The sequence below is a fragment of the Mycobacterium sp. NGS29 genome (genome assembly GCF_059812965.1).
In genome coordinates this window covers 57,269-114,939 of record NZ_JCALDR010000011.1, presented here as the reverse complement: position 1 = coordinate 114,939, position 57,671 = coordinate 57,269, and the positions used below count along the sequence as shown (strand labels likewise).

The following is a 57,671-nucleotide window of genomic DNA, read 5'->3' as shown; positions in this document are numbered from 1 at the left end:
AACGGCCCTGGCACAAGCGCACCAGCCGATTGGCCCTGGGCAGGGCGGCGGCGGGTCTTGCGGTGCTGGTCCTGGCCCGCCGAGTCCAACAGAGCACTAGTCTCCGGCGGGCAGTCATCGGTGGGTGCGACGCCTTGCCCCGACGACGCACCGCACGCCGGTAGCGCCGCAGACATCCCCGCCGGGCTACAGCTTGCCGGCGACGAAATCGGCGGCCTGGTTGGCCATGCCGTCCGCCACGTACGCGCTTGCAAGGTGCGCGGGCCAGTTCTGTTGCCAGGTGTTGGGGTCGGCCGGGTTGCAGATGGGATCCGCTCCGTGGCACAACTCGATGGTGCGGTCGTTGTAGATCGGGTTGAAGTTCGTGATCGGCCCGGCCCACTGGCTGCCATTACCGAACAGGGCCACCGCCGCAATGTGCTCGTCGGCGCCGGGCGGCAGGGGACTGTCGAAGCCGAAGGCGCTCATCGGCACCGCGAGCACGATGTCGGTGACCGCAGCGCCCAGCGAGTAGCCGCCCAGCACCACCCGCGTGTTCGGACAAGTGCTGATCGTGTTCTGAATATGGCGACTCATGTCGTTGGCGCCGATGTCGATTTCGGTATCCGCCGGGTACCTGACGGCATAGGTGCCCATGCTGCGGCCTCCGATCTTGGAGCGGAGCGAGTTGATGAAGGCGTTGCCAAGGACGCCGGGACCCGGCGATTCGAGTCGGCCGCGGGCGAAGACCACCTCCACCTGCGAACAATTCGCGGCAAACGCGGATCGCGGCGCTCCCGGGGTACCGACCGGCAGAACGGCACCCGCCACCAGCAGCCCGACCGCGACCGCGACAACGGCCAAGGCCCTAGCAAAGGGTTCGCGAGCAAATAGACAGCGCACAGCAAGATGGTAGCGACTCACCCGCGGGTGGCGCGCGACTAGTCGACAAACCGGACGCACTGGTGTTTCCGGGACGGGGGACGATACTTGGCTGATGGTCGACAACGGCACACCCGATGCGGATGGCCTGGGTGCTGACGGGCGAAATCCAACCGCCACAACCGATTTCACATGTGTAGCGGGTCCGTCGGCCAACTCTGCGACGGAAGGAAGGCATCGCAATGACCGAACCGCAGCTGATCTACGAACGCGACGGCGATGTCGTGATCCTGACCATGAACAATCCGCGGCGCAAGAACGCCCTCACGCCGTCGATGCTCACCTTGATGGCCCAGGCCTGGGACGAGATCGACGCTGACGACGGCGTGCGGGCGGCGATCCTCACCGGGGCCGGTGACTCCTACTGTGTCGGCGGCGATTTGGCCGACGGGTGGATGGTCAACGCGGCCAAGCCGTCCGATCCGGACTCGGCGCCTCGCAAAGAGGCCGGAACAATCATCAGCGAAGGTCTGCTGCTGAGCCGATCACTGGCCAAGCCGCTGATCGCCGCAGTCAACGGCCCCTGTCTGGGTGGCGGATGCGAGATGTTGCAGCAGACCGATATCCGAATCGCCGAACGGCACGCCGTGTTCGGGTTGCCCGAAGCCAAATTCGGGATGATCGCGGGCGCTGGTTCCACCGTCCGACTCAAGCGCCAGATCCCCTACACCAAGGCGATGGAAATGATCCTGACCGGCGACCCGCTCAGCGCCGACGAGGCCTACCATTTCGGCCTGGTGGGGCACGTCGTGCCGACTGGGCAGTCGCTGGCCAAAGCCCGCGCGATCGCCGCCCGGATTGCCGCCAACGGCCCGCTGGCGGTGCGCAACGCCAAAGCCTCCATCCTGGCCAGCGGATGGATCGACGACGCGGATGCCCGACGGATCGAACGACGCTTCGTCCGGGAGGTGATGCGTTCGCACGACGCGCAGGAGGGCTTGTCGGCCTTCGCCGCCAAGAGGCGGCCAAATTTCACCGGACAATGAAGGCCGCGCGCGCGGCGCGTTTTGTTACCATCGCGCGGTGCACGAGTCGGCTGAATCACCTGGTAGACACCTCACCCGCCGCGACGCCTTCAAGTACGCCGCCGCACCGGTCCTCGTCGGCCTGAGCACGTGGGCCGCCGCGCAAGGGATACCCGAAGCGTCGGCCGCGGGCGGTCAATTGATCGACTTCGCCGAGCGCCGGGTCCCGCCGGAGGAGATCAAAGCGGCCGGCTACGAGGGAGTGGTCAACTACGTCTCCATGGAGCGGCCGGGCGCGCACTTCGAGGCCAAACCGATCACCCGCCAATACGCCGACTCGCTGCGGGCGGCCGGCCTGCACATCGTCAGCAACTACCAATACGGCAAGCCGGGCTGGCCCGACTCGCCTTCGGACTACACCCGCGGGTACGACGGCGGCGTGGCGGACGCCAAGACGGCGCAGAGCCTGCATGCCGCCGCGGGCGGCCCGCCGTCGGCCCCGATCTTCTTCAGCGTGGACGAGGACATCGACCAGAACACCTGGAATACCGTTGCACTGCAGTGGTTCCGGGGGATCAACTCCGTTCTCGGCGTCGGCCGCAGCGGCATCTACGGCAGTTACCAGACCTGCGGATGGGCCATCGCCGACGGCGTCATCGGGAACTCGTCCACCCCGGGCCACAAATGGGCATGGCAGACGATCGGCTGGTCGCACGGACAACGCGAGCCCGCGGCGGTGCTGTATCAGCGGATCCTCGATGGACCGGTGATGGGCGGAATCAAGGTCGACGTGGACGACATCCTGGCGGCCGACTACGGGCAATGGGACATGAACCGCTGAGCGCAATACGGCACCCCGCGGACTGTTCCGCGGGGTGCCGCACTGCGTTGCCGAACGGGGACGCTACTTCACGTCGAACCGATCGTTGTTCATCACCTTGACCCAGGCCGCGACGAAGTCCTCGACGAACTTGCCCTCGTTGTCGTCCTGCGCGTAGACCTCGACGAGCGCACGCAATATCGAGTTCGAGCCGAACACCAGGTCGTTCGCGGTCGCCGTCCACTTCAGCTCCCCGGTCGACCGGTCGCGCCCCTCGTAGACGTTCTCGGTGGCTTCCGACGGCTTCCACACGGTGCCCATGTCGAGCAGGTTCACGAAGAAGTCGTTGGTCAACACGCCCGTTTTATCGGTGAACACGCCGTGCTTGTTGCCGCCGTGGTTGGCGCCGAGCGCACGCAGACCGCCGATGAGCACCGTCAGTTCCGGTGCGGTCACCCCCAACAGATAGGCGCGGTCCAAGAGGAGTTGCTCGAGCGGCACCTTCTCACCGGGACGTGCGTAGTTGCGGAACCCGTCGGCTCGCGGCTCCAGCACCGCGAAGGACTCCACGTCGGTGTCCTCCTGGGTGGCGTCGGTGCGGCCCGGGGTGAAGTGCACCGAGATCTCGTAGCCGCCGTCCTTGGCCGCCTTCTCCACCGCGGCGGAGCCGGCCAGCACGATCAGGTCGGCCAACGAGATCTTCTTGCCGCCGGTGGCGGAGGAGTTGAAGTCCTGCTGAATCTGTTCGAGGACGGACAATGTCCCGTTCAGCTCGGACGGCTCGTTGACCTGCCAACTCTTCTGCGGTTCCAGTCGGATCCGTGCGCCGTTGGCGCCCCCGCGCTTGTCGGTGTTGCGGTAACTGCCCGCCGCCGACCAGGCCGCCTTCACCAGTTGCGGGACCGACAGTCCAGATGCGAGCACCTTGCTCTTCAACGCAGCGATGTCATCCTCGTCGACCAGTTCATGGTCGACGGCTGGGACGGGGTCCTGCCAGAGCTGCGGTTCGGCGACCCATGGACCGAGATAGCGCGAGATCGGTCCCAGGTCACGGTGTAGCAGCTTGTACCACGCCTTGGCGAATGCCTCAGACAGCTGGTCTGGGTTCTTCAGCCACCGTTGGGTGATCTCCCGGTAGATCGGGTCCTCGCGCAGCGAAACGTCGGTGACCAGCATCGTCGGGTTGCGCCCGGGACCGCCGAACGGGTCGGGGATGGTGCCCGCGCCGGCGCCGTCCTTGGCGGTGAACTGCCATGCGCCGGCCGGGCTCTTGGTCAGCTCCCACTCGAAGCCGTACAGCGTCTCGAGGAAGCTGTTGTCCCATTTGGTCGGGGTGGGCGTCCAGACCACCTCCAGGCCGCTGGTGATCGCGTCCTTACCGACGCCGCTACCGTAGGAGCTGGCCCAGCCCAAGCCCTGTTGCTCGATCGGGGCGGCTTCGGGCTCGGGGCCGACCAGCGCTGCGTCGCCAGCACCGTGCGTCTTGCCGAAACTGTGCCCACCGACGATGAGTGCCGCGGTCTCTTCGTCGTTCATCGCCATGCGGCCGAACGTTTCGCGGATGTCGTGCGCCGCGGCGATCGGATCCGGCTTACCCTCCGGGCCTTCCGGGTTGACGTAGATCAGACCCATGGTCGTCGCGCCGTAGGGCTCTGCGAGCTTGCGCTCACCCGAGTAGCGCTTGTTGGTTCCCAACCATTCGTCCTCTTCGCCGAAGAGCACTTCTTCGGGCTCCCACACGTCCGGACGACCGAACCCGAAGCCGAAGGTCTGGAATCCCATCGACTCCAGCGCCACATTGCCGGCGAAGACCAGCAGGTCGGCCCAGGAGATCTTGTTGCCGTGCTTCTTCTTGACCGGCCACAGCAGCCTGCGCGCCTTGTCCAGGCTGGCATTGTCGGGCCAGCTGTTCAGCGGAGCGAACCGCTGCAGTCCCTGACCGCCGCCGCCGCGGCCGTCATAGATGCGGTAGGTGCCCGCCGCGTGCCAACTCATCCGGATGAAGAAGCCGCCGTAGTGGCCGTAGTCGGCGGGCCACCAGTCCTGCGAGGTGGTCATCACCGAGATCAGGTCCGCCTTGAGCTGCTCGACGTCGAGCTTGGCGAACTCCGCGGCGTAGTCGAAATCCTCACCCAGCGGGTTGGCCTGCGGCGAGTGCGGGTGCAGCCGCGACACGTCTATCTGGTTGGGCCACCAGTCCTGATTGGTGCGGGGCGCGTCCGACTTGGGCGTGGGCGAGGGGATCGCCGGGTTTTCGCTCTCGCTGTTGCTGGCGCTGTCGCTGGCGTGGGGTGGACGGCTATCGGACGTATCGGATGACACAACATTCCTTCCGTGTTGAATAAATCGGGCTGCGATCAGGAATTACTCGAACAGTCGGGGCACAGGCCCCAATAGATGACTTCGGCCTCGTCGAGAACGAAACCATCCAAGACTTTGTCCTCCGCCGGTGTCAGACACGGGGCTTGACCCACCGCGCAGTCGATGTCGGCAATCACCCCGCAGGACCGGCAGACCACGTGGTGGTGGTTGTCGCCGACGCGGGACTCGTATCGGGCCACCAAACCCGACGGCTGAATCTTGCGCACCAAACCCGCGTCGGTCAGCGCACCAAGGACGTCGTACACCGCTTGCCGGGAAACATCGGGCAGACCCCGCCGCACCGCCGCGAAAATGGTTTCGGTGTCGGCATGCGGACGGTCACGCACCGCCTCGAGTACCGCGATACGGGGTCGTGTCACGCGCAGATCCGCCCGCCGCAACTGCTCGGCGTAATCCTGGGCTGAGGACACAGCGCCCATATTTCGCGCTCATCTGGATTGAGTCAAGAGTTTGTCGGCTGCTGTCGCGACGGGTCGGGCCAGCGCGTCAAGTCCGGTGGCCGACGACGCGCGGTAGGGTGACTGATTGAAACGAGGCAGGGAGTCCGGTTTGACCAGATGGCGAGTGGGAACACTTTGCCAGCCGGCGGTGGGCTCTGCCGGCCTCACGAGCGATGCACAGGCCTGAAAGGCATCCCGATTCCATGACCGATCGATTGACGCCCCACTTCGACGACGTGCAGGCACACTACGACCTGTCCGACGAGTTCTTCCAGCTGTTCCTCGATTCGACGCGGACCTACAGCTGCGCGTATTTCGAACGCGACGACATGACGCTGGAAGAAGCACAGATCGCCAAGATCGACCTTTCGCTGGGCAAGCTCGGCCTGCAACCCGGCATGACGCTGCTGGACGTCGGGTGCGGCTGGGGTGCCACCATGCGCCGCGCCATCGAGAAGTACGACGTCGACGTCGTCGGACTCACGCTGTCCAAGAATCAGGCCGCGTACGTGCAGCAGAAATTCGACGAGATGGATTCGCCGCGCACCCGGCGGGTGTTGCTGCAGGGCTGGGAAGAATTCACCGAGCCCATCGACCGCATCGTATCCATCGGCGCGTTCGAGCATTTCGGCTACGACCGCTACGACGACTTCTTCAGCACCGCGTACAAACTGCTGCCCAGCGACGGGGTGATGCTGCTGCACACAATCACCGCGCTGAACAAAGAGCAGTTCGACAGCACCGGCCTGCCCGTCACGATGGACATCGTCCGGTTCGCCAAGTTCATCGTGACCGAGATATTTCCCGGCGGGCGGTTGCCGTCCACCGACAAGGTGGCCGATCATTCGGCCAAGGCGGGATTCCAGCTGACCCGCCAGCAGTCCCTGCAACAGCACTATGCCAAGACTCTCGATGTCTGGGCACAGGCACTGCAGGCACGCCGGGACGAGGCAATCGCCATCCAGTCCCAAGAGGTCTACGACCGGTACATGAAGTACCTGACCGGCTGCGCCGACAACTTCCGCACCGGCTACATCGACGTCAACCAGTTCACGCTGGAGAAGTAGCGCGCGGCGCGGCCGCTGCCGCGCGGACGCGACCACCGGGCGGCGTTTGGAAATGGATGCGCCGGTGTAATAGGTAGCTACGACCCCGACTCCGGAGAGGCCAGAGATGAAGCGCTTCGCACCTGCTGTGTTCGTCATCGCCGCGCTTATGTTCAGCGGTTGTTCGCCCTCGCAAGTGATTAACACCGGTGGCGACACCAAGTGCAAGGACTTCGTCTCCCAGGACGAGAAGAAGCAGAGCGAAGAGGTCAGCAAGATGCTGAAGGACAAGAACGGCACCGAGCCGGCCTCCATCGAGATCACCGCCACCCGCACCGCGGCGCAGGCCTGGTGCCAGACGCTGGGCAAGCCGGACAGCAAGATCTCGGAGGCCCCGCACGGCTGATCGCCGGACTGCTGTCCAGGCGATGCGCCGATAGCGGCACGCCAGCAAGCGACCACGACGTCAGCACTCGGCCGGCGACCGATAGGTTCAGCTGATGAGTGATGACGACGCACGCCAGCGGTTGTTCGCCCTTGCCGACCAGGTGCCGGGCTTCATGCCCGCCGACGAGGGCCGCGCCCTGTACGACGCCGCTCTGTGTTACCTCGACGGCGGTGTGGGCGTGGAGATCGGCACCTACTGCGGCAAGTCCGCGCTGCTGCTGGGCGCAGCGGCCCTACAGACGGACAGCGTGCTCTACACGATCGACCATCACCACGGATCGGAAGAGCACCAAGCCGGCTGGGAGTACCACGACGCCTCGCTGGTCGACGAGGTCACCGGACTGTTCGACACCCTGCCCACCTTCCGCCGCACCCTGGACGCGGCCGGGCTCGACGACCACGTGGTTGCCGTAGTCGGCAAATCCCCGGTGGTCGCGCGCGGGTGGCGCGCTCCGGTGCAGTTGCTGTTCATCGACGGCGGGCACACCGAAGCCGCCGCGGCCCGCGACTTCGACGGTTGGGCCAGGTGGGTGGCTCCCGGTGGGGCCCTGGTCATCCACGACGTATTTCCCGATCCCAACGACGGTGGTCGCGCTCCTTACCAGATCTATTGCCGTGCTTTGGATTCCGGCCAGTTCAAGGAGATCAGTGCGCTGGGCTCGCTGCGGGTGCTCGAGCGGATCGGCGGTCGAGCCGGCGAGCAGGTCTGACTACCGTCCGGTCGCGACGCACTCGCAGTCGAAATCGGTCTGCAAACCCATCGGCAGGGCATCGCCGCGGAAGATCCCGCTGCCCGGTGTGGTGTCGGAAAGCGCATCGGCGGCAAGGATCATCGCCGCACCCGTCCAGGTGGTCCGCTCCTCGGGCCACCGCTTGCCGTCGGCGAAAACCAGGCCGGTCCAGTAGGAGCCATCTGCTTCGCGCAGGTGTTGCATCGCGCCGAATTGGCGGTGCGCCGCCGACCGGTGGCCGATGGCATCCAGGGCCATGACCAGTTCGCACGTCTCGGCGCCGGTGACCCACGGGCGGTCCAGCACGCAGCGGATTCCTAGGCCCCCCACCACGAAGTCGTCCCAGCGTTGTCTGATTCGAAGGGCGGCTGCCGGACCCCGCAACGCACCGCCGAGGATGGGGTAGTACCAGTCCATCGAGTAGCGGTCTTTCTCAGTGAACGCCTCGGGATGCGCGGTGATCGCGTGTCCCAGCCGGCCGACCGCGAGTTCCCATTCCGGTTGCGGGTCGCCGATGAAACCCGCAAGTGCCAGCGCGCAGCGGATGCTGTGGTAGATACTTGCGCAACCGGTCAGCAGAGCTTCCGGGATGGGACCGTTTTCACTTCGGGCCCAACAGATTTCGCCGTACCCGATTTGAAGGTCGATGACGAAGTCAATCGCTTTCCGCACGACCGGCCACATCGTCGCGGCGAACTTTTCGTCGCCGGTGACCAGCACGTGGTGCCAGACACCCGTGGCGACATAGGCACAGAAATTGCTGTCGCTGTTGGCATCTTCGATGTGACCCGATCGAATCTGAATAGGCCACGACCCGTCCGGGCGCTGCATGCGACCACACCAGTCGAACGCCGCGCGGGCCGGTTCCAGCAGTCCGGCCACGGTGAGCGCCATAGCGTTCTCCACGTGGTCCCACGGATCGGTGTGGCCGCCGGCGAACCACGGGATGGCGCCTGAGGGTTCCTGCGCGGCCGCGATCGAGGCAGCCGTCTGCAGGCACTGCTCGGCGCTGAGGATTCCGGCGACGGCCGGCGGATTATCCCGACGCAATTGAATACCTCGGCGCTGCTTCGCTTTCCGCTTCGGGCGGCTTGCTGAAATACATGGCGACACTCTTGCCGACCAGCGGGTTGAGCACCGTTTCGGCCAGCTGGGTGACCTTGGGCCGTTGCATCAAGTCCCACACCAGCAGTTTGTGGTACGCCGACACCACGGGGTGATCGGTATTCGATACGCCGACTGCACATTTGAGCCACCAGAACGGCGCGTGTAAGGCGTGCGCGTGGTGTGCATGTGTCAATTTCAGTCCGCGGCCAATGATCTTGTCGCGCAGCGCACTTGCCCGGTAGATCCGAACATGGCCGCCTTCGTTGCTGTGGTACTCCGTCGACAACCACCAGCAGACCTGCTCGGGGAGCCACCGCGGCACGCTGACCGCCAACGTGCCGCCGACTTTGAGCACCCGGACCAGTTCGGAGATCGCACCGTCGTCCTCGGGAATGTGTTCCAGGATCTCTGAGGCGATGACGCAGTCGAACGTGCCGTCGGCGTACGGCAGGTGCAGCGCGTCGCCGCGCACCACCTTGGCTGAGGCGCCTTCGGGCACTTCGCCGTTCGCCTCCATCGCACGCAGGATGGTGTCCACATCGCGGAGGTCGTTCTCGTTCTGGTCGAAGGCCACCACGTCAGCGCCCCGCCGGTACGCCTCGAACGCGTGCCGTCCGGCACCGCAACCCACGTCGATGACCTTCGTCGCGGGCCCGATGCCCAGGCGGTCGAAATCCACCGTCAGCATTGCGGGCTGCCTCCAGCGACCGCTGAGCGCGCGATCGCCCGCTCGTAGATCCGCACGGTCTGGGCGGCGACCGCCTCCCAGCTGAACACGCTGACCGCGCGCGCCCGTCCCGCTCGTCCGAGTTCGCGGCGCCGCTCCGGTGAATCGAGCAGCCTACCCAGTGCGTGAGTCAGCGCATCGACGTCGGCCGGAGCCACCAACTCCGCGCACGCGCCGTCGGTCCCGAGCACCTCAGGCAACGCCCCGACCCGGCTGGCCACGATCGGAGTGCCGCTTGCCATCGCTTCCACGGCTGGCAGCGAAAACCCTTCGTAGAGCGAGGGAATACACGCCACCTCAGCCGAGGCGAACAACGCCGCGAGGTCGGCGTCGGACAGCCCACTGGCGATGTGGACGATATCGGAGATCCCCAACTCGGCGATCAGTTTGTGGGTCGGGCCGTTGGTTTCCACCTTGGCGACCAGCCGCAACTCGAGGTCGCGACTCGTCCGCAACTTCGCGACCGCGTGCAGCAGCGTGCTGACACCTTTCAGCGGGGTGTCAGCACTTGCGATCGCCATCACCCGGCCAGGTTGGCGTGGTTGCGAAACCGGTTTGAACAGGTCGGTATTCACGCCCAGCGGCACCACGTGCAGTTGATCCGGGGAGACACCGAAATCGGTGACGATGTCCTGCGCCGACGACGACGACACGGTCAGCAGGTCCGGGATCTGGGCCGCTACCTGCTTCTGCATGCTTGAGAAGCCATACCACCTGTGCACCAACGGTTTTCGCCACCATTTGGCGGCGTTGAGATCCAGTACCCGATCGCGGGTGATGGGATGGTGCACGGTCGCCACCACCGGCATCCCCGTCTCGGCGATGGTGAGCAGACCGGTGCCCAGGCTCTGATTGTCGTGGACGACGTCGAATTCGCCGGCCCGCTCGGCCAGTAACCGGGCCACCCGCAGCGTGAACGTCCGGGGTTCGGGGAAGCCCGCGGTCCACATGGTGGCCAGTTCCAGCAGGTCGATCGAGTCGCGAATCTCGCTGGGCCGCGGCACCCGGAACGGATCGGGTTCGCGATACAGATCCAGGCTCGGCACCTTGGTCAACCGCACCCGGGGATCCAGCAGTTCCGGATAGGGCTGGCCGGAGAACACCTCGACCTGATGGCCGAGGTCTACCAGGCCGCGGCTGAGGTGCCGCACATAGACGCCTTGTCCGCCGCAGTGATCCTTACTGCGGTAGGACAATAGAGCAATTCGCATACTCAACCCTTCACCGTCAACGACCAGCCACGGAAGGGCACCAGTCCCATTGCAGTCAACGAACCCGCGGCCGGCACGACAGCAAACTGGACATGTGTCCAGATGATAGTTCGGTCAGCTAAACGACGCAAACGCACCTGCCCACCTTCCGGAATCCGCCGTCCCGTACGCATGTCATCACATGGCGGGGTGGCCACAGGGCGGCCATGCCACGCGTCGCTTCCAGCATTCCACGTCGACGTGCGAACATCGCACCGGGAACTGGTGACCACCGGGCGTGGAATCCGTCGCCGCGGTTAATCTCATCGAGATGAGCCGGCCACGCCTTCCCGAGGAACTCCGCCACCGCGACCCGGAGTTCATCCGTGCCGTGCTACCGCCGCTGTGGCTGGCCGCGACGGTGTGGTTCCGCGCCGAGGTGCATGGCTTCGACAAGGTCCCCGACGAGCCGGTGTTGTTCGTCGGCAATCACAGCGGCGGCGGCGCGACGCCGGACACCTTCGTCTTCCTGCTCGCCTACAACACCTACTTCACCATCGAGGGCCGCCCGCTCTATGCGCTGGCGCACGACACGGTCGCCGGCGCCCCCGGCATCGGGGGACTGACCCGCAAGCTCGGCGTGGTTCCGGCGGCCAACTCTTTCGCCGAGCAGGTCTTCACCAGCGGCGGCTCCGCGCTGGTCTATCCCGGCGGCGACGTCGAGGCGCTGCGCCCCTGGCGTGATCGCAACAAGATCGTCTTTTCCGGACGCAAGGGTTTCCTGCGGTTGGCGCACAAGTGCAACGTCAAAATCGTGCCGGTGATCGCGACGGGCGGCCACGACACGTTGTTCGTACTCAATGACGGACGCCGCACCGCTCAGCTGCTGCGGCTGGACAAGTTGGCCCGCGTGAAGAGCTTGCCACTGACGCTGAGCATCCCATGGGGTTTGTCGCCGCTGCCGCTGCCGCACTTCCCGCTGCCGGCAAAAATCCGGATGCAGGCGCTGGACCCGATCGACCTTCGCAAGCGGTTCGGGGAGGAGCCGGATTGGGACCGCGCCTACGACTACGTCACCAGCGTCATGCAGGTGGGTCTGTCCAAATTGGCCAGCAAGACCATCGTGCCGTTAGTCCGCTGACATGACGCAGACGATCACGGTTGCCCGCCATGTCCGGTGCCCGCTGGAGGAAAGCGGAGCTTTCGTCACCGACCCGCGCCGCCTGTTCCCGGAAGTGTCTACGTTCAGCCGTTGCAGCTTCATCAAGTCCCGCGACGACGGCGAACTGTGGGACGTCTTCATGGACGGCGGCACGATCCAGCTCGGCGGGCGGGTGCTCATCACCCCGCCCCGGGGCAGTCTGCTCAAGTGGCGATCGGTGCAGGGGACGCGGCATACCTTCGCAGCGCTGGTCGAGCCGGAAGACGACGGGAGCCGCTTGACTCTGACCCTGACCTTCTCCGCCACCGGACTGGGCGTGGCCCGGATCAGCGAGTGGCTGGGCCGGGGACTGGTCAACCGGAATCTGGAGGCCGCGGCCGAGGAGATTCGGCACCATCTCGAGTTCGACAGATAGCTGAGGGGCCCTGAGCAGCGGCCCAGGTGAGAATAAACACTTTCCGCTGGCAATAGTAGCTGGCGGACAATTGTGTGGTTTATTGGTAAAGCCTGTGCGACCAACAGGCGACCTGCTGGGTGTTCGGACCTCACGCTGAGTGGTTGCATTCTTGCGCCGGCTCAAGCACTCAGCGGGCACCCGACGGCACCGACCGGGAGGACGCCATGTATTTCGCCTTGCTGCCGCCGGAGATCAACTCCGCGCTGATGTACGCCGGTCCAGGTTCGGGATCGCTGCTGGGAGCCGCCGCGGCCTGGGACGATTTGGCGGCCGGTCTGCAGTCGACGGCGAGCGCCTACCAGTCGGTGCTCACCAGCCTGACTGCCGGACCCTGGGTGGGGCCGGCGTCGGCGTCGATGACGGCCGCGGCCGCCCCCTACCTGGCCTGGCTACAGGTCACCGCGCGGCAGGCGGAGCAAACGGCCAACCAGGCCACGGCAGCAGCCGTCGCCTACGAAACGGCATTTGCCGAGACGGTGCCACCACCGGTGGTCACCGCCAACCGCACCCAGCTGACGTCGCTGATCGCGACCAACTTCTTCGGACAGAACCTGCCCGCCATCGCCGCCACCGAAATCGCGTACGCCGAGATGTGGGCGCAGGACACCGGCGCCATGCTCGGGTATGCGGCAGCCGCCGCGGCAGCGACCATGCTGGAGCCCTTCAGCGGGCCGGAGTCCAGCACCAGTCCCGGCGGGTTACCGGCCCAGGCCGCCGCGGTCACCCAGGCCGGCGGAATCTCGGCCGGCAACGTACAGAACACGGTGTCCAACGCGGCCCAGGCATTCTCCGCCGTACCCAATGCGTTGACCGGCCTGGCCAGTCCCGCCGCGGCCGCCGACCCGACGTCGCTGCTCGATGTGCTCGACCTCCTCGGTGATCTCAGTGGCATCTTCGTGGACCCCGAAATCGGTCTGTCGGGTCTGACCCTGGACGGAATCCTGGGGGGCGCTGCGTTGCCGTACGACATCGACGGCTACTACGTCGGTTTGCACACCGACGACGTGGTCAGCAGCGCGGCGCGGATACCGAGCTACTCGGGCCCGGTGCCGCTGCCGCCCGTCGCAGGTTCGACCATCGCGGCGGGGATCGGCGAGGCATCGACGGTCGGAGCGTTGACGGTGCCGGCGGGCTGGACCACGGCCGCGCCGGCAATCCGCCTGGCCACGCTGTCGATACCGGCGACCGCCGCGGCGGCCGAGGGGGCGGCCGGCGGCGCCGGAAGTTTGTTCAGCCAGATGGCCCTGGCCGGGATGGCCGGGCGAGCGATGGCCGCCACCACCGGATCCGGGGGCGGGGCGGGAACGCGCGTCCGGGAGCGGGTCGGCGGCGTGACCAAGCGGGTCGGGGCGGTGTCAGCCCAGGACGCGACGGAGGGGACCGCGGCGCCGGTGCCGGCGGGCGGCCCGATCACCAGCATCGCCACCGAGCTGCGCGAGCTGGCGTCGCTGCGTGACGCGGGAATTCTGACCGACGACGAATTCACCGACCAGAAGCGGCGCCTGCTGGCGCACTGAGGACCGGTTACTTCACCCGGTTGGCGGCGAACGTGGCGGCCTGGTTGGTCATGCCGTTCTCGATGTAGGAGACATGGGCGATGATGTTGCCGCCCCCGGTGCAGATCGGATCGTCGGCGGCGCACAGGCTGATCAACTTGCCGCTGTAGGCGGGGTTGAGGGTGGGCAACGGGCCGCCCCACAACGCCGACGAGAATCCGCTGGACGGCTCGCCGAAGTAGGCGATCGCCGCCACCCGATTCGCCGCCGCGGGCGGCAGTTGGTTGCTGGCCAGATTGATCACGGTGGCGCCCTGGGAGTAACCACCCAGCACGATTTTGGTATTCGGGCAGCTGTCGACGGTGCCCTGGATGTGGGCGCTCGCGTCGTCGGCGCCGGCCGGTGCGCTGGTGTGGTAGTCGTCATTGGCCGGGTAGTTCACCGGGTAGACCTCGACCGAACGTCCGGCGATCTGCGTGGTCAGCGAGTCGGTGAAGGCCTGTCCGATGTTGCCCAGGCCGGGCTCCTGGTGCGTTCCGCGGGCGAAGACGATCGAGACGTCGGCGCAAGGGTCGGCGGTGGCGGTCGGGTCGGCGATCGGCACGCTCAGCAACGCCCACGTCGCCATGACGAAGACACCGAGGATGCGGGCGAGGCTGCGTGCAGTCATGCCACGATCCTGGCATACCGCCGACGCAGGAGTTGTCGGCGGCTGCAGAGTTTGGAATTCGGCAGCGACGGGAAAAATCCCGTCATTCACCCTGAACAGCGCGATGTGAGGTGCGCCATGTGGACAAATCTCGGTCGTCTGGTCGCCGTCGCCGCCATGGTGGCAGCGCCGTGGGCGGTGGTAACTGTCGTGTCACCGGCGGTCAGCTCGGCGCAGTGCGCCGACGGTGAATGGTTCGATCCCACCGGCAAGGTGTGCCGACCCCTGGGCGTGGGACCACAGCCCCTGGCCTGCGCGGACGGCGAGTGGTGGGACCCCACGGCCAACGTGTGTCGGCCTTTGGGCGTGGGACCGCAGCCGCTCGCGTGCGCCAGCGGGGAGTGGTGGGATCCGGGCATGAATATGTGCCGGCCGGTGCTGCCGGAGGGCTAGGGGAGCCGGACGGCCTATCCTCTGCGGAGTGGCCGACCCGACGTCCGCGGAGTTGCGCCGCCGAATCGACGAGTTGACCATCCGCGACGCGGCGCGCCTAGGCAGACGGTTACGGAACTCGCGCGGCGCGAAGCCCGCGGCGCTGCGAGCGCTGGCCAGTCAGGTGGTCGCGGCGGAAGCGCTGGTGGCGGCCCGTCGGGACGCGGTCCCCGCGATCACCTATCCCGACCTGCCGGTCAGTGACCGGCGCCAGGAAATCTCCGAGGCAATTCGGCAGCACCAGGTGGTGGTCGTCGCCGGCGAGACCGGCTCCGGCAAGACCACTCAGCTACCCAAGATCTGCCTGGAACTCGGCCGCGGCGTCCGCGGCACGGTCGGACACACCCAGCCCCGACGGTTGGCCGCGCGCACTGTCGCACAGCGCATCGCCGATGAACTGCACAGCCCACTCGGCGATGTGGTCGGCTATACCGTCCGGTTCACCGATCAGGTCAGCGACCGAACTCTGGTGAAGGTGATGACCGACGGCATCCTGCTGGCGGAGATCCAGCGCGACCGGCGCCTACTGCGCTACGACACCCTGATCCTCGACGAAGCCCACGAGCGCAGCCTCAACATCGACTTCCTGCTGGGATACCTGCGTGAGCTGCTGCCGCGCCGGCCTGATCTGAAAGTGATCGTCACCTCGGCGACCATCGAACCGCAGCGCTTCGCCGAACATTTCAGCGTGGCCGGCGATGCCCCGATTGTCGAGGTGTCCGGGCGGACCTATCCGGTGCAGATCCGCTACCGCCCGTTGGAGATCGCCGCAGCGCCCGCCGAAGATGCCGCTGATCCGGATGATCCTGACCAGGAGATCGTGCGGACCGAGACCCGCGACGAGGTCGAGGCGATCCTCGATGCGATCGACGAACTTGCGACCGAGCCACCGGGGGATGTGCTGGTGTTCCTCTCCGGTGAGCGCGAAATCCGCGACACCGCAGAGGCTTTGGGCGGACTGCGTCATACCGAGGTGCTGCCGCTGTACGCACGGCTGCCCACCGCCGAACAGCACAAGGTGTTCGCACCCCACACCGGTCGGCGGGTGGTGTTGGCCACCAATGTCGCCGAGACCTCGTTGACCGTCCCGGGGATCCGCTACGTCGTGGACCCTGGCAACGCCCGCATCTCGCGCTACAGCCGCCGGCTGAAGGTACAGCGGCTACCGATCGAGCCGATCTCGCAGGCTTCGGCGGCGCAACGCGCCGGCCGGTGCGGCCGGGTGGCGCCCGGGGTGTGTATCCGCCTCTACTCCGAGCAGGATTTCCAGGCCCGCCCCCGCTACACCGAACCGGAGATCCTGCGGACCAACCTTGCCGCGGTGATCCTGCAGATGGCGGCGCTGCAACTCGGGGACGTGGAGAACTTCCCCTTTCTGGACCCGCCGGACCGGCGCAGTGTCCGCGACGGCGTGCAGTTGCTGCAGGAACTCGGCGCGTTCGATCAGCAGGGTGCGATCACCGAACTGGGCCAGCGCCTGGCACGGTTGCCCGTCGATCCGCGGCTGGGCCGGATGATTCTGCAGGCTCAGACCGAAGGGTGCGTGCGGGAGGTGCTGGTGCTGGCTGCGGCACTGACCATTCCCGACCCACGGGAGCGACCCGCGGACCGCGCGGAGGCCGCCCGTCAGAAGCACGCCCGGTTCGCCGACGAACACTCGGACTTCATGGCCTACCTGAACCTCTGGAACCATCTGCGTGACCAACGAAAAACACTGTCCGGCAATGCTTTCCGACGCATGTGCCGCGAGGATTTCCTGCACTACCTGCGGATCCGGGAGTGGCAGGATCTGACCGGGCAGCTGCGCAGCATCGCCCGCGACCTGGGCATCACCGAATCCGACGAGCCGGCGGAGTCGGCACAGATCCACGCGGCCCTGCTCGCCGGTCTGCTGTCCCATGTGGGGATGCGCCGGGAGGACGCACGCGAATATCTGGGCGCGCGCAACGCCCGGTTCGTCCTCGCCCCCGGTTCGATGCTTGCCAAACGGCCGCCGCGTTGGGTGGTGGTGGCCGAGCTGGTCGAGACCAGCCGCCTGTACGGGCGGACCGCCGCGCGGATTCAGCCCGAGATGGTCGAGCGGGTCGCGGGCGATCTGGTGCAGCGCACCTACAGCGAACCGCATTGGGACGCCCAGCGCGGGGAGGTGCTGGCCTTCGAGCGGGTGACGCTGTACGGGCTGCCGCTGGTCGCTCGCCGTCGAGTCGGCTATGCGCGGGTCGAACCGGCGGTGGCACGCGAAATGTTCATCCGTCACGCGCTGGTAGAGGGGGACTGGCAGACCCGCCATCACTTCTTCGCCGACAACGCCCGGCTGCGGGCTGAGCTGGCGGAGCTCGAGGAGCGCGCACGCCGTCGCGACCTGCTGGTCGGCGACGACGACATCTACGCGCTGTATGACGCTCGCATTCCCGCCGACGTCGTCTCGGCGCGGCATTTCGACGGGTGGTGGAAAAAGCAGCGCCACCGCACCCCGGAGCTGCTGACCTTCACCCGCGACGAATTGCTGCACGCCGACAAGACCGATGCCGACGCCGATCGGCCCGGCACCTGGCGGACCGGCGATGCGACGCTGCCGCTGACCTACCGGTTCGAGCCCGGCGCCGCCGATGACGGTGTCACCGTGCACGTGCCGATCGACGTGCTGGCCCGCCTGGGTGGCGACGAGTTCGCCTGGCAGGTGCCGGCCCTGCGCGAAGAGCTCGTCACCGCACTGATCCGTTCGCTGCCGAAAGACCTGCGGCGCAACTTCGTCCCGGTACCCGACACCGCGCGGGCGGTGCTGGCCGGTATCGAGGCCGGCACCGAGCCGCTGCTGCCGGCGTTGCAGCGCGAACTTCGTCGTCGCACCGGGGTGGTGGTACCTGTGGATGCCTTCGATGTGGGCTCGCTGCCGTCGCACCTGCGGGTGACGTTCGCCGTCGAGTCCGCAGACGGTTCCGAGGTGGCCCGCGGCAAGGACCTCCAGGCGCTGCAGGACAAGTTGGCGGCCCCGGCGCGACAGGCTGTCGCCCGGGCCGTCGCAGGCGAGTTGGAACGGACCGCGTTGCGTACCTGGCCCGACGACCTCGACGAATTGCCGTCCGTCGTCGAACGGGCGGTGAGCGGCCGGACCGTGCGAGGCTTTCCCGCGTTCGTCGACGCCGGCACGACGGTCGAGCTACGCGTCTTCCCGACCGCCGTCGAACAACGCGCCGCACTGGGCCCCGGAGTACGTCGACTGTTGCGGCTGAGCATCCCATCGCCAGCGAAAACTGTTGAACGGCAACTGAATCCACGTACTCGGCTGACCCTGGGCAGCAATCCCGACGGCTCGCTGAGCGCACTGCTCGACGACTGCGCCGACGCCGCCACCGACGCGCTGGCCACCCATCCGGTGTGGACGCGCACCGCGTTCGCGGCACTGCGTGACCGGCTTTCCCAGACTCTCGCCACGGCCACCCTCGATGTCGTCCGGGAGGTGGAGACGGTCCTGTCCGCGGCGCGACAGGTCGAACTCGCGCTGCCCGCTGAACCACCGGCAACCCAGGCCGCGGCCATCACCGACGTGCGAGCCCAGCTCGACCGATTGCTGCCGCCCGGATTCGTCACCGCAACCGGGCGCTCGCGTCTTGGTGCCCTGACTCGCTACCTGACCGCGGTGAGCCGTCGTCTCGACCGGTTGCCACCCGCCGTGCAGGCCGACCAGGAGCGGATGCGACGGGTGCATACCGTGCAAGACGCCTATGACGACCTGCTGCACACGCTGCCGCCGGAGCGCGCCGCGGCGGCCGACGTCCGCGACATCGCCTACCAGATCGAGGAACTCCGGGTGAGCCTGTGGGCCCAGCAACTCGGCACGCCCCGCCCGGTGAGCGAACAGCGCATCCTGCGGGCGATCGACGCCGCGCGGGACCATTTTTGACCTGCTTGCTGCGCAGCCAGCGCGGCGATGGAAGTATCGCCATGGTGTCCACCAAGAAACCGCAGACGATCTCCTATCCGGCGGCCGACGCACGCCCACACCGCCACGAATCCGACCCGCTGGACCCGCATGTCATCGTGTTGTTCGGCGCTACAGGGGATCTGGCCAAGCGCAAGCTGTTGCCCGGCCTGGCCTACCTGGACCAGTCCGACCTCGCACCGGACATCCAGATCGTCGCCACGTCCATGGAGGACCTCACCGACGACGAGTTTCGCAAGATCGCCAAGGACGCGATCGACTCGTTCGGTACCCACAAACTCAACACCGAACAGTGGGAGGACTTCGCCCGCATCGTCACTTATGTGCCGCAGGGCGCGGGCGCCGAGGCGCTCGCCGACGCAGTAGCGCGTGCCGAACAGAACCTGGGTGCAGGCGTGCGCCGGTTGCACTATCTGTCGGTCCCGCCGAAGGCGGCGCGCGACGTTATCTCGACGCTGCGGGAAGCCGATCTCGTCGACCGGTCCCGGGTGGTGATGGAAAAACCGTTCGGCACCGACCTGGCCAGCGCCGTAGCCCTCAACGACTTCGTGCACGAGACGTTCGAGGAATCGCAGATCTTCCGGATCGACCACTTCCTGGGCAAGGAGGCCGCGCAGAACATTCTGGCGTTCCGCTTCGCCAACGGCCTGTTCGAGCCGATCTGGAACCGCAACTTCATCGACCACATCCAGATCGACATCCCCGAAACCCTCGGATTGGATGAGCGCGCGAATTTCTACGAGAACACCGGCGCCTACAAGGACATGGTCGTCACCCACCTGTTCCAGGTGATGGCATTCGTGGTGATGGAACCGCCGACGGCGCTGGAACCGTACGCGATCAGCGAAGAGAAGAACAAGGTGTTCCGGTCGATGCTGCCGGTCAAGACGTCCAACGTGGTCCGCGGGCAGTACGCGGGTTACCGCAAAGAGAAGGGGGTGGCCAAGGACTCCGACACCGAGACGTTCATCGCCCTCAAGGTCGGCATCGACAACTGGCGCTGGGCCGGGGTACCGATCTATTTGCGGACCGGCAAGAAGCTGGCCGAAGGCATCCGCATCATCTCGATCGCCTTCAAAGAAGCTCCCCGCACCATGTTCCCGCCCGGCTCGGGCGTGGGAACCCAGGGTCCCGATCACCTGACCTTCGATCTGGCCGACAACTCCAAGGTCTCGCTGTCCTTCTACGGCAAGCGGCCCGGGCCGGGGATGAAGCTGGACAAGCTGTCCATGCAATTCTCCTCCCAGGAGGTGGACACCGTGGTGGACGTGCTGGAGGCCTACGAGCGGCTGATCCTCGACGCGATGCGCGGCGATCACACTTTGTTCACCACCGCCGAAGGCATCGAATCGTTGTGGGAGCGTTCGCAGGATCTGCTCGACGACCCACCGCCGGCAAAGATGTACCAGGCCGGCACGTGGGGACCAAACGCCATTCACCAGTTGATCGCACCCAACGCGTGGCGGTTGCCGTTCGAACGGGAATGGCGCGAACGCAAGGGGACGTAGGTGCCCGACTCGACCGCCGAACTGCTGCAGGAACTCCTGTGGGCGTACGGGCCGTGCGGTCAGGAAGAAGCAGTACGGACGATCTGTGCCCGTGAGCTGCAACCCCACGTCGACGACATGTGGACCGACGACGCCGGCAACCTGGTCGGCTACCTCGCCGGAGGCGGGGCACCCGCCACGAAGGTGATGGCCCACATGGACGAACTCTCCATGCTGGTCAAGCGCGTCGAACCCGACGGCTCCCTGCACCTGACGCAGTTAGGGACGATGTATCCGGGCAACTTCGGGCTCGGTCCGGTCGCGGTGCTCGGCGACAACGAGACGTTCACCGCGGTGCTCACCCTCGGTTCCGAGCACACCACCAAGGAAAGCCAGCGAATCTGGGAGACCAAACCCGATCAGGGCGACCGGGCGCTGGACTGGCAGCACGTTTATGTCTTCACCGGCCGAAGTCCGGCCGAACTCGCCGACGCCGGCGTGCATCCCGGCACCCGGATCTGCGTCGACCGCAGCAAGCGAACCCTGGTCGACGTCGGCGATTACCTCGGCTCCTATTTCCTCGACGACCGCGCGGCGGTGACCGCGCTCCTGCTCGCCGCGCGCCGACTCGACTCCGACGGGCAACGGCCCGCTGCGGACGTCTATCTGGTATTCACCACCAACGAGGAGATCGGCGGCGTGGGCGGGTCCTACGCCAGCGCCACACTGCCTGGCACGCTCACCCTCGCGCTGGAGGTCGGACCCACCGAAGCGGAATACGGGACCAGCGTCACCGGCGGCCCGATTGTCGGCTACAGCGACGCGCTGTGCGTCTACGACAAGGACGTCGCCGACCGGCTGATGGCGATCGCCGCCGACCACGGATTGACGCCCCAGGCGGCCGCGCTCGGGGCGTTCGAGTCCGACGCCTCCCACGCCAAGGCCTACGGCCTGACTCCGCGCGCCGGGCTGCTGTGCCTGCCCACGCTGAGCACTCACGGCTTCGAAGTCATGGCGCGCAACGCAATTGAAGACATGGCCGCCATCGTCGTGGACTTTCTGGTGGAGCCGCGGCCACCAACCCGCGCACAGACGTAGCGCGGCACGCCGCGCCGAGTCGCGGTGCCCGCCCTCGGCAATCGGCCGATGCGAAACACCGCTAGGTTGAACACGAGTCCAAACAATCTGGAAGGAGGCGGCGTGGTCCACAAGGCGGCCATGGCCGAAGCCGATCGCGCGTGGATGATCGACACGCTGCTCGCGCTGCTGCAGACACCGAGCCCGTCGGGACGTACCGACGCGGTGATGCAACTGATCGGCGGCATCCTCGACGAATTCGGGGTGCCCTTCTCCCTGACGCGGCGCGGAGCGCTCACCGCGGAACTGGCCGGGAAGTCCAAGACCACCGACCGGGCGTTGGTGGTGCACGCCGACACCATCGGCTGCATGGTCCGCAGGCTCAAGGACAACGGTCGCCTGGAGCTGGTCCCCGTCGGCACGTTCTCCGCGCGGTTCGCCGCCGGTGCCCGAGTCCGCATCTTCATCGACGATCCCGACGAGTTCATCACCGGCACGGTGTTGCCGTTGAAAGCCAGCGGGCACGCGTTCGGCGACGAGATCGACACCCAGCCGACCGACTGGGAGCACGTCGAGGTCCGCGTGGATCGCAAGGTGTCCTCGCGCGAAGACCTGGTCCGGCTCGGCCTGCACGTCGGCGATTTCGTCGCCATGATCACCAGTCCCGAACTCACCGCCGACGGCTTCATCGTGTCCCGTCACCTCGACGGGAAGGCGGGCGTCGCAGTCGCGCTCGCGCTGGCCAAGAACTTCGCCGAGAACGGGGTGGTGCTGCCGCACCGCACCACCATCATGGTCACCATCACCGAGGAGGTCGGCCACGGCGCCAGTCACGGCCTGCCCGCCGACGCCGCCGAACTGGTGTCCGTCGACAACGCGGTGTGCGCGCCCGGCCAGCATTCCCTCGAGGACGGCGTGACGATCCCGATGGCCGACATGCACGGACCGTTCGACTATCACCTGACCCGCAAACTGTGCCGGCTCGCCGAGAGCTGCGAGATACCGTACGCGCGAGACGTGTTCCGCTACTACCGATCAGACGCCGCCGCGGCGATCGAGGCAGGAGCCGGCACCCGGGCCGCGCTCGTCGGCTTCGGCCTGGACGGCAGCCACGGCTGGGAGCGAACCCACATGGACTCCCTGGAGGCGGTGTACAACCTGCTGCACGCCTGGCTGCAGACGCCGTTGACCTTCGCCCAGTGGGACGCCAAGCCGTCGGGCAAACTGCGCGACTTCCCGTCATCGAAGCAACCTGCGCCGAGCGAGCAGTGGGTGCCCTTGTCGCGGGGTGAGCACGCCGAACCCGGCGACGCCTCGCCGGGCACGCACTGGCCGCCCTCGGTGGGCCCGCAGAGCTGAGGCGTCCGGGAACCGCTCAGTCCGGGATGTAGTCGAACTCGTCGGGGTGCGCCCCGGTGCGGCCGTCCTCGCCGCGATCCAGCCCGCTGATCACGGTCATGTCGTCACCGCTCAGTTCGAAGTCGAAGATGTCGAAGTTCGACTTCATCCGGTCGACGTTGACCGACTTCGGGAATACGATGTCGCCGCGCTGGATGTGCCAGCGCAACACCACCTGCGCGGGCGATTTGCCAACTGCGCGAGCGACTCCGACGATCGCCTGATCGTCGAGGACCTTGCCCTGAGCAATCGGTGACCAGGCCTCAGTGGCGATCTCGTGCTCCAGGTCGTAGGCGCGCACCTGGTCGTTGGTGAAGTAGGGGTGCACCTCGATCTGGTTCACCGCGGGTACGGTCTGCGATCCGGCGGCCAACTGGTCCAGATGATTCGGCTGGAAGTTCGACACACCGATGCTACGGGCGCGCCCGTCCCGGGCGAACTCTTCGAGCGTGGTCCAGGTGGCCAGGAAATCACCGTCGTACAGCATCGGCAGCGGCCAGTGGATGAGGAACAGATCGACGTAGTCCGAGCCCAGTGCCAACAGCGTTTCGTCGAAGGCGCGGCGTGCGTCGTCGGGTCGGTGATAGCCGTTGTTGAGTTTGCTCGTGACGAACACCTCGCTGCGGTCCAGGCCCGCATCGCGAATGCCTTGGCCCACTTCCTTTTCGTTGCCGTACATCTGCGCGGTGTCGATGTGTCGGTAGCCCACCTCCAGGGCGGAGCGGACCGCGGCCGCCGTCTCCTGCGGCTCGATCTGGAAGACGCCGAAACCCAGTTGCGGGATCGTGTGCCCGTCGTTGAGGTTGATGGACGGGACATGGCTCATGTGCTGGATCCTCCTAGTGCGGTTGAGGACGGGATGCCCACTTCAGCGCGAATCACAACACCGGCGTGCGACGAGCACCCGTCAGCCCAACTCCGCGCTGACATAACCAACGGCCTGACGGAACTCCGCAAGAATCTCGTTGTCCGGCACCACGAAACCGTATTCGGCATACACCTGCTCGGTGGAGTGGTGGGTGACCGTCCAACCGGTGGCCGCCAGATGCTCACCGGCCTGCCGTCGCGGACCGAGCCACACCAATTCGGCGACGTCGATGTCGAGTCCGTGTTTGCGCCAGCTGCTGCGCATGGCGCGGGCCCGCTCGTCGGTGAAAACGCTCATGTCTTTGATGTTTTCGGTCGCCAGCCGGCTGCCGGGGGCGCTGAGCGCGGTGATGTTGTCCAGTAGCCGGTCCTGAGCGTCGGGCGGCAAGTAGGGGAGCAGCCCCTCGGCGATCCAGGCTGTCGGCTGAGAGGCGTCGAACATGTTGTCCGCCAATGCGGTAGGCCAGTCTTCGCGCAGGTCGATCCCCACCGGACGGCGTTCCACCGTTGGTTCAGCGCCGATCTGAGCCAGGGTGACGCTCTTGAAGGTGATGACATCGGGCTGGTCGACTTCGAAAACCACTGTTCCCATCGGCCAGGACAACCGGTAGGCCCGGGCGTCAAGCCCAGCCGCCAGAATCACCGCCTGACGGATGCCGGCAGCGGTTGCGGCGCTGAAGAAGTCGTCGAAGAACCTGGTCCGCACCGTCATCTGCTCGCGCCGCTGCTGAAAGTCCATCGGCATGTCGGCGTCGTCGAGCGGGATCTCACCGTCCAACATCCGGGTGAAGAAAGGGTGCCCGACCGCACGCACCAGCGGTTCGGCGAAGCGATCGTCGAGCAGCGGATCCGGGTCGGCGGAAGCCAGCGCGCGGGCGGCGGCCACCATCGTCGCAGTCGCGCCGACACTGGAAGCCAGGTCCCAACTGTCCCCATCAGAGCGTGCCGAACCAATAGACGACATACGTTTTCTCCCGTCGCGGGCTATGGAATACTTCGCCAGCCTAATCGCCGTCAGGCGCGCGCCGCTCACTCCGTGGGCAGGCCGCGGGAGCGTTTGGCAGCGTACATGTGCTCGTCGGCCAGTCGCAGCAGATCCTGCTCCCCAGCAGCGATCCCAGCGCTGAACCCGACCTGGCCGCCCACCTCGGACCAGTGGCTGCGAAGCCGGTCAACGACCTGCTCGGCCTGGGCACGATCGGCCCCGAGGAGCATGATCAGAAATTCGTCGCCGCCGATACGGAAGACGATGTCGTCCTTGCGCACCGACCAGCGCAGCGCGTCGGCGAAGGACACCAGAAGTTCGTCGCCGGCCTCGTGGCCGTGACGGTCGTTGTAGCGCTTGAAGTTGTCGAGGTCGAGCAGGACCACCGCCGATTCGCTGGCGTGCATCGACAACCGGGGTCCCAGCGTGCTGCGATCGAGTAGTTGGGTGAGGGCATCGGTCTGCGCGATCTTGCGCAGCAGTTTGCTCTGTTGTTCCAGCCGGTCGATGAGCCAGGCCGGGACCTCGGCGACCAGCATCCACATGATCGCCGGGGGGATCGCTGCGGGCAGCGCGCCGGGGAAGGCTTTACCGCCCCCGGCGAGGAACGCCACAATGCCGAGCGGGACAATTTTCAACGAGGTCCAACGCGGCCGGGTCAGGCCGATATAGGCGAATGCAATCGTGATGGTGCCTGGAAAATCACGGGTGGCGTGCGGCTCCAACCAGCCGGCCAGGATGGTGACAATCATCCCCGCCACCGGCCATGCCACCAGCATCGTTCGTCGCTCCTGCCACCCCCGCAGCCAGCCGAGCAGCGCACCGGCGATGCCCATCAACGCTGCGGCGCCCAGCAGCCAGTGCAAGCGATCGTCGTTGTGGTCCGCGGTGACCCGCGACGCCGCGGCGGCATAGATACCGAGCATGCCGAGGTAGCCGGCCAGGCCGATCAGATGCCATCGTCGCGCTGACGGCTGCGGGTCCGCTTGCCAGGACACCGGTCAAGAATAAATGCCGACGCGCGGGGCATTCACCATCAGCGCGCCGAGCTACGCTGACGCTCATCCGGTGAGATGACAGGCTGTGCCGATGGCAATCACCGAATCCCGCGAAGTCGTCATTCCAGCGTCGCCGAATCAGGTCATGGACGTGTTGATGGATCTCGAGGCGTTGCCGTCCTGGTCGGCACTGCATGACAAGGTCGAGATCCTGGAGCGGAACGAAAAAGGCCTGCCCAGCAAGGTCCGTCAGACCGTCAAGGTGTTGGGTGCCAGTGACGAGCACGTGATGGCCTACCGCTTTCACGACGATGGTTTGAGCTGGACATTGTTGAGCGGCAACTATTTACGCGCCCAAGAAGGCCGCTACGTCCTGACGCCCGAAGGTGACTCCACTCGACTGCGCTTGGAGCTCATGGTCGATCTTTCGGCGCCGGTGCCGGGTTTTCTGGTCCGCAAAGGAACCAACTGGTTGATGCAATCGGCAACCGGAGGTGTGCGCAAGCGGGTGCTCGCGGTCGCCCGCGGCTCAGCCGGCGGCGCTGAGGATCTTGATGACGAAGATGAGTGAGTCGCCCGGACGGATTCCAGCGCTGGGCTGACCCTCGGGGTAGCCGTCCGCCGGGGTCGCTGCGACGGCGACGGTGGAGCCGACCTTCTGTCCGGTAATGGCCTTCTGAAAGCCGGGGATGACTCCTAGCAGCGAGAAGCTGACCGGGGCGCCCCGGTCGTAGCTGCTGTCGAAGACCGACCCGTCACGTCCGTTGACGCCCAGGTAGCAGACTGAGACCCGCGCGGTGGCCGAGGCCAACGGTCCGTCCCCGGCCCGCAGGGTGTGCACCTGGGTTTGGGCGACGCTGAACGGCCCGGTCACGGTCACCCGCGGAGCAGTCGCATCCGTCGGTCCGGTGACGGCGATGCTGCCGGTGGTTCCGGCCAGCGTCCAGTCGGGTGCCGCTCCGGCCGGTGGGGCTGCGGTGGGGCAGGATTCGGCGGCGGTCGCCGTGCCTGAGGGCAGGACAACAGCTGCGAGGAAGCATGCGAATGCGAGGGCGACGGCGTAATACGCCGGGGAGGATTTCACGGCGGTCACGTTACCGCGTCGGTCACCGTGGTCCTGCGCGACGAGTCGCCGCGGCCCGCTCAGCGGTCCGCGACCTGACCCCGCTGTGTCAAAAGCGGCTGACGCAGAGCCCAATTCGGCGCTATTCGATGTCCGCCATGACACGTAGGTCAAATGTCAACAAAACGTCCCGTTCGGTGCAGCGCAGCGATACGCTCCGGAAGTCGGACGACTCAGCAACGCAGCGTTTTGTACCGAGAGGGAGACACGCCGGTGTCCTATGTCTTCGCATCACCAGACCTGTTTGCCACCGCAGTCACTAATTTGGCCGGGGTCGGATCGGCCGTTCAGACCGCGAACCAGGCGGCGGCGGCCTCCACCACACAGCTGCTGAGCGCCGCCGGCGATGAAGTGTCCGAGTCGATCGCGGCGTTGTTCTCGACGCACGGGCAGGCGTACCAGGCCATCAACGCCCAGGCGGCGGCATTCGGCGAGCAGTTCCTGCGGACGCTGACCACCAGCGCCAACGCCTACTCCACCGCCGAGGCCGCCAACGTCGGGCAGATGGCACTCGACGTGATCAACGGGCCGACGAACTTCTTCCTGGGCCGCCCGTTGATCGGTGACGGCTACAACGGTGTCAACGGCACCGGGCAAGCCGGTGGAGACGGCGGGATCCTCTGGGGAAACGGGGGACGGGGCGGGTCAGGTACGCCGGGGCAGGCCGGCGGTCGCGGCGGCAACGCCGGGTTCTTTGGTAACGGGGGAGCGGGCGGCACCGGTGGATTGCGCGGCGGTGTGGGCGGCGCCGGCGGGACCGGCGGGTTGTTCTGGGGCAATGGTGGAGCGGGCGGTACGGGCGGGTTCGGCGGCGCCGTTTTCGGCTCGGCAACTCCGACAACCATTTCCCCCGGCGCCGGTGGACCCGGCGGCAGCGGATCTTTCTTGTTCGGCTCGCCGGGCGCGACCGGCAACCCGGGGTCCGTGATCACCGTTTTCGATCTCCAAACCGCCAAGGAATTCGCTATGGCGACACCCGATGCGAATTTCCTGTTGATCGGCACGGACGGCACCAACCTGGCCAGAATCCTGGCCGACCCGGCGAACGTGAACTTCCGCCAGTTCATGCTGAACAGCACTACTTCCGCCTCCACTGTCGTCGGGCATACCAGCGTCTCCAACCCGTCGTGGACGACCATTAACACCGGCGTGTGGAGCGAGACCGCGGGCGTGACCAACAATGTCTTCACCCCCTGGACCTACGACAACTGGCCGACCATTTACAACCAGCTCGAGGGTGCCTATGGGGAAGGTATCGAAACCACGGTCATCGGGAACTGGCCGGTGATTACCGATATCGCGGGCGCCGGCTCGATCCGCGCGGACAACATCACATTTGTTCCGCAGGGTGCCAATGACCCGTACTGGACGGCGTCGCAGGCAGAAGTCCAAAGTAAAACTATTACCGCGATTCAATCTGCCGACAAGAATCAAGGCAATCTTATTTTCTCGTACTACGTCGGTGTCGATGAAATGGGACACGCATACGGTGGTGCCTCCCCGGAGTACGCGGCCGCCGTTAGGCAGATGGATGGCCTTCTGGGTCATTACGCCAGTACCACTGACCCCGCCGGTAGTGGCCTGCTCGGGGCAGTCAGCAAGTGGGAAGCTGACAATGGCGAGGAATGGAACGTCCTCATCGTCACCGATCACGGTCACACCGATACGAACATCGCCGGCATCGGTCACGGCTTCCAATCTCCCGTGGAGACAGCGTCTTTCCTCATGTGGGACCAGGCGTACAACGATGTCCACGACGGGTGGATCAATAATTCCTGGCAGATCGTCAGCACCACGCCGACAGTCATGGATACCTTCAACATTGCGCCGCCGGCATACATGCAGGGCGCGCCTCTGACGTCGAGCGTCTTCGATGGCACCTATGTGAATCCCACTATCAGCACCACTCCGTTTGAGACCAACCTGTACAGCGTGATCAGCGCCGACTTCGCCGCCCAGGGTTACCCGGACGTCGTGACGAACTTGAGTCTCGGCTCGCGAACCGTCGCAGCCACGATTCCGTACTACGTGTACGACCCGATTCAAGGGATCGTCGATTCGGTACCCGACTTCCTACGGCTACCGGTGTCATGGGTCGGTGCCGGCGTCTATCAGACGCTGAACATCCCCGCCCAGATCTACGTCCGGTTCACCGGGGTGACCGGTAACCAGATCATCCCGCCGATATTGAACCCGTTCATCTAAGGCTTCTCGACCCTGTTCATCCGGGCCAACGCAAACGGCTCAGGCGTTCAGACCAATTCGCGGGCGACCGCGTCGAACGCGCGCAGCGTATCCACCATGTGCGGCTCGTGGGAGTTCGACTGCGCGGACAGCTTGGCCGCGACCACTTCTGCGCTGCGGTTGATGTAGATCATCTGGCCGCACATGCCCTGACACAACACGACGTTGTTGCCCGGGTAGGGAAACCACATCTGGTTGCGATACATCCCGCCGGGCATTTCGTTGTCGTCGGGGCTGGTCGCGAACGCATGGCGGGAGTCGGGTCCGCCGTTGAGGGTGTCGGCGATCCAGGCTGAAGGCACCACCTGTTGCCCCGTCAACGAGACACCGTCGCGCAGGAACAGCGAGCCGAACCGGATCATGTCAGTGAGAGTGGCGTTGATGCCACCGTCGAAAAAGCCGGTGCCTGAACTGTCTACGCCGATGGTGGCATCACTCTGCGCACCGATACGGCTCCATAACAACTCTGACATGAGTTCGGGCATGCGTTGGGTCCCGGCGACTTCGCAGATCCAGCCGAGTACGTCGGTTTCACACGAGCGATATTGAAAGGCGCCGCCGTGCACGGTTTTCCGCCGCAGGGTCAGCAGGAATTCTTTGAGTGTGGGGACGGCGGCCGGACTGCTCCGGGGCGCCCACCCGATCGCCTGGTCGAGCAGGTGTATCTCGGCGTCCGGGTCGTCGTAGTTCTCGGAAAACGCAATACCTGATCTCATGTCCAGCAGATTGCGCACCGTCGCACCCTGGTAACCGCAATTCGACAGGGCGGGAACATATGTCGTCACTGGCGCGTCGATTTCGATGGCGCCCGATTCCTGCAGCGCCCCGACGACGGTTGCCACCAGAGACTTGCTCACCGAGAACAACAGGTGTCTGGTCTCGGGTTTCAGGTCGGTGCAATATTCCTCGGCCAGCATCATTCCGCGGTGGCACACAGCCCATCCGTCGGTAGCGGTGGCTGCCATCACCGCGCCGACAGTCGTTGCGGTCCCACCGGTTCTGGTCACCTCAATGTCCGCCACCGCCGTGCGGGATACCGGCAACGACGCGACCGGCCCGTTGCCGCGCGATATCGCCACCGTCGGCACCATGTCCTCGACGTGCTGAAAAGACCACTGCGCGTAGGGCGCTGACAGCCAGTTTGCCAACGACACCCCGGCCGGGACGCGACTCATGGAGGCGTTGCTCAGGCCCGCGCGACCAGGCGCGAGACGATGGGCGAGGCCGGGGCCAGAGGAGTGGAGACGAACTTGGCCTTCATGCCCTTGACCCAGCGCTTGCAGCGTTCGGTGAGCTGATAATCGTCGGTCTGCAGATGCCCGCGGGTGACCAGCACGCCGAGTTGTGCACCCTCCGAACGCAAGTCGCCCGGCGACGCAACCCGCATGTAGAAGGCCTCGGACCCGTCGAGCAGCGTGGCCCAGTCGTTGGCCGACCGCGCAAACGAGACGCGACCGTCGTCGTCGATCCGCCACACGCCGGTGCGCGGCGTCGCGGTGAAAATCTCGACGTCCGGTGAGGTCTCGGTGAGGATCACCTGACCCCAGACCTCGTTCTCGCCGTAGCCCCGCTCCCAGCGCGTGTTGATCTCCTCGATGTCGAGGTCATACTCCACGTCCATGTATTCGAGCAGGTGGAACAGGAACAGGGGCATGTCGGCGTAGGCCTCTGTCGTCAGGTTCGTCATCGGGCTTGCGCCACTGAGCCGCGGGTTCACCTCGCCGAGGTAAAGCTCGCCGGAGTCCAGGTCATGCAGGAGGTCCACCTCGAAGTAGCCGCGGTAGCCTTCGTGGCTCAGGACGTCACCCAGCTTTCGCACCATCTCGCGGGCGGCGTGGGTCTGGTCGGGCGGCAGCACTTCGCGCCAGATGTCGTTGCCGCACCAGCTGCCGCGGGTGGGAGTCAGCTCCGAATACCCGACGAGACTCGTCATCGCGGGACCGATCACCGTGCCGTGACGGGTCACGGCTCCTTCGATGCACACCTCCACGTTGCGGATGCGCTTCATAACCTTGACTTCTTGTTGACCGATCAGGTTGGCCGCGTGCTGATCCCAGTCACGCTGACCGTGCACGAAAAATGTCCCGCTGCCGGCGGCGCCGTACGCGATGGAGATGACCAGGTCATCTCCCAGGCCGGCGTTCTGGGCGAGCGCCTGCAGTTCGTCGAAGGAGCCAACCCGCCCGATGGCGTGCGGCACACTCGGCACGCCAGCCTCGTTCGCCAGACGCGTCATGACGATCTTCGATCCCAGGCGCTCGCGCAGCTCCACCGGCGGATGCATGATCTCCAGGCCCGCTTGGCGTGCCAGGGACTGGGTTTCGCTGTCCATCATCACGAAGCAGGACTTGCCGCCGGGGCCGCGGCCGGCGATGAACTCCAGCGTCTCGGGATCGGACAGCAAATGGTTGCAGACGTCGCCCATGGAATCGAAGTCGCGGCGGTCGCGGCGGCGGGGGACGAACACGCGCGAATGCGTGCCTTCGAACGAATCAAAGTAGGTCAGGTAGAAGAAATTTCGGATCCAGCGGTCGATCCCCAGCAGATTGAATGGGGTCGGCGAGATGAAGTACAGCGGCACGACATTGTTGTGGAAAAACGCGCGTACGTCGGACAGGCCATCCAATCGGCGCGGTGCGGCCCCGCTCATGCCGGCCGCAGTGACGTCGGCACCTGGATTCGCGGTGCGGGCGAGGGCGCTGCGCTCGGCGCAGCCGGGCTCGGGAGACTCACGTTCATCTCCTCAGTGTGCGGCATGGCGCCGGGCCATTCGTATCGGATCGACATGTGGCGCGAATATCATCGTTTGGTGGACGGACCGGAGACGACCGACGACGGACGCTACATCATGGTCGACGGTCGGCGCTGGCGGGCCACCGATCCGTCAATTCCCGAGGAGCGCCGGGTCGAGCTGGTCCGGATATTGATGGCTTGGCGTCGAGAAGTGCGCCGCACCAAGGGAACACCGCAGGAATCGACTTCCCGGGCGGGTGTGCAGGCCGCGAAAGTCGCTCTGGGTGAACGTGGTTCGCCGCCGTGGTGGGAGCAGACCGACGAGCAACGGCGCGGTCGGTGGCAGGCTGAGGTGTCAGAACCGACCTAGCTCAGGTGGCCGGGCCGGAGTGGACAGCCGCTCGCACTGCCGCTTGAACTCCGTACCCTGCGAACATGATTGGTTCGATCGAGCGCATGGTACGGCAGAGGACGAAGGCGCCTTCGAGGGCAGTCAGGGTGATCGTCGCCAAGCGCCGGCTGTCCTCGTCGGTGATGTCGAGCTGGTTAAACCACTCGGCAAGGCGGGTCAGCCAATTATCGAAGACTTCAGCGGCCTCGAGTCGTAACCGCTCGTTGGTGCTGGCGACTTCCAGGGCGATGGTTTCGATGGAGCACGCTTCGCTGTAGTCCTGGGACTCCAGCAGTTTGCCGGCGTGTTCGAACAACGTCGGGATGCCGTCAAGTGGGTCGGTCTCCGCCAACTGCGCGCCGACGAACTCGCCGTAGCGGATCCCTTCGAGCCGTATGACTTCGACGCTGATCTCCTCTTTGCCGCCTGGGAAGTGGTGGTAGATCGAGCCGAAGGGAGCGCCCGCGGCTGCCGAGATCTGTTTGAGGCCGGTGGCGGGCATGCCCTGGCGTCGGTAAAGCTCGGCCGTCGCGGCCAGAATCCGGCTGCGAGTGTTGGCATCCGCCATGACGCTTCCCTTCTTGCGCGTTGCTCGTCGGCATCATATCGTGAGCCTGGTTAGAACGCTCTATCTAGGAGATGGTTGTGCCGTCTGTCGAGTTGCCGTCCGGCCGGATCTACTACGACGACACCGGTGGCGACGGCCCGATCCTGGTATTCGGCCACGGTCTGCTGATGGACGGACGGCAGTGGCGCAAAGTCCTGCCACTGCTGCCGGAGTACCGCTGTATCACGCCGACACTTCCGCTCGGCGCCCACACCACACCGATGAACCACGACGCGGATCTCTCCGAAACGGGTGTGGCCGCAATCCTTGCCGACTTCCTCGACGCTCTCGCACTCGATGACGTGACTCTCGTCCTCAACGACTGGGGCGGTGGACAATTCCTCATTACCGAAGGTCGGGACACACGCATCGGACGGATGGTGCTGGCATCGTGCACCGCATTCGACAACTACCCGCCCAAACCCGCCAGGCCCGCAGCGATGCTGTGCCGATTGCCGGGCGGTGGTTGGATCCTCAGCAAGATGCTGGGAACCCAGTTCTTCGCCACAGCACCCGGGCCTACGGCGCTCTGAGCAAATCACCGATACCCGACGCGCTGTTCGACGAGTGGTTTCGCCCCGCCGTCGAAAACCGGGCTGTGCGTAGGGATCTGGTGAAGTTCGCCACCGGGGCGCCGTCGCGGCGGCGGCTGCTCGAACTGTCCGACCGAATGAACAGTTTCCACCGGCCGGTGCTGGTGGTCTGGGCCAGGGAAGACAGGATGATGCCGCTGTCACACGCCGACCGACTGGTCGAGCTCTATCCCGACGCGACCAAGGTAATCATCGAAGACTCCTGGACGCTGGTCCCCGAAGATCAACCGCAGGCGATGGCAGAGGTGCTGCGCAATTTCGCCAAATGATCGAGAGACTGGGAAGCGGGCCACGGTGTGACACGGACGCGGCAACGTTTCACCCCGAGAAAGTTTGGGCAGTGTCAGGGTATGAGCAATAACGAGATGGTCACCGTCGAAAGAACAATTGCCGCGCCCGTCGATGCGGTCTTCGACGTCCTCACCAACCCCAATCGACACCCGGCTCTCGATGGGTCTGGGTTCGTCCGCAGCGTGGACCAGGCCGACCGGATCCAGCGCGTCGGCGACGTGTTCACCATGAACATGCAGGGCGACCACATGGGCGGCGAATACAAAACGGACAACCACGTATCCGGTTATGTGAAGGACAAATTGGTGGCGTGGAAGACCGCGCCAGCGGGCACTGAGCCGCCCGGCTGGGAGTGGCTGTGGGAGTTGGAGGCGCAGGGGCCCAACGAGACCCTGGTCCGACACACCTATGACTGGTCGAAGGTCACTGACAAGAAATTGCTGGAAAAAGTGAAGTTCCCGCTGGTGACGAAAGATCAGCTGAGCGACACCCTCGCTCGCTTGGATGCCGAAGCTTCCACCTGAAACGCAGGCACCGGACGAACGAGTGAGAACCGGGACGGTACGCCGGTGGCAGAGCTTCGACCGCTGCCTCGTTCCGGCATCGGCCCAGCGGAGCTGATTCGTCGCCGTAAGAATCTCCCGCAGGCAAACCCGGCGCAACATCGACAACCTGATCGACCCGCTGTGACGGAAGCCCCGGGGCGGGGGCTGCTGGATAGCAATGGCCGAGACGATCCAGACGTGCATGTTCTGTTTGCTACCGGCCACACCGGTTGTCGGCGAATAAGCGCTGCTGGAGTTGCCGCTGCTGGGTGAAAAAGCGCTCATTTGGATCCAGCGGTCGTCTTACAAAACGTCGTACACTGTTGTAATGGCTGACACAATCACCTTCAGGCCCGACGAAGACACATTGATGGCGCTGGAGGTCTTGACCAAAGACGGAACCGCCGTGTCCGTAGCCGTTCGATCTGCTCTTATCGATGCCGCACGACGGAAGGCCGGCGCGGCGATTCGCGCCGAGGCGGAAAGGCTTGCCAAAGACGAGTCCGACCGCGCTGAGGCCATGCAGGTGCTGCGCGACATGGAGACGTTGCGTGCGTGGTGAGGTCTTTCAGCTGCGTGCCCCGCGGGGGAGTCGCGGTCACGAGCAGTCCGGTTCCCGCTACGCCGTAGTAGTCCAGTCAGATCAACTGCCCCTGTCGACGTGGCTAGTTGCACCAACATCCACGTCGGCTCGTGCCGCCAGCTTTCGTCCCGAAGTCGAAATCGGCGGCGGGAACACCCGCGTGCTTGCCGAACAGGCGGCCGCAGTCGACCCGGGCCGACTCGGCAAGAGCGTCGGGTTGCTAACCTTCGATGAGATGCGCCGTGTTGATGCGGCACTGCGCATCGTCCTCGATCTATGAGCGTCAGACAGCCTCGGACCAAGTTCGTCGACGCCGTCCGGTTCTAAGACACCACCGAGCAGAGGACATTTCACATGAACACCCCCGCCGTCTCCACCTCCGACTACCCTTCGCGGTCCGGTCACCGAGGCGCTACGGTCGGTCCTGATCACCGGTCAGATGCAGCCCGGACACGTCTATCCGGCACCGTATCTCGCCGACTTGCTTGGAGTTTCGGCCACTCTCGTGCGTGAGGCGATGCTGGACCTGGTGCGCAAGGGCATGGTGAAAGTGGTTCCCCACACCGGCTTCCGGGTGACGCAGCTGTCTGGTACCGAACTCGACGAATTGGTGGAGTTGCGGCTGCTTATCGAACCCCCGGTGATGGCTGAAGTGGCGAAGGCGTGTGAGGGCGAACAGGCCGCTGCTGTTGGGGTGCCGCGCCCGCTCGCGCAGGATGAACACAGCGACATTTACTGGTAACCCTGCGTATTCGATTGCTGCATATTCTCCGTCCGCGGCATGGTTTAGCCGCCCGACGCCGCAGGTGTATATACTTGATCAAGGTTTCGTATATATCCAGGTGGGGCAGCCAGATGACAAAGCGCTTGATTGACCTCGATGATGACCTGTTGGCGGCCGCGCAGAAGGAACTAAAGACGTCCGGCGTATCAGATACGGTCCGGATCGCCTTGCAGCAGGCTGCGGCGGCGTCTGCTCGCGCACGCCAAGTCGCATGGCTGAAGGCTGGCGGTATGAGGGAGATGGCTGACCCTGGTCAACGAGGTGATGTGTGGCGGTAGTAGCTCGGTATCTCATCGACACCAGTGCTGCGGCGCGCATGACACACCCCACCGTCGCCGACCGACTTGCCCCGCTCATCGAGGCAGGATTGGTCGCAACCACCGCCCAGCTCGATGCCGAAGCGCTTTACAGCGCCCGGACCGCCGCGGAGTACACACAGCTGTGGTCAGATCGCCGCCTCGCATACGAGTACCTGCCGACAAACGATGAGCACTGGCAGGTGGCGCTGGATGCGCAGCGGTCGCTGGCCAGCACCGGTCGCCATCGCGCCGTCGGCATGGCCGACCTCCTGATCGCCACCCTTGCCAATGCCCATGATGTGACACTGCTCCACTACGACGCCGATTTCGAGATCGCTGCCGAAGTATTTACCTTCCAGCATCGGTGGGCGTTGGAACGGGGCGCCATCAGTTAGGCCCGGGCAGGGCGTGGAGGGCGATTGAAACCGTTGTCCCGAAGCGCAATATCGCAATATGCAGCATTGCTCAGGCGCCGCGTCGCCGCCGAGGGCAAGGTCGGCTTCTGCGTGGGCTTGGTGCCGCCATGTACGCGCACCTTCACGGGTGTTACGGAGCCTTGCCGCACGGCAGCCGATTTCTCGGCGATCCACGCGGGGAAGGGCGCGCGGATGCATTCGTCTCTACGAGCGCGCGAGTCTGCACCGTAGGCATGACGGGCGGAAAGTCCTGCACCGCAGCCGAAGACGATGGGAGGAGCGCGATGATTCATCTGATGCAATATGCACTGGTTTACTGGATACCTGCGGTATCAAGTCTGGTCGAATTGTGTCGTGGAGTGTGAACAGTTCGTAGATGCGCACGCTTACAGTTGATCTGATCAGTGCGCCCCTTCAGTGCAATCCACCGAAAACCCCTGGCGTCCAGGAGTTTCGACGATCGGCACCGCCTCGACGGGTGAGGATCACACAAACGTTGCATGTTTCGTCCGATGAAAATGCAGTGGTTTACTTGACATAATGTCGCTTATCGGCAATACCCTCGGGGCCGCTTTTTGGTAAGAGGGCGGTTCTTTCGGTTCGAACTGTCCGATCCGGAACTACCTGGGAGTAATCCGGGAAATCCTGGTAGCTGTCCGATTTCTCGGCCTCCGTTCCAGAAATGTCTGGCAGTGACACCCGCCCAGGTCCCTGCCCATGCCTGCGGATCTTCGGCCGGCGGCGCTGAGTCTGAATCCAGGACTATCTGACAGCGCCGGACACGGCCATCGACAGTCCAGAAATACTCAACAGCGGCGGACGCTCCGCGCCTTTGAAGTCCGGCGTGACTGCTTAATTCGTCACTGTGACGTTATGTAGGTGATGCCGCGTGTCTCCTGTTCGCACAGGGCTTGAGCTGCGCAGAGCCCAATAATATGGGTAACGTTGATTATCCATCGTCTGCCTGTCGGGCTGCTGCTGCGGCGAACGAGACCGATCTTGGCTACTCCGTCGCCGAAGGCGTTGTTGAAGCTGCTGCCGTCGTGCCGGCCGTCGGTGAGATCCCCGAGTAGTTCCAGCAGTTCTTGGATCACCGGCAGGCGAGTAAACCTTCGGCGCACGCGATGAAGGCCTATCGCCGCCATTGCCAATCTGCTGACCGGTGGTGAGCCGGTCCGCCTCAGTCCAGCTGCACTCATCGACGATGTCGACGGTATCGCTCGGCGCTGCGATCGAGCGCCACACGCAACCTTCATAAAGGCCGTGTCTCCTGCCCCCGACAAGATCGGGCGATGTGATCACGAGCACTTCCCCCGGCTCCGGCCGTGACGCCGCGTTCATCAACCGCGGCTTCCGCCGCGGGAATTTGACCCGTTCCTGCAGTCGCGCAGCCAAAGAGAAGTAACCGTGATGATATCAAATAGCTGATATCATCGAGCTATGGAGCAAATAGTTATTCGCAACCTTCCCGAGGGGACCAAGGCGGCGCTGCGAGTCCGCGCTGCTCGTCATCACCACTCCGTCGAGGCAGAAGCCCGCGCGATCCTCGCCGCGGGACTGTCGGGTGAAGATGTCCCCATGTCAGTGCTGCTGGCCGCCGACACCGGCGTTGAGATCGAGTTCGAACCCGAACTTCTGGGACTGCGCGCCCGCACCCCAGAACTGTGACCTACCTACTCGACACCAACGTGGTGTCGGCGTTGCGCGTACCGGGACGCAATCCGGCCGTGGCGGCATGGGCAGACTCGGTAGAAGTCTCCGAACAGTTCATCGCGGCTACGACGCTGGCCGAGCTCGAACGTGGCGTAATCGTCAAGGAACGCACCGAACCGATCCGGGCACAACACCTGCGGCGCTGGTTCGATGGCAAGGTGCTGCCCGTATTTGCCTCCCGGACATTGGCTTTCGACTTCGCCGCGGCCCGCATCCTGGCCACCTACCGTGTGCCAGAGCACGCACCCTACGACGATGCGTTGATCGCGGCCGTCGCTGCGGCCACCAACAAGATTGTCATCACCCGCAACACCCGACACTTCGAACCACTCGGAGTGCGATGTCTGGACCCGTGGGAGTAACGCCAAGCACGGCGGGGGGCCGGTGACTGCGAGACATGTTGCCTCGCAATCTATTTACGCCCCGAATGGCAGATAGGGGCCGCCCCACGGTGGCAAATCAACGTCAAAGCATCCCGACGCAACCCAGATGCATACCGTTCATGCATAACTGATATTATGCATGAAACATGTCACCCGCTGAGCCGCCCCGGGTAGGGCCACCGCCGCATGGCGCCGACGCCGACCCTGGCCGCACTGGTTTGTGTGCTTTTGGCCGACCGGGCAACTCATCAGCCCTCACCGTGCACGGCTGAGGCGTATCGGCGTGACTTCGACGCGATCGCCATCGTGCTCGCCGGCGGACCCCTAACACCTGCCGCGGCCGACCGACAAAGAAACCTGGGTCCGCTGCCGGTCCGGCCGGTTGTGTTGGACAACGATACGTCACTGTGACGCATTAGGAGCCTAATTACCCGGCAGCGGGTCAGTATATCTCGTGCACCGCACGGCCAAGCGAGCCCATAACGGTCCCTCGCGGCAGCACCGAGGCGGGCGGATGCCGCGGGATGGCGGGACGGCCAACACGGCGACACTCCGCGGGCTCGACACCGCACACGCTCGGCCCGATCACCGATAACACGGAGCGAGCGCGGCCACCGTATCCGCAAGCCCGGCCGGATAATTGCGCACCCGGCGCGGATCGGGTCGCGGCCCGGTCGCCTGCGCCTCGTATAGCGCTACTGCGCACTCCGTCATGCGCAGTGCGTTGCCCAGCGCGTCGAGCGTGATCGCCAACAATTCCGAGTCGTCACCGGGGGTGACGTAGGCGGTAAGCCACTTGAAACCGTGCACGAATCCCGAACTCAGCGAGTAGAAACTCTTGGCATCGCGAGGATGAATAATGTTGTCCACCTCCAGATCTGGCGCACGTGGGACATTCTTGTCCATCCAGTCGGCGGAATCCGCGACGAGCACCAACGGCCCCGGCGGTGTTAGAACCTCGGCCTTGGGTAATCCGCCGATTCTGGATCGCCGCTCTGCGGCGCGCGCCTTGCGCTGCGCAAAGGTGGTTCGGTCGACCGTCGCTAATTCGTCTGTGCGCGCGTCGAGCGCTTCAGTGGAGAATCTCTCGAACTCGTCCTGTCGACCGTACTCAGCCCTGACGAACCCGTAGCAGCGACGCAACCGCTCCTCGGTGTCGGCTTCGCGGATCAGCCATATCGTTTTGGCCGAGGACTCCATCGCGATCCGACAGAGCGCCGTCGCGGCCGAGGTCCGCAACTGGCCCTTCGTGATCGCCATTGAGATCACATGCGCTGCGGCAACGAGGTTTTCGCTGGCATTCATCGTCGGATACAGCGCGGTGGAGCTGACTAGATTCGGCTCGTCGTCTAAAGTCACCGCGGAATCATCCCGGGCGAGACGGGATTCGGGGTGCGCAGGATTGGGCCGCAATCCCCAGGGCATGAATTCGATCGCTCGTCTGGTGCGATCAGCGACATTCATGATGTACGTGGCCCGCCTGAGGCCGTGCGCGCCGTCGGGGTAGGCGGCGCGCAGCGCGTTCCAATCGACGCCGGACATGTCTGGCCGCGGTTGTCGGCCGTCCGGACCCACGGGTGGCGGCAGCGTGATGCCGAACTCCTCGGGTCCGCGGTCGCCCGGCTCGCGGCTCGGTCGCGCCGCGCGGCGCTTCCGTTCGCTGTCTCGGGCTCGCTGCTGTCGAGCCTCCCTGTCTCTGCGACTACCCATCGGGCCCGTCCTCTCCCGTCGACGACCGAGGGCACGATAGTTCAGCGGACCGACAAATCGACGGGCGGAGTGCGTCGGAATTGCGCCCACTGCCGCCGAACCAAGCCGAACGCGGCAGGCCCTGACATGCACGCGCGCCAAATCGGGCGGGGCGACCGCTTGCCGCGATTCCGACCGCTGCTCGGCCTCTACCTGCGGATCAAGCTCAACGACACCGCGAAGTTCGAGCGCCCGCCGTCCGCCGGCGAGGTCAGCCAAAGCCCGATCAAGGATGCGCCACACGGCAGCCACCGGCAGATCATCTGGTGCCCCTTCCAGCGCCCCTGATCTCGAAACCAGTGGCTGTCTCGAAAGGGCTTTTCAGAAAAGACGCCAATAGATCCGTGAGATCGGAACGATCGCCCTAGTCTGGACTGCCAGACCTGTGAGCGAAGTGCAAACCTACTTAAGAGGAGATACGCGCACCTTGTGGCCCGATAATGAGACAGACCGTGACTTCCTTAACTTTGAAGGTGTCGCGGACACCATCGCTGAAGTGATCGTCAGCGCTGCCGGCAAACCTGTTTCGATTGGCGTATCCGGGGCTTGGGGCGTCGGCAAGTCCTCGATGATCAAGCTCACCCGAGCATCACTAGCCAAACATCAGCCTGCCGAGCCCCCAGCCAAATATCTATTTGTCGAATTCAACGCATGGCTCTACCAGGGTTACGACGACGCTCGCGCGGCACTACTAGAAGTGATCGCAAACAAGCTTGAGACGGAGGCCGAGAAGCGGCAGACGGGTCTTGCTAAGGCCCGCGAGTTCCTCGGTCGAGTGAAATGGTTTCGACTGGCGAAGCTCCTCGCGCTCCCTGCGGCATCCATAGCACTCGGGTTGCCGCCAATAGGTTTGGCCGGCGAGGTTGTCGGCTTGGTCAATGAAGGACTCGCAGGCGACGTGGACAACGATGATCTAGAAAAGGCTGGCGCAATCGCGTCAAAAGCTGCAGCGGCTGGCAGAGCGCTACTCGATCCGAAGCAGGAGTCATCACCGCCTAGAGAGATCCAAGCCCTCCGTGACTCCTTCGAAGGCGCACTGAAAGAAATTGGGGTCACCCTGGTCGTGTTGATCGATGACCTCGACCGGTGCCTGCCTGGAACGACAATCTCGACGCTGGAAGCCATACGACTCTTTCTCTTCCTAAAGAACACGGCGTTCGTGATCGCCGCAGACGACGGGATGATCAAGCACGCTGTGAAGCAGCACTTCAGCGGATTGGATGACGAGACACTCGTCACCAACTATTTCGACAAACTCGTCCAAATCCCCATTCGCGTACCCGCCCTCGGCACCCAGGAGGTTCGGGCTTACATGATGATGCTGTTCATCGAGAACAGTGAGCTCAACGACGACAACAAGGACGCTCTACGTGGAGCGATCGCAAAACAGCTTCGGGAATCGTGGAAGGGAAAGCGGGTCGATCGCGCTTTCATCGGGTCATGTGGAATCGAATTGCCTCCAGCTCTGCTTACTCGACTCGAGACTGCGGAACGTCTGGCGCCGCTGATGACGACCTCGGAGAAGATCGTCGGCAACCCGCGCCTCATCAAACGGTTCCTCAATGCGTTGTCGATCCGCATGACGATTTCCGCGGCCCAAGGTGTTGGCGTTGATGAAGCTGTTCTTGCGAAGCTTCTCCTTTTTGAACGTGTTGCACCGACGGGGGCCTACGCGGCTCTAATATCTGCCGTTAACGCAGATTCCGACGGCAAGCCCCGCCTTCTCGGGCCGTGGGAAGAAGCCGCATCAAAGGACGAAGAATTCGAGATCGACAGCGCGTGGGATAGTCCCTTCGTTCGTGAGTGGCTGGCGCTACCACCAATGCTCGCCGACCAAGATCTGCGAGGCGCATTGTACGTTGGCCGCGAGCAGGCGCCGCTGATTACGGCAGCAGACCGTCTCTCATCGGAAGCAGCAGCATTGTTGTCGGCGCTTCTGGAGAACCCCGGTATGGCGAACGCCGTCAGGGAGCCTCTCAAAAGTCTCCAGCGCGCCGAACTTTCAATCATCATGGACCGCTTACTTGCTAGTGCGCGGCGAGAACAAGTTTGGGGCGTTCCACCAATTCTGGACGCGTGCATCGTCGTAGCGGAAGTTGACTCGACGCAAGGCAGCACACTTGCAGGATTTCTGATCGACCGTCCGCCCCAACAGATTCAACCTAGCATCGTGCCGAAGATCGCGCAGCTGCCATGGGCTCCGCCAGCGATCGAGCATTGGGCAAAATCTTCGGCGATCGAAGGACCAGTGAAGAGGGCAATCGAGGGGCAGGCCAAGGATGGGAACATCGCAAAGCAGTAGCGGGGCAGGGGCCGGTGTCCCGCTGGTTCCGCCTTGGGCTCATGATGTCGATGTTCCAGCAGCGGACACAGAAGGCGACGAGCGCGAGTCTAATGACCCAGCTGCGCAAGAGCCGGTATCTATCGCCCCTCGTGCGCGCTTTCGGGACACGCGACGGGCAATCGGCGATTTCGCCCGCTCTGGCAACGAGCGGGGGCTGCACCGAGCTCTTGGTCACTACGTACGAACGGGCTACGGCGGCGGCGGCACAATGGCTCGCCGTATGGGCGGCACAGCCGCGACTGCAGGAAGGCTCAACGGCGTACTCCAATCTGGCCGCGCTCCGGACGGTACAGACATCCGCGATGCGATCTTGGCAGGTGGCCACGACGTTAACGTTGTACTTGATGCCATCGTTGACGTGGCTAGTCCGGCAGATGGAACACAAGATAGGGAGTGCTCCAGACACGCGATACGTGACGCACTATCAGACCTCCTCGTGCGATTCCCGGATGCTGACTTCTTGGCTCTCAGCGATAATGAACGCTCGTTCGTCATCGAGCGGTACACGGCACTCGATGTCTACGGTCGGTTCTGCCTCGATTTGCAGAAACACATAATGGCGAAGTCTCCCGACCCCGCCACGGGCCTCCGGCGACTCAAACAAGTTCGGGAGTTCATTGCCGAACATGTTGCTGCGGCATTTCGATCCATCCGCGAAAGGGGGACCCCGGCAACGACTTCGGACATCACACGGCTAACACGCGAAGCCCTTCGGGCGACGTTCGGCGTGTTCGAGGAATATACATGACAAGATATTCAAGTGGGCCCAAGTCAGCTGTAGAAACGATTAACGCCTCGACGACGCCGATTGTCCTGTTCGGGCATTCTGCCCCAAATCAGACACCAACGGCGGGCTGGTCAGCTTCCGACGCAGTGCGACGCCAGTCTCTGCAGCCGGACCCAGCCGCCTGGGATCTCTTATCAATTGCATTGTCGGTCGTTGTCGCAGATTGTGAGACTAGCCGATCGACAAGCCCGGACGGATGGACGCGGGAGTTTGAGATCGATGTCGCGCTCCACGACCCCAGCCCATGGGAAGCGCTCGCTGATTCATTCTCATCAGCGCTTGCATTTCTTACAACCGATCGATGGGCCATGAGCTTCAAAAGCGGCGGGATCGTTCCGGCAGCGCCTAAGAAGCCTCGCTACCCTCAAACGGATGCCATTGTTCTCCTCTCTGGTGGCCTCGACTCCCTCATCGGAGCTATCGATCTAACGTGCTTAGGGCGAAAGCTGTTCGCCGTCAGCCAGATTGTTCGCGGCGATAAGGACAAGCAGGCACGTTTTGCGAAGTTAATCGGCGGCGGTCTAGAACACCTCCAGATCAATCACAACGCGAGCACCCGCCGCGGGCAAAAAGAGACATCTCAGCGGTCGCGGTCACTTATCTTCCTCGCTTTCGGAGTGCTGGCAGCGACTGCAACCCAGCGCTACCTCGACGGCGACACCGTGCCGCTTTTCGTGTGCGAAAACGGATTCATCGCTATCAATCCCCCACTCACCCAGGCTCGAATCGGAAGCCTCAGCACGCGAACAGCGCACCCCGAATTTCTCGGCCGAATGCAACAAATCCTTGACGCGGTTGGGCTGCGCATCCGCATCGAAAACCCCTATGGCGAAAAGACAAAGGGGGAGATGCTCCGTGAATGTCTCGACCAGATGGTTCTTATGAACGAAGCGCCAGCATCGACAAGCTGCGGACGGTTCCAGCGTTTCAATTACACGCACTGTGGTCGCTGTGTCCCGTGCCAGATTAGACGAGCTTCATTCCTCGCATGGCCGCACGATGACCCTACCGAGTACATCTACAAGGATCTAGGCAAGGTGGATGACGACCATGCCGCGTTCGACGACGTGCGATCTGTTGCGGTCGCACGCCTCACGGTGGAAGAGGATGGGCTTGACCGATGGCTTGGGCCAGCGCTGAGTTCTCCGCTAATCACGAATCGACTGACACTTCGATCGACGGTCCAGCGAGGCATCGATGAACTTGGCGTCCTGCACACCAAGTACCATTTGACGTGATTGATTTCCACTGCCATTTGGATCTCTACCGCGACCCGCTCGAGATTGCTGACGAAGCGCAACGCATTGGTGTAGGCGTCCTTTCGGTGACGACAACTCCGTCGGCATGGCCCGGTACGTCCAGTCTCGCCGTCGGTCGGCCAACCATCAAGACTGCTCTCGGCTTGCATCCTCAGCTCGCCTCGGAGCGAAGACAAGAGCTCAGAGCGTTCGACCGGTACTTGCCCGATGCAATGTTCGTAGGCGAGGTCGGGCTCGATGGATCGCCGGAACATCGATCGTCCTGGTCCGACCAGACCGCCGTGTTCGATCACGTGCTTCGATCCTGCGAAGAAGCGGGTAACAGGATTGTTTCGATTCACAGCAGACGGGCTGCGAGCCCAGTCCTAGAATCACTCAACAGGTTTGGCGGACTTCGAGCACCTGTCCTTCACTGGTTCTCAGGAACCCTTGCAGAAGTCCGTCGCGCTACCGATCGGGGATGTTGGTTCAGCGTTGGGCCGGCAATGCTCGCCGGGGCGAAGGGACGAGCTCTTGTCCGTGAGATGCCGCGGGACAGGATACTTCTCGAAACAGACGGACCATTCGCCCAGGTTCGGCAAAATACGCTGCGGCCTTGGGACGTAGCTCTCGCGTGCCGAGCGTTGGCAGAGGTATGGAGAACCGACTACGAAAATGCAGAAGTCAAGGTCCGAAGCAACGAGCGCTCGCTCCTGGAGTTTGCAAGATGATATTCAGAGAGGTCTTAGGATGAAATCCTCTGTACCCCAGTGAAATTTGCCATACTGACGATGGCATTTCAAGGGCAACCCGCGTGTTGGGCACCGAACGCACGCCTCCGCGTGCTGGGCGCGACGCCATATCAAGCCAACGCGCTACCACCGCGGCGTCCGCTTCCGCCCGTGCGCTGCAGATCATAGAATCCCAGCGGCCGCGCCGACTGTGTGCGTGCGCTAGGCGCACCGGTGTGTGCGTCTCATGCTCGGAGTATTACTCCCCCAGCCCGCCATTCGCGCGTTGCAGATCGGCTGGAGAGCGCGCAGCTGTTGTTGCCCTGTCGATTTAGCAGTTGATCGACCACCGCTTGAGCTCTGAGATTCTCCACACCAGCAGCCCACTCGCAGACCGAAAATTGATACTTATCGCGCCACAAACATGCTCGCACCTTTTGTGTAAATGAGCCAACAATTTTTGGGACTATTGCGACGAGAAATGCTGGCGTCCAACGATTTTGATTCAAGTGAGAATAGCGGCGAGTTGTTAGGGATGGGCGAGAACGGGCAGATAGTTGATGAGAAGGTGGTCCCGAAAGATTAAGAAAGAGACGTGTAGCTCACGTCTCGCTAAGAGGCGGACCCAACGCGCCGGCACCACGGTCGCACGTATGCCCAGGCTCAGGAGCGCGGGCGCCTTATGCCTCGTTCCGCGGCACACTCGCGTCTTGGTGCCTAAATAAATGGACGTTAGCGACGTCAGGACTTATGGATACAGGATCTACTGACGCCGTCGCGAATTGCCTTCTGATGTTTGAGGATTCGACCGCAAACAACGCAGACGGCCCCTAGCGGCGGACCCTGCCACGGTCGGACATCACTGTCAGCTGTTAGGCGCGCGCGATATTCGGTGCCGCTCGCGGTGCGACTGACAATGAGGAGTTCAGTTTCGATCCCGGCGGCGTTTGCTTCGCCGTATAGCGTTCGAGCGTTGGCCGCGCAGGTCGACGCTGTGAGTGGGCCGGCGTAGAACTGGCGGACGGCATCTTCCGAGATGAACCGGCCGCCCAGCTCGACACCATTCACGCGCCGTGGGGCTTGGCGCGCGGCCCACCAGCGGTATGTAGATTGCTCGACCGCGATAGCGGCAGGAACTTCGACGTCGAGTACGGTCAGTCTCTCGTAGTCGTTGAACGCCAACTCGTTGACGTAGTGGGCTGGAAGCGGAGGCCAAGACAGGGTTCCTTCCATGACGAAGTTCTCCCCCATAAGCAGCGACACCGCGCGAACCAGATCCGCAGCTTTGGTCGACGCCTCGTGTACCCACTTCGACAGTTCGCCGGGACTGACTGGGTTGCCATCGGCGAGAATGTGATTGTCTCGGACGTCGAGCAGTCCTGCGGTAGCAAGACGCGCCAGGAGTATTTCTTTGATCTCGTCCGGGTCGATACGACGATATCCAACCGCTATTGCGTCGAGGGCGAATGATTTTCCAGCGCCTGGAACACCCGCGGTGACGATCGCCGCATGACCCGTTGTCGGGGTGTCGCGGCATTGCGCACGGTAGTCCTGAGCAACCTGCTCGATCAGTGGACCATGGAGGTAACTCAGTACCGTGCTGGGAACAGCTAACTGCCCCCCGTTGTGGAGGGCAGTTAGCTCAGAACGGACCTTATTCCGTAGTCGGGTGTTTGACTGCGGAGCTGACACTCTCGTATTCCTCGTCGCTGAGTAGTCCGAGCAGATGAGCCGTGGTCACTTGGTCCCAGCTCCCTGGCACGGATCCCTCGTGAGGGTGAGGCGCGAACTCGGTAAACGAGTAGTCCAGCTCGCGGAGCTGTCGGACCAGCTTCTGCCTTGAGATCCCATCGACTGTGGCGCGCAGGATGATTTCCTCGGGGGTTGGGTGGTCACCGAGCAAGCGGGCTCCTCGCAAGAGCCGTCCCACGCGTGGCTGGGTGGTAGCAAGAATTTCGGCGATTTCGCGCTGACTCTTGCGAGCCTGCTCGAGCTCACTGGCGGCACGCATCTCATCAATGTGCATCAAACGCTCGCGCACCCTGCGAATGTGCGCTTCGTGCGCGATACGTTCAACGGTGCGTTCAATTGTTGCAGTCATGGCGTCTCCCCGTGTCTGATACGCAGTGTATCACCCATCGATACGCTGCGTATCAAGCAGGTCAACCACAGGTTGCCATCAGGCCGAGGGACTGCTGCACACTGCATGTGCAACAGTCCATGGTGTTGCACAAACAATACGCAAGTTGTCACACTGATGACGTGACACTGACTGCCATCGATATCGACATCTTGCGAATGCTCCGTCGGTCAGCCGAACCACTTAGCGGCCGGCGGGTGTCCGTGATCGTCGGGATAGCGCCGAACACCGCGAACCGCGCACTGAAGGCGCTGCAGGAGCGTGGACTCGTCGAATCCCGAAAAGCCGGGCGCACGTCCCTATGGACGACGACCGCTGACGTGGCCGGAGTTACGGAACTCGAAGGGCCAAATCAAGAGCGAGTAGCGCTTGTGGTTACCGCGGTGGACCTCGAACATACCGAGGTCCGCAACCGCCTGGTGAACGTCGAGCGCGTCCGGGTGAAGGGCCTTTGGATGCTGCGCGGTGAGGTGCACGGTACCCACGTCGACTGGAAGGTCTACCTCGCGTGCGCGGGGATGGGGAATGCAACGTCGGCGGCGCTAGTCGGACTTGCCGCCGGTGAAATGCATGCAAATCTCGTTGCCTTCGTCGGTACCGCAGCTGGCCTGAAGCCGAGCGACCAGCAGCATCTCGATGTGGTGGTTGCTAGCAGTATCCATAATCCCTATGCGGGTAAGCAGGTGCCCGCCGACTCTGGTTCGACGCTACTCGGCCGCAGCAAATCCTATGTCGTTGCAGCGCCGCTGATCTCGGTCGTGAACGCCTGCGTCGCCGACAGCGCGTGGACCCCATCGAGCCGTAGCCCGCACTTCGACCCGCGACACCCACATGCTTTCGTCGCGCCGATCGTGGCCGTCGATGCCGTTCAGACAGACCCAGACGGTCCCCTAATGGGGGAGATCCGGGCCCGGTTCCAGGACGCTGCCGCATTGGACATGGAGTCTTTCGGGCTTGCGGCAGGCTCGGATGTTCACGACCTCCCAGTCCTTGTAATCCGGGGCATCTCGGACTTCATCGGTGACAAGTCTGTCTCCGGTAATGATGACCAGCAGCCGCTTGCCGCTGGGCACGCCGCCGGCCTGCTTCGCGAGATCTTGACCTTCGCCGACCCCGACGACATCAAGCGGGGCGCCGCACCCGTAGCACCCGAACCGACCGACGACCTCGGGCGGACGCCGGAAGCAGCCCTACCCGGCGCTATCCATATGTGGATGGACCGCCTCTCGCGCCATTCGCCCACGCGTGCCACGGCCGCAAGGGATACGCTCGCCGAACTGCGACGCACTGGCGTCAGCGCCGCTACTTGGTTGAACCGAGCGCTTCATCGGCCTCCGGCTTGGCTTCGCGAGGACGACACTGGCGACGGTTGGGCGCTTGTCGGATCCCTGGCAGCGTGGTCTGGTTCGACGATCGCGTGGAAAGCCTTCGATCAAGCTGCCCGCTCGGCGAGACTTACCGGCGACCTAGATGCCAGCGCTTACTTCAAGTTGGCTGCAAGGCTCGAGCAGATCGCGAAGGATGCCGCCGCGAACAAAGGCAGTGACCAGCACCAGCCTGACCCGTCGCCGCTAGACGACTTCGACGATGAGGTCCTCAACCGGCTGGGCCCGATTGTTGACGTCTACAGAGCGGTCGTGCAACACGACCTCGCAAAAACGAAGGCACGCGCCGAGATAGCCCTCGCCTACCTGGGGCTCATCGACCCGTCTGGAGTGCTCCAGCGACCGCTACATTTCAACGAGACCATCGAATTCGATTTGGAGTTAAGGGACCTGTTGGCCGCAACCGTGCTACGCCAGGTCGCGCAGTTGATGTTGGCCCCCGGCGCAGCGGATCAGCTGGGCGTGGCCTCCGGGCTCGCGGCGCGGACCCTGCGGGGTAATCCAATAACCCGCGACCTCTCCGACGACGCCATGCACCTCGCTCAATGGGCTGTGGAGTTGCGCCCCCTCGCTGAGGGCACTCGCTTGACACTCGCACAGACAACGCTCGCGGTGCTGGTCTCGATGGCTGGCCGCACCGCGGCTGACGCCGGTGAACAGGTCGCACGCCGGGCCAAGGCGGTGGAGACCGACGCCATGGTTCTACGTGATTTGCTGCGCGTTTGGGACGGCGAGTCGGGAGGAGCGTTAGCAGTTGCCGCTCGGGCCAGGTCCATCCAGGGCGACTTCAACGGCGCACTGCGCATGTTGCAGCCGTCGCCCGATGGCATCGCGTCACAGCAGGAAGCCCGTCACCCGGAGGTGATTCGCCTCGGCCCCTACATCGCACAACTCGCCGGTAATGACCACCTAGCGCTTGCGCTTGCGGCGAAGAATCCCAACCTGGTGGAGGCTCAGCTCATGCGAGCTGCGGTGCTGGGTAGGAACCCGGAGATGGCCGAGGAGACCAAGGAGGCGCTCTTCGCGGCGCTCACGCTGTCCAAGGGCGATTTCCACGACGACTACCGCGCACTCATGGCGTTGACCCGGCGATTCAACTCGCTCAATGAAGCCGAGCAGACCACCGTGATCGACCGTATCGAGACCCTCCGACAAGTCGATCCCGTTCTCGCTGAGGTCATGCGCGCCCGGGTCCTCATGAGTCAAGGCGACGCCAGCGGAGCCCTGCGCCATCTGCGCGGTTTGGAACGCAACGAGCTCGTCCTAGAGGCACATTCCGATGCGCTGGTGGCCTCCAATCGTGCCGAGGAAGCCGCTTCCATGGTGTTCGCAGAGGGTAAGACCCGCGGCGATGTTCTGCTGATGGCAGAGGCACTCGATCTGGCAATGGACAATGGGCTGCTTGAAATCAGCCGCAAGATCGCACTAGAGATGCTGGGCTGGAATGACGGAAAGGCGATGCGGCTCCAGGCGTTCCGCGCGCTCCAACGCATAGCTCTGAATGAGTCCAACTGGCCGGACGTAGCGATGCGCACCCAGCAACTTGTCGAAGAGCTCGACACCAATGACCTTCCGGTGCCTGAAAATCAATACTGGCAACTCGCCGAAGCACTCTTCTTCCAAGACAAGTTCGAAAAGGCACTCGAAGTGCTGCTCGACGCACCAGCACTCAGCTTCGCGCAACGCGAGCGAGCGCAGCTGCTCTTCGCGCTCATCTGGCACGCCGCCCACGAGCAGCGCGCACGGGCAGTCAACAGGTTCGACACGAACCGAGCTCACCTCGGCAACCCAAACCTGTACGCGATGTTCACACGTGCGGCCGCGGACTGGGCACACGACGAACAGGCAGCCGCCGCTGCCATGACGGTCGCTTTCATCGCACCCGACTCAAGCTTCACTGAAGCGCAGGTCGCTGAACTCCGTCAGTACGCGCGAAGCTACTTCGAACAGCATGGCGACAACGCCTCTATTAAGCGCCTACGCATAGAAGCTGACGACTTCGAATCACTAAAGGAGTACCTGCGTGCCAGCCACGCTAACCGAATGGCACTTGAAGAACTAGAAGGCAAGGTTCGCGCCGGCCTCTTTCCGCTCGCAGTGCTTACCGAGGCTGCAGGCCGTACCACTACCGAAACCCTCATCCGACGCGACCTTGGCTACGTGATGGCGGTTGACGACGACGCCGGCATCGGTGAACAGACAGCGCGCAAGACACTCGACGGCCGTGTCGTCGCGGACGTCACCGCGCTTGTGGTAGCAACCTGGACCGGCCAGACGTTCAAAAGACTTGCCGCAAACTTCGACGCCGTGATCGTCCCGTCAACACTCCGCGCAGACGTCGCCCGAGCTCGCACAAGCCTTGCAATGAAATCCACCGCAACGGTGAGCTGGGACAGCCGATCAAATCGCCTCGCGGTCAGCACGATTTCTGCCGAACAGGCCCAAGTGTTTGCCGATGCCGCTGAGCAAGTCTGGACTGACACTCAACTTCTACAGGTCGCACCAGACACCGATGTTACCGACCGCGACCGATGGCTCAGCGCAATCGTGGCGGCGCAAAGACTCGGAGTTCCAGTCTGGGCTGACGATGTTGCCTTTCGCCGATTTGCCCGTTCCATGGGTGTGCCCGCGTTCGGATCGATCGACCTCATTCGCGCCCTCGACGAGCAAGCCCTACTCTCCGTTGCACTTGACGCATTCCGTGACAACAAGGTGGTCGACCTTCCGATAAACCAATCTTGGCACCGCCTTGCCGAACAAGCCGAGTGGAAGATCGACAGTTCCTTTGCCCTAGCGATCTCGCGACCCGCCGCCTGGCACGACATTCCAGAGGCCTTCGCTCAGTTCCGTGCCCTCGTTCGCGGGCGACCTCGGGAGATGGATCCCCAGACGATCGCCAGTTGGGCGCAACTCGCCGCCAACGGACTCGCAATGGCCACCGATCCGTCGGCGCGACCGACCGTCGTTTCCGCATTGCTGGCGTGGACCATCTCCTTCACCGACCCCTTCTTCGCCGCCGTCCACGAACGCCCAGAGGCAATCGATGACGAAGGCGTGCCGAAAGACGGAGGGAGGGTCGCTGAGCAGGTCTTCGCCGTCGCCGACGCCCTCGGTCAGCATTACTATCCCGCAGCCGACGCGCTGGCGAAGCTCGTCGACGTCCTGTTCGGGGGGTTGCTCGCAGCGGTGGGGCCCGAAGCGACAAGTCGTGTCGTCACTGCCCTCGCAAAACGTCTTGAGCGCGAGACCGGGCGACGAGTTTTCGCAGCCTACATTCGATCAGCGAGAGCGTAGTCTTTACGCGCGTGGTCCGGGAAGACCGAAAGGAACCGTCGAGTAGGCGAGGCCAGAGATCAGTTCGTTTCGCCGCCGCCGCCGACGAGGTACGCCACAGTTCGGTCAACGCGGTGTAGGGCAGCCGGACCGCGATGGGACCGGTCGATGTAGCGATCGACCGGCCCTATTCGGCAGGAAGCTCATGCATAACCGCTATTATGCATGAATTGCCACCCGCTGAACCACCCTCGCTAGGTCCGCCGGCGCGTATTGACCCGTCGACCGTACCTCCAAGCTGCAGTAGGTCACTTATTGAAGGGCTTCGCTGTTGGGTACGAGATGCCGATACCAGTCGGCGCGGACCGGTCCCATCCGTGAACCTCTGAGGTGAGCCCGTCGTAGTGGTCCAGTCGTTGTGGGACTCTGTGGCCCGGCTTGTGGGCTAGGAAGAATTACCAACGACCTGGCATCGAACAAGCGCCGGCGGCATACGCCGGATCAGATCATCCGCAAGCTGGCCGAGGGCAACAAGCTGTTGGCGTCGGGGCAGGAGATAGCTGCGGCTCCGACGAGGCCGATCCCCTTGACTCCCCCGCCCTCGAGAACAAGGTCAGCGCCCGGTCCGGCCTGCGCTCGCTCTTCGAGCGTCATGAGTTGACCCGCCTGACCGCCCGACGTCGTCATGCTCGCCTCCGCGAATTCTCGGCTAACCGCGCGTGACCTCAGTACAGACCTAGGGTCCGCCTGTTGTCCCGGACACCCGACTTTCCCGTGCCGGAGAGTTCAGCCCGGGAAGTTCAGCGTGGCTGATCACCACTGGTCAGCGACTGCCCGATGAGCTGGGCGCCTGGGGTTGCTTAGCCCAGCACGATTCGTCACGGTGACGAATTATGTTGCTGTGCACGGCATTTCGTAGGAGCAAGCAGATGGCTGTCCGCGTCAGTGCGGCGAACCTTCGCGCAGCACATCCGGCGCCCGTCCATCGGCACAGGTCCGGTGTCAATTTCCGAGTCGCCGCAACGAGTCGGAGGTACCGGCCGCCACGGCCAGAACAACGCACGCGACAATTCGGCGATGGACGTAGTGCCCAAGCATCCCATCGCCCAGTCATTGGATGACATCAGCCGCTGCGGCGAGATCTCGGCGGCGTTCGTCGCCGGACTCACCACCAATGATCATCGATGGGAGCTGCGAACGTCCGGCGGTGACGTGCTTGCCGTCACCAGGCGTGTGCACAGCGGCGGTCGAATGGCACAACGGATGTGGAAGTTGGTGTCTGCCACCGGAATGGACGCGGGCAACGACATCCACGTCGAACTACTCGGCGCCGACGGCCGGCTGCTCGCGAAGATCAGTTCGAGCAACGACGCGCCCGCGGAAGTCACGGTCACCGGTGTCACCGGCGGTCAGCTCGCGCGAAGCGCACGTCCCAAGACGGCTCTGCTGAGGGTCAAGCATCCGGACAAACTCACCGTCCATGATGCCGACGATCGCGTGTGCGCCGAGATCGACTGCGAGGCCGACAGCCCCTGGCAGCTCCGAAACAAAGCCGGCGAAGCCGTCGGAGAACTGCTCGCTGGCGCGCCCGGGCCATCCCTGCCGCCCCGCTGGTACACCTGGGTGGATCCGCAGTGGGCGATGTCTGAAGCCACCTACAACCGGGGGTTGCATCTCGGTATTCGACGGGTCACCCAATACAGCGCGGTATTTGGTGACGATTCGCCCCGCTCGCTCGCGTTGACGCTGGTGCCGCTGCTCGCTGGTCTCACCTACTGAAGCGATCCGCGCCGGAGGCGTAACCGGTTGACGCTGTTGAGATCCCACTGGTTGGCCGCATTCAGCGGGCGGGCGGGAAATACATCTCTTGACGCACGCTGCACACCAGATCGCCGTTGCGGTTGAACATCGTCCCACTGGCCAGCGCCAGTGAATCCGCGCTGCTCGGCGAAGACCGTCGGTAAAGAAGCCATTCCGACAACACCGCAGGAGCGTGGAACCACACCGAATGGTCACGCTGCGCCGATTCACCTACTCCCCCGCGCGCGGCGAACGCCGGCTCGGTCAACGTCACCGCCGACAGATAGGCCACCAGACCGGCGGTGAGTACCGGATCGTCAGGGACCTCCCCGTCCGGTCGCCACCACATCGCCGACCGAGCCGGGGGCTCGGTGGATACGTCGACGATGCGGCGCTCGAACCAGCACAGGCTTGCATACCGCCCGGTGCCCGACTCGGCCTCGGCCAGGTGCGGTGGCACCCACGGCAGCGTCTCGGGTGCGGGCACCTGGGGAATCGGCGGCTGGTACTCGAACCGCGCGGCTGTGCGGCCGGTGATTTTGAACGACGACATCGCTTCCATCAGGATTCTGTCGTCCTGACGGGCGGTGACCCGGCGTGCTGAAAAGGTCCGTCCCTCTTGCAGGTTGACGACCTCGAAGTCCACCGGCCGCCGGGAATCACCCGGGCGCAGAAAATAGGTGTGCACACTGTGCGGCGCCCGTCCCGGCGCCGTGTGACTCGCCGCCAACAGAGCTTGGGCCGAGATGTGCCCACCGAGAATGTGATGGGCCGGCGCGGGCAACTGCTGTCCGACGAAAGACCATTCGCCGACCCGGCGCAGATCCATGGTGAGCAGCACGTCGGTGAGCGAGGATGACATCGGGACGTATCTTCACACACTGAGTCGCAGATAGCGTTGCAGCCGCCGCCGCCCCGTCGCCGACGCCGTCCCGGCAACGGGTTGCACCGCCTCGTCCAGTCGGGCGCGGACAGTGCCGACGTCGAGATCCATCCCGATGGCGACCAGACAATTCCCGACGGCCCGCGGCGGTGCCTTTCTCACGTGAACTGCGCTACCCACGACGTTGACGACGTAGGTTCTGACAGCGGCGGAATGCCGCACGGCGACAATTCCTTTGAGCCGGAAGACCCCGGAGGGCGGCAGTTCGAGCAGATCGAAGAGTGCGTCGGCATTGACACAACCGGTGCTGCGGACAGTGACAGCGTCGGCATGAACATGGTCGTGCGCATGCGCGGAGTCGGCCCACAACTCCCGAAACGACAGCTGCCCCGACTGCTCGCCGGGTCCTTCGGCGGGGTCGAACAGCAATGCGGGATCGATCCGTCCGCCCGTGGTGCCCACCACCTGGACTCTGGGATTACGTTGTGCCACCCGCTCTTCGATGCGCCGCAGCAGCACCGGGCGCTCGCTGTCCCGAATCTGGTCGAGCTTGTTGACCACGATCAGTGAAGCGACGCCGTAACGCACCGGCGGCAACACGCTGCAGTCGACGGTGTCGAAATGGTTCACCGCGTCGACGACGTCGATAAGACCACCGGGGCGCACTCGCGACAACTTGGAAAAGCCGATAATCCGGGCGATCGCCACCGGATCCGCCAGGCCACTGGCCTCGACGACGATGGCATCCAGGCGGCGCGCCGGGTCGGCGAGTTTGACCAGCGCCTCGTCGAGACCGCCGTCCTCGGGCAGGCAGCAGATGCAGCCTCCAGCGATTGACGCCGGCTCGTCGACCTGGCCGGCCACCAGCGCGGCGTCGACGTTCAGGTCGCCAAAGTCGTTGACCACCACGCCGATTCGTGTATCGGGACTACGGAGCAGATGGTTGAGTAGTGTCGTCTTGCCCGCACCCAGGTGGCCGGTGAGCGCGATGACCGGTATCGCGGTCAACGCGGTGGCTCCGGAGGTGCCAAGTCAGCAGTCGCCTACCTGGTCGATGACCTTCTTCAACGGCGGGGCGGGGTAGACATTGGGGGTGTAATTGGGATTGTCGATCGCCCACGCGATCTTGGAACAGTAACCAGGTCCTGCCGGCTGGCCCGCACGCCACGTTTCGAGCGTGATTTTGCAGCTGTACATGTCGGACTCCGGGGCGAATTCGGCGGTGTCCTCGGCTCTCGGCGCGTGATGCCAGATGATGAAGCTTCGCGCCGAAGGCAGGTTGCAGGGAAGCTGCGGGATGGGAAGGCGACCGATGTCCCCGCTCGCCGTCGGCGCGAGGGGCAATGCACAGGACGCCATCACCATGGTCGAGGCGGCGATCATGCGGATGGCCAACGCGCTCACCCTCTTTCTCCGACGACAGCGGCATGCCTGCCGCACTAGACGTTAGCTCAACTGTGGTTGCCGAGACAGTGCCGCGCGGGCGGCCCACGCGCACCCGCTTCGAGGCGCGTCCAGTTAATTGCCCCACCCGACTATCTCTCGATATCGGCGGCGTGGCCCGGTCCCGGGTGCGGGTAGCGCGGTACGCCGTGGTGCACATTGACCCGTGGACCGCGCTGCAACGCGTCGGCGGTCGTCTCGTGCAGCCGCAGAATCCGCCCGCCTATCTGGACATAGGCATTGGGCCGCCACACCGCCGGCTCCCAGGCAATGAGCCTGGACCAGCGCAGCTGGTGCGGTTCGCGCACGAACACGCCGTTGGTCGAGTTGCGGTCAATGATGACCACCGACGCATCGACGATGCGGACTTCGGCGTGGGCCCGGGACATTTCACCGGAATGGTCATCGATGCGCACGGGACGAAGACCCTGTTGGGCCGCATCGGATCCGTTCGGATCCCGGCCGATGACGCAGTCGCGTTCGAGCTCGATCCGCGACCCGTCGTCCAGGGAAACCCAGCGCTTGGGCTGCGGCGCACCAGCCGGCGGCGCAGCGGCAATCCTCCCGCTGCCTGCGGGTTCCGACCGGTACAGCGGCTGGTCTCCCGACATCTCCGGCGCCTGCCCGCGCGACGACGGTGTGCGGGTCGACCAGATGACGGCGCCCTGGCCCGGCACGGTTCCGTCGGAGAGCCGGTACACGCCTTGGCCCTCGGCCACCGGCCGCGGCCGCGGGTCGAACTCGTCGACGGTGATGACCGCCGCGACGGCCGGCGCCGGCAGCGACCGGTGGACCAAACGTCCGCGGCCGCGCAACATGGTCTGCCCGGTGCCCTCGTCGAGAGCAACGGTGACGCTGCCGCACAGCAGAATCTCCAGGCCCGTCGGTGTCGGCATGACGATGCCGATGTCGACCAGCGTGCGATCCCACGGCTCGCGCGCGAGCTGCTGGAAGGCGGCGACGAGCTTCTGCGGGCTGGAGCGCCGGACCATGTCGGACAGGGCAGTCATCTGCTGCGCCGCCAGCGAGTGCGCCGACAACTCCGAGCGCTCGCGGTGGGCCACCACGATCACGGTGCCGTTGACGTTGGCCACCAGGTGGTGTCCGGGGATGACCTCGACATCGCTCGGCGGCCGGACCGGGGCGTGGTCGACGGCCACGGGGACCGGGGGGACGGCGACCGGCACCGGCGTCTCCTCGGGCATCGGGGCAGCCGGTGCTGCCGCGACCGGAACCTCCGGCACCTCGTCGGCCGGCGCTTCACTGATACCGACTCGAGAGTGCAGCCACCGCAACGGCTTTGGCGCCCACCAGTTCCAGTCGCCGGCAAGCTGCAAGAAGGCGGGGACCACGATGCCGCGGATGATCGAGGCGTCGATCACGACGGCCAGCGCGGTGCCGATGCC

At 64.4% G+C, this 57,671-nt stretch carries 52 protein-coding genes and 2 pseudogenes (1 of these 54 cut by a window edge); 31 read left to right on the top strand and 23 right to left on the bottom strand.

Going from position 1 to position 57,671, the window contains the following annotated elements; all coding sequences use genetic code 11:
- Nucleotides 1–186: 186 nt before the first annotated feature.
- Entirely contained in the window at nt 187–882 is a 696-nt protein-coding gene (locus tag AC5Y5Z_RS16340; protein WP_499926307.1) for a cutinase family protein, read from the bottom strand.
- A 221-nt stretch (nt 883–1,103) separates the two neighbouring features.
- Between AC5Y5Z_RS16340 and AC5Y5Z_RS16335 the strand changes: the two genes are divergently transcribed.
- Together AC5Y5Z_RS16335 and AC5Y5Z_RS16330 are read left to right on the top strand one after the other, a co-directional pair.
- Nucleotides 1,104–1,907: an enoyl-CoA hydratase-related protein gene (locus AC5Y5Z_RS16335; RefSeq protein ID WP_463824281.1), complete on the top strand. Its 804-nt coding sequence runs from the start codon at nt 1,104–1,106 to the stop codon at nt 1,905–1,907.
- Nucleotides 1,908–1,944: 37 nt separating this feature from the next.
- Nucleotides 1,945–2,727 carry a DUF1906 domain-containing protein gene (locus tag AC5Y5Z_RS16330; protein WP_463824282.1) on the top strand — a complete coding sequence of 261 codons (783 nt, stop codon included), beginning with the start codon at nt 1,945–1,947 and terminating at the stop codon, nt 2,725–2,727.
- Between the two features lie 63 nt (nt 2,728–2,790).
- Here AC5Y5Z_RS16330 and katG read toward each other — a convergent pair whose 3' ends face one another.
- Both katG and AC5Y5Z_RS16320 read right to left on the bottom strand, forming a co-directional pair.
- Entirely contained in the window at nt 2,791–5,028 is a 2,238-nt protein-coding gene (gene katG, locus AC5Y5Z_RS16325; RefSeq protein ID WP_499926304.1) for a catalase/peroxidase HPI, read from the bottom strand.
- 35 nt (nt 5,029–5,063) lie between these two features.
- Nucleotides 5,064–5,498, bottom strand: coding sequence for a Fur family transcriptional regulator (locus AC5Y5Z_RS16320; protein WP_463824903.1), 435 nt, complete (start codon nt 5,496–5,498; stop codon nt 5,064–5,066).
- Nucleotides 5,499–5,731: 233 nt separating this feature from the next.
- On the opposite strand from AC5Y5Z_RS16320, the gene AC5Y5Z_RS16315 reads away from it, so the two are divergent.
- The 3 genes from AC5Y5Z_RS16315 to AC5Y5Z_RS16305 all read left to right on the top strand — a co-directional run bounded on the left by AC5Y5Z_RS16315 (nt 5,732) and on the right by AC5Y5Z_RS16305 (nt 7,731).
- A complete protein-coding gene (locus AC5Y5Z_RS16315) occupies nt 5,732–6,595 on the top strand; it encodes a cyclopropane mycolic acid synthase family methyltransferase (RefSeq protein WP_463824284.1) in 864 nt (287 codons plus the stop codon).
- 106 nt (nt 6,596–6,701) lie between these two features.
- Nucleotides 6,702–6,980 carry a hypothetical protein gene (locus AC5Y5Z_RS16310; RefSeq protein ID WP_463824285.1) on the top strand — a complete coding sequence of 93 codons (279 nt, stop codon included), beginning with the start codon at nt 6,702–6,704 and terminating at the stop codon, nt 6,978–6,980.
- A gap of 94 nt (nt 6,981–7,074) precedes the next feature.
- A complete protein-coding gene (locus AC5Y5Z_RS16305) occupies nt 7,075–7,731 on the top strand; it encodes a class I SAM-dependent methyltransferase (protein ID WP_499926301.1) in 657 nt (218 codons plus the stop codon).
- On the opposite strand, the gene mmpH is transcribed toward AC5Y5Z_RS16305, so the two are convergent.
- From mmpH to manT, 3 genes are read right to left on the bottom strand one after another with little or no spacing between them, the layout of a single operon-like run.
- On the bottom strand, nt 7,732–8,802 hold the full coding sequence (gene mmpH / locus AC5Y5Z_RS16300; protein ID WP_499926299.1) for an MMP endo-(1,4)-3-O-methyl-alpha-D-mannosidase: 1,071 nt from the start codon (nt 8,800–8,802) through the stop codon (nt 7,732–7,734).
- On the bottom strand, nt 8,789–9,547 hold the full coding sequence (locus AC5Y5Z_RS16295; RefSeq protein WP_499926297.1) for a class I SAM-dependent methyltransferase: 759 nt from the start codon (nt 9,545–9,547) through the stop codon (nt 8,789–8,791). Before AC5Y5Z_RS16295 ends, mmpH begins: the two co-directional genes overlap by 14 nt.
- Nucleotides 9,541–10,797, bottom strand: coding sequence for an MMP alpha-(1->4)-mannosyltransferase (manT, locus tag AC5Y5Z_RS16290; RefSeq protein WP_499926296.1), 1,257 nt, complete (start codon nt 10,795–10,797; stop codon nt 9,541–9,543). The genes AC5Y5Z_RS16295 and manT overlap by 7 nt, the downstream gene beginning before the upstream one ends.
- A gap of 310 nt (nt 10,798–11,107) precedes the next feature.
- Here manT and AC5Y5Z_RS16285 point away from each other — a divergent pair, with 310 nt between their 5' ends.
- From AC5Y5Z_RS16285 to AC5Y5Z_RS16275, 3 genes are all read left to right on the top strand, one after another.
- On the top strand, nt 11,108–11,917 hold the full coding sequence (locus AC5Y5Z_RS16285) for a 1-acyl-sn-glycerol-3-phosphate acyltransferase (RefSeq protein WP_463824290.1): 810 nt from the start codon (nt 11,108–11,110) through the stop codon (nt 11,915–11,917).
- Between the two features lies 1 nt (nt 11,918).
- Nucleotides 11,919–12,353, top strand: coding sequence for a hypothetical protein (locus tag AC5Y5Z_RS16280; RefSeq protein ID WP_499926294.1), 435 nt, complete (start codon nt 11,919–11,921; stop codon nt 12,351–12,353).
- A 206-nt stretch (nt 12,354–12,559) separates the two neighbouring features.
- Nucleotides 12,560–13,912, top strand: a complete 1,353-nt coding sequence (locus tag AC5Y5Z_RS16275; protein WP_499926292.1) for a PPE family protein, SVP subgroup — start codon at nt 12,560–12,562, stop codon at nt 13,910–13,912.
- 7 nt (nt 13,913–13,919) lie between these two features.
- Here AC5Y5Z_RS16275 and AC5Y5Z_RS16270 read toward each other — a convergent pair whose 3' ends face one another.
- Nucleotides 13,920–14,561, bottom strand: coding sequence for a cutinase family protein (locus tag AC5Y5Z_RS16270; RefSeq protein WP_463824293.1), 642 nt, complete (start codon nt 14,559–14,561; stop codon nt 13,920–13,922).
- A 117-nt stretch (nt 14,562–14,678) separates the two neighbouring features.
- Here AC5Y5Z_RS16270 and AC5Y5Z_RS16265 point away from each other — a divergent pair, with 117 nt between their 5' ends.
- The 5 genes from AC5Y5Z_RS16265 to AC5Y5Z_RS16245 all read left to right on the top strand — a co-directional run bounded on the left by AC5Y5Z_RS16265 (nt 14,679) and on the right by AC5Y5Z_RS16245 (nt 22,898).
- The gene (locus tag AC5Y5Z_RS16265; RefSeq protein ID WP_463824294.1) at nt 14,679–14,993 is read left to right on the top strand and encodes a hypothetical protein; all 315 of its coding nucleotides are present in this window, start codon (nt 14,679–14,681) and stop codon (nt 14,991–14,993) included.
- 28 nt (nt 14,994–15,021) lie between these two features.
- Entirely contained in the window at nt 15,022–18,936 is a 3,915-nt protein-coding gene (gene hrpA, locus AC5Y5Z_RS16260; RefSeq protein WP_499926289.1) for an ATP-dependent RNA helicase HrpA, read from the top strand.
- Nucleotides 18,937–18,980: 44 nt separating this feature from the next.
- A complete protein-coding gene (gene zwf, locus AC5Y5Z_RS16255; RefSeq protein ID WP_463824296.1) occupies nt 18,981–20,483 on the top strand; it encodes a glucose-6-phosphate dehydrogenase in 1,503 nt (500 codons plus the stop codon).
- Nucleotides 20,484–21,560, top strand: a complete 1,077-nt coding sequence (locus AC5Y5Z_RS16250; protein ID WP_499926287.1) for a M42 family metallopeptidase — start codon at nt 20,484–20,486, stop codon at nt 21,558–21,560. It begins immediately after the preceding gene.
- Between the two features lie 102 nt (nt 21,561–21,662).
- On the top strand, nt 21,663–22,898 hold the full coding sequence (locus tag AC5Y5Z_RS16245; RefSeq protein WP_499926285.1) for an osmoprotectant NAGGN system M42 family peptidase: 1,236 nt from the start codon (nt 21,663–21,665) through the stop codon (nt 22,896–22,898).
- A 16-nt stretch (nt 22,899–22,914) separates the two neighbouring features.
- On the opposite strand, the gene AC5Y5Z_RS16240 is transcribed toward AC5Y5Z_RS16245, so the two are convergent.
- From AC5Y5Z_RS16240 to AC5Y5Z_RS16230, 3 genes are all read right to left on the bottom strand, one after another.
- A complete protein-coding gene (locus AC5Y5Z_RS16240; RefSeq protein ID WP_499926283.1) occupies nt 22,915–23,763 on the bottom strand; it encodes an aldo/keto reductase in 849 nt (282 codons plus the stop codon).
- A gap of 81 nt (nt 23,764–23,844) precedes the next feature.
- Nucleotides 23,845–24,768, bottom strand: a complete 924-nt coding sequence (locus AC5Y5Z_RS16235) for a class I SAM-dependent methyltransferase (RefSeq protein ID WP_499926281.1) — start codon at nt 24,766–24,768, stop codon at nt 23,845–23,847.
- A gap of 65 nt (nt 24,769–24,833) precedes the next feature.
- Entirely contained in the window at nt 24,834–25,787 is a 954-nt protein-coding gene (locus AC5Y5Z_RS16230; protein ID WP_499918825.1) for a GGDEF domain-containing protein, read from the bottom strand.
- Nucleotides 25,788–25,878: 91 nt separating this feature from the next.
- On the opposite strand from AC5Y5Z_RS16230, the gene AC5Y5Z_RS16225 reads away from it, so the two are divergent.
- Nucleotides 25,879–26,358, top strand: coding sequence for an SRPBCC family protein (locus AC5Y5Z_RS16225; protein ID WP_499926279.1), 480 nt, complete (start codon nt 25,879–25,881; stop codon nt 26,356–26,358).
- Here the strand turns inward: AC5Y5Z_RS16225 and AC5Y5Z_RS16220 are convergent.
- Nucleotides 26,317–26,880: an FKBP-type peptidyl-prolyl cis-trans isomerase gene (locus AC5Y5Z_RS16220; RefSeq protein ID WP_499926277.1), complete on the bottom strand. Its 564-nt coding sequence runs from the start codon at nt 26,878–26,880 to the stop codon at nt 26,317–26,319. The two genes, AC5Y5Z_RS16225 and AC5Y5Z_RS16220, sit on opposite strands and share 42 nt — an antisense overlap.
- A gap of 243 nt (nt 26,881–27,123) precedes the next feature.
- On the opposite strand from AC5Y5Z_RS16220, the gene AC5Y5Z_RS16215 reads away from it, so the two are divergent.
- Nucleotides 27,124–29,115, top strand: a complete 1,992-nt coding sequence (locus AC5Y5Z_RS16215) for a PE domain-containing protein (RefSeq protein WP_499926275.1) — start codon at nt 27,124–27,126, stop codon at nt 29,113–29,115.
- Between the two features lie 47 nt (nt 29,116–29,162).
- On the opposite strand, the gene AC5Y5Z_RS16210 is transcribed toward AC5Y5Z_RS16215, so the two are convergent.
- Together AC5Y5Z_RS16210 and AC5Y5Z_RS16205 are read right to left on the bottom strand one after the other, a co-directional pair.
- Nucleotides 29,163–30,329, bottom strand: a complete 1,167-nt coding sequence (locus AC5Y5Z_RS16210; protein WP_499926273.1) for a serine hydrolase domain-containing protein — start codon at nt 30,327–30,329, stop codon at nt 29,163–29,165.
- A gap of 11 nt (nt 30,330–30,340) precedes the next feature.
- Nucleotides 30,341–31,804, bottom strand: coding sequence for a biotin carboxylase (locus tag AC5Y5Z_RS16205; RefSeq protein WP_499926271.1), 1,464 nt, complete (start codon nt 31,802–31,804; stop codon nt 30,341–30,343).
- Between the two features lie 159 nt (nt 31,805–31,963).
- Here AC5Y5Z_RS16205 and AC5Y5Z_RS16200 point away from each other — a divergent pair, with 159 nt between their 5' ends.
- Nucleotides 31,964–32,257 carry a hypothetical protein gene (locus tag AC5Y5Z_RS16200; RefSeq protein ID WP_499926269.1) on the top strand — a complete coding sequence of 98 codons (294 nt, stop codon included), beginning with the start codon at nt 31,964–31,966 and terminating at the stop codon, nt 32,255–32,257.
- A gap of 1 nt (nt 32,258) precedes the next feature.
- Here AC5Y5Z_RS16200 and AC5Y5Z_RS16195 read toward each other — a convergent pair whose 3' ends face one another.
- Complete coding sequence (locus tag AC5Y5Z_RS16195) at nt 32,259–32,846, bottom strand: TetR/AcrR family transcriptional regulator (protein WP_463824308.1); 588 nt, start codon at nt 32,844–32,846, stop codon at nt 32,259–32,261.
- A 71-nt stretch (nt 32,847–32,917) separates the two neighbouring features.
- Between AC5Y5Z_RS16195 and AC5Y5Z_RS16190 the strand changes: the two are divergent.
- From AC5Y5Z_RS16190 to AC5Y5Z_RS16165, 6 genes and pseudogenes are all read left to right on the top strand, one after another.
- Nucleotides 32,918–33,747: pseudogene (locus tag AC5Y5Z_RS16190) on the top strand (alpha/beta fold hydrolase).
- 81 nt (nt 33,748–33,828) lie between these two features.
- A complete protein-coding gene (locus tag AC5Y5Z_RS16185; RefSeq protein ID WP_463824310.1) occupies nt 33,829–34,293 on the top strand; it encodes an SRPBCC family protein in 465 nt (154 codons plus the stop codon).
- Nucleotides 34,294–34,642: 349 nt separating this feature from the next.
- A complete protein-coding gene (locus AC5Y5Z_RS16180) occupies nt 34,643–34,876 on the top strand; it encodes a hypothetical protein (RefSeq protein ID WP_499926266.1) in 234 nt (77 codons plus the stop codon).
- Entirely contained in the window at nt 34,866–35,177 is a 312-nt protein-coding gene (locus AC5Y5Z_RS16175) for a type II toxin-antitoxin system PemK/MazF family toxin (RefSeq protein ID WP_499926264.1), read from the top strand. Before AC5Y5Z_RS16180 ends, AC5Y5Z_RS16175 begins: the two co-directional genes overlap by 11 nt.
- A 132-nt stretch (nt 35,178–35,309) precedes the next feature.
- Nucleotides 35,310–35,639: pseudogene (locus tag AC5Y5Z_RS16170) on the top strand (GntR family transcriptional regulator); the annotation flags it as partial.
- Nucleotides 35,640–35,949: 310 nt separating this feature from the next.
- Nucleotides 35,950–36,375 (top strand): PIN domain-containing protein, encoded by a 426-nt coding sequence (locus tag AC5Y5Z_RS16165; protein WP_499926262.1) that lies wholly within the window; start codon nt 35,950–35,952, stop codon nt 36,373–36,375.
- A gap of 881 nt (nt 36,376–37,256) precedes the next feature.
- Here AC5Y5Z_RS16165 and AC5Y5Z_RS16160 read toward each other — a convergent pair.
- Nucleotides 37,257–37,490 (bottom strand): hypothetical protein, encoded by a 234-nt coding sequence (locus tag AC5Y5Z_RS16160; RefSeq protein ID WP_499926260.1) that lies wholly within the window; start codon nt 37,488–37,490, stop codon nt 37,257–37,259.
- A gap of 346 nt (nt 37,491–37,836) precedes the next feature.
- On the opposite strand from AC5Y5Z_RS16160, the gene AC5Y5Z_RS16155 reads away from it, so the two are divergent.
- Together AC5Y5Z_RS16155 and AC5Y5Z_RS16150 are read left to right on the top strand one after the other, a co-directional pair.
- On the top strand, nt 37,837–38,064 hold the full coding sequence (locus tag AC5Y5Z_RS16155; protein ID WP_499926258.1) for a FitA-like ribbon-helix-helix domain-containing protein: 228 nt from the start codon (nt 37,837–37,839) through the stop codon (nt 38,062–38,064).
- Nucleotides 38,061–38,471: a PIN domain-containing protein gene (locus tag AC5Y5Z_RS16150; protein WP_499926256.1), complete on the top strand. Its 411-nt coding sequence runs from the start codon at nt 38,061–38,063 to the stop codon at nt 38,469–38,471. Before AC5Y5Z_RS16155 ends, AC5Y5Z_RS16150 begins: the two co-directional genes overlap by 4 nt.
- A gap of 606 nt (nt 38,472–39,077) precedes the next feature.
- Here AC5Y5Z_RS16150 and AC5Y5Z_RS16145 read toward each other — a convergent pair.
- The gene (locus tag AC5Y5Z_RS16145) at nt 39,078–40,034 is read right to left on the bottom strand and encodes a hypothetical protein (protein WP_499918681.1); all 957 of its coding nucleotides are present in this window, start codon (nt 40,032–40,034) and stop codon (nt 39,078–39,080) included.
- Nucleotides 40,035–40,361: 327 nt separating this feature from the next.
- Here AC5Y5Z_RS16145 and AC5Y5Z_RS16140 point away from each other — a divergent pair, with 327 nt between their 5' ends.
- The 5 genes from AC5Y5Z_RS16140 to qatD all read left to right on the top strand — a co-directional run bounded on the left by AC5Y5Z_RS16140 (nt 40,362) and on the right by qatD (nt 45,341).
- Complete coding sequence (locus tag AC5Y5Z_RS16140) at nt 40,362–40,529, top strand: hypothetical protein (protein WP_499918680.1); 168 nt, start codon at nt 40,362–40,364, stop codon at nt 40,527–40,529.
- Nucleotides 40,530–40,626: 97 nt separating this feature from the next.
- Nucleotides 40,627–42,543: a KAP family P-loop NTPase fold protein gene (locus tag AC5Y5Z_RS16135; protein WP_499918678.1), complete on the top strand. Its 1,917-nt coding sequence runs from the start codon at nt 40,627–40,629 to the stop codon at nt 42,541–42,543.
- Nucleotides 42,521–43,333, top strand: coding sequence for a Qat anti-phage system associated protein QatB (gene qatB, locus AC5Y5Z_RS16130; protein WP_499918676.1), 813 nt, complete (start codon nt 42,521–42,523; stop codon nt 43,331–43,333). Before AC5Y5Z_RS16135 ends, qatB begins: the two co-directional genes overlap by 23 nt.
- Nucleotides 43,330–44,610: a Qat anti-phage system QueC-like protein QatC gene (gene qatC / locus AC5Y5Z_RS16125; protein WP_499918675.1), complete on the top strand. Its 1,281-nt coding sequence runs from the start codon at nt 43,330–43,332 to the stop codon at nt 44,608–44,610. The genes qatB and qatC overlap by 4 nt, the downstream gene beginning before the upstream one ends.
- On the top strand, nt 44,607–45,341 hold the full coding sequence (qatD, locus tag AC5Y5Z_RS16120; protein WP_499918674.1) for a Qat anti-phage system TatD family nuclease QatD: 735 nt from the start codon (nt 44,607–44,609) through the stop codon (nt 45,339–45,341). The genes qatC and qatD overlap by 4 nt, the downstream gene beginning before the upstream one ends.
- A gap of 741 nt (nt 45,342–46,082) precedes the next feature.
- Here qatD and AC5Y5Z_RS16115 read toward each other — a convergent pair.
- Nucleotides 46,083–47,033, bottom strand: a complete 951-nt coding sequence (locus tag AC5Y5Z_RS16115; RefSeq protein WP_499918672.1) for a zeta toxin family protein — start codon at nt 47,031–47,033, stop codon at nt 46,083–46,085.
- Nucleotides 46,996–47,442: a hypothetical protein gene (locus AC5Y5Z_RS16110; RefSeq protein ID WP_499918671.1), complete on the bottom strand. Its 447-nt coding sequence runs from the start codon at nt 47,440–47,442 to the stop codon at nt 46,996–46,998. The genes AC5Y5Z_RS16115 and AC5Y5Z_RS16110 overlap by 38 nt, the downstream gene beginning before the upstream one ends.
- 161 nt (nt 47,443–47,603) lie before the next feature.
- Between AC5Y5Z_RS16110 and AC5Y5Z_RS16105 the strand changes: the two genes are divergently transcribed.
- Complete coding sequence (locus tag AC5Y5Z_RS16105) at nt 47,604–52,160, top strand: phosphorylase family protein (protein ID WP_499918669.1); 4,557 nt, start codon at nt 47,604–47,606, stop codon at nt 52,158–52,160.
- Nucleotides 52,161–52,640: 480 nt separating this feature from the next.
- On the opposite strand, the gene AC5Y5Z_RS16100 is transcribed toward AC5Y5Z_RS16105, so the two are convergent.
- A complete protein-coding gene (locus tag AC5Y5Z_RS16100; protein WP_499926414.1) occupies nt 52,641–52,826 on the bottom strand; it encodes a hypothetical protein in 186 nt (61 codons plus the stop codon).
- Nucleotides 52,827–53,138: 312 nt separating this feature from the next.
- Here AC5Y5Z_RS16100 and AC5Y5Z_RS16095 point away from each other — a divergent pair, with 312 nt between their 5' ends.
- Nucleotides 53,139–53,918, top strand: coding sequence for a hypothetical protein (locus AC5Y5Z_RS16095; RefSeq protein WP_499926251.1), 780 nt, complete (start codon nt 53,139–53,141; stop codon nt 53,916–53,918).
- A gap of 61 nt (nt 53,919–53,979) precedes the next feature.
- On the opposite strand, the gene AC5Y5Z_RS16090 is transcribed toward AC5Y5Z_RS16095, so the two are convergent.
- From AC5Y5Z_RS16090 to AC5Y5Z_RS16075, 4 genes are all read right to left on the bottom strand, one after another.
- On the bottom strand, nt 53,980–54,801 hold the full coding sequence (locus tag AC5Y5Z_RS16090) for an acyl-CoA thioesterase (RefSeq protein ID WP_463824322.1): 822 nt from the start codon (nt 54,799–54,801) through the stop codon (nt 53,980–53,982).
- Nucleotides 54,802–54,813: 12 nt separating this feature from the next.
- Entirely contained in the window at nt 54,814–55,830 is a 1,017-nt protein-coding gene (locus tag AC5Y5Z_RS16085) for a CobW family GTP-binding protein (RefSeq protein ID WP_499926249.1), read from the bottom strand.
- A 24-nt stretch (nt 55,831–55,854) separates the two neighbouring features.
- Nucleotides 55,855–56,226: a hypothetical protein gene (locus AC5Y5Z_RS16080; RefSeq protein WP_473139703.1), complete on the bottom strand. Its 372-nt coding sequence runs from the start codon at nt 56,224–56,226 to the stop codon at nt 55,855–55,857.
- 131 nt (nt 56,227–56,357) lie between these two features.
- A protein-coding gene (locus tag AC5Y5Z_RS16075; RefSeq protein ID WP_499926247.1) for an MMPL family transporter crosses the window boundary here: on the bottom strand, nt 56,358–57,671 show its 3' portion. It continues 1,977 nt past the right edge of the window; only the last 1,314 of its 3,291 coding nucleotides appear in the window; the start codon falls outside the window, past its right edge; the stop codon is at nt 56,358–56,360.

Excerpts from the sequence above, each read along its gene's own strand:
- AC5Y5Z_RS16335 (WP_463824281.1), top strand. The coding sequence starts at position 1,104 with ATGACCGAACCGCAGCTGATCTACGAACGCGACGGCGATGTCGTGATC.
- AC5Y5Z_RS16315 (WP_463824284.1), top strand. The coding sequence starts at position 5,732 with ATGACCGATCGATTGACGCCCCACTTCGACGACGTGCAGGCACACTAC.
- AC5Y5Z_RS16310 (WP_463824285.1), top strand. The coding sequence starts at position 6,702 with ATGAAGCGCTTCGCACCTGCTGTGTTCGTCATCGCCGCGCTTATGTTC.
- AC5Y5Z_RS16305 (WP_499926301.1), top strand. The coding sequence starts at position 7,075 with ATGAGTGATGACGACGCACGCCAGCGGTTGTTCGCCCTTGCCGACCAG.
- AC5Y5Z_RS16295 (WP_499926297.1), bottom strand. The coding sequence starts at position 9,547 with ATGCTGACGGTGGATTTCGACCGCCTGGGCATCGGGCCCGCGACGAAG.
- manT (WP_499926296.1), bottom strand. The coding sequence starts at position 10,797 with ATGCGAATTGCTCTATTGTCCTACCGCAGTAAGGATCACTGCGGCGGA.
- AC5Y5Z_RS16285 (WP_463824290.1), top strand. The coding sequence starts at position 11,108 with ATGAGCCGGCCACGCCTTCCCGAGGAACTCCGCCACCGCGACCCGGAG.
- AC5Y5Z_RS16280 (WP_499926294.1), top strand. The coding sequence starts at position 11,919 with ATGACGCAGACGATCACGGTTGCCCGCCATGTCCGGTGCCCGCTGGAG.
- AC5Y5Z_RS16275 (WP_499926292.1), top strand. The coding sequence starts at position 12,560 with ATGTATTTCGCCTTGCTGCCGCCGGAGATCAACTCCGCGCTGATGTAC.
- AC5Y5Z_RS16270 (WP_463824293.1), bottom strand. The coding sequence starts at position 14,561 with ATGACTGCACGCAGCCTCGCCCGCATCCTCGGTGTCTTCGTCATGGCG.
- AC5Y5Z_RS16265 (WP_463824294.1), top strand. The coding sequence starts at position 14,679 with ATGTGGACAAATCTCGGTCGTCTGGTCGCCGTCGCCGCCATGGTGGCA.
- AC5Y5Z_RS16240 (WP_499926283.1), bottom strand. The coding sequence starts at position 23,763 with ATGAGCCATGTCCCGTCCATCAACCTCAACGACGGGCACACGATCCCG.
- AC5Y5Z_RS16235 (WP_499926281.1), bottom strand. The coding sequence starts at position 24,768 with ATGTCGTCTATTGGTTCGGCACGCTCTGATGGGGACAGTTGGGACCTG.
- AC5Y5Z_RS16225 (WP_499926279.1), top strand. The coding sequence starts at position 25,879 with ATGGCAATCACCGAATCCCGCGAAGTCGTCATTCCAGCGTCGCCGAAT.
- AC5Y5Z_RS16210 (WP_499926273.1), bottom strand. The coding sequence starts at position 30,329 with ATGAGTCGCGTCCCGGCCGGGGTGTCGTTGGCAAACTGGCTGTCAGCG.
- AC5Y5Z_RS16205 (WP_499926271.1), bottom strand. The coding sequence starts at position 31,804 with ATGAGCGGGGCCGCACCGCGCCGATTGGATGGCCTGTCCGACGTACGC.
- AC5Y5Z_RS16195 (WP_463824308.1), bottom strand. The coding sequence starts at position 32,846 with ATGGCGGATGCCAACACTCGCAGCCGGATTCTGGCCGCGACGGCCGAG.
- AC5Y5Z_RS16185 (WP_463824310.1), top strand. The coding sequence starts at position 33,829 with ATGAGCAATAACGAGATGGTCACCGTCGAAAGAACAATTGCCGCGCCC.
- AC5Y5Z_RS16180 (WP_499926266.1), top strand. The coding sequence starts at position 34,643 with ATGGCTGACACAATCACCTTCAGGCCCGACGAAGACACATTGATGGCG.
- AC5Y5Z_RS16155 (WP_499926258.1), top strand. The coding sequence starts at position 37,837 with ATGGAGCAAATAGTTATTCGCAACCTTCCCGAGGGGACCAAGGCGGCG.
- AC5Y5Z_RS16145 (WP_499918681.1), bottom strand. The coding sequence starts at position 40,034 with ATGTCCGGCGTCGATTGGAACGCGCTGCGCGCCGCCTACCCCGACGGC.
- qatB (WP_499918676.1), top strand. The coding sequence starts at position 42,521 with ATGGGAACATCGCAAAGCAGTAGCGGGGCAGGGGCCGGTGTCCCGCTG.
- qatC (WP_499918675.1), top strand. The coding sequence starts at position 43,330 with ATGACAAGATATTCAAGTGGGCCCAAGTCAGCTGTAGAAACGATTAAC.
- AC5Y5Z_RS16110 (WP_499918671.1), bottom strand. The coding sequence starts at position 47,442 with ATGACTGCAACAATTGAACGCACCGTTGAACGTATCGCGCACGAAGCG.
- AC5Y5Z_RS16100 (WP_499926414.1), bottom strand. The coding sequence starts at position 52,826 with ATGACGACGTCGGGCGGTCAGGCGGGTCAACTCATGACGCTCGAAGAG.
- AC5Y5Z_RS16090 (WP_463824322.1), bottom strand. The coding sequence starts at position 54,801 with ATGTCATCCTCGCTCACCGACGTGCTGCTCACCATGGATCTGCGCCGG.